The organism is Paenibacillus illinoisensis NBRC 15959, assembly GCF_004000925.1.
Taxonomy (GTDB): Bacteria; Bacillota; Bacilli; order Paenibacillales; family Paenibacillaceae; genus Paenibacillus; species Paenibacillus illinoisensis.
This window is the reverse complement of record NZ_BIME01000014.1, coordinates 1-57,309: the sequence shown is the minus strand read 5'-3', so window position 1 is coordinate 57,309 and position 57,309 is coordinate 1. Positions and strand designations below refer to the sequence as shown.

At 47.4% G+C, this 57,309-nt stretch carries 64 protein-coding genes and 1 other annotated feature (1 of these 65 only partly in view); of the genes, 5 read left to right on the top strand and 59 right to left on the bottom strand.

What is annotated here, in order from left to right:
* On the top strand, window positions 1-169 hold the final stretch of the coding sequence (locus PIL01S_RS25650; RefSeq protein WP_127540314.1) for a YitT family protein. It extends 701 nt beyond the left edge of the window; 169 of the gene's 870 nt are visible here — the last part of the coding sequence; its start codon lies beyond the left edge, outside the window; its stop codon occupies window positions 167-169.
* Between the two features lie 94 nt (window positions 170-263).
* On the opposite strand, the gene PIL01S_RS25645 is transcribed toward PIL01S_RS25650, so the two are convergent.
* From PIL01S_RS25645 to mtrB, 32 genes are all read right to left on the bottom strand, one after another.
* Entirely contained in the window at window positions 264-1,133 is an 870-nt protein-coding gene (locus tag PIL01S_RS25645) for a sporulation protein YpjB (RefSeq protein WP_164764347.1), read from the bottom strand.
* A gap of 61 nt (window positions 1,134-1,194) precedes the next feature.
* Complete coding sequence (locus PIL01S_RS25640) at window positions 1,195-1,821, bottom strand: DUF1405 domain-containing protein (RefSeq protein WP_127540310.1); 627 nt, start codon at window positions 1,819-1,821, stop codon at window positions 1,195-1,197.
* Between the two features lie 113 nt (window positions 1,822-1,934).
* Complete coding sequence (locus PIL01S_RS25635; protein ID WP_127540308.1) at window positions 1,935-2,816, bottom strand: menaquinol-cytochrome c reductase cytochrome b/c subunit; 882 nt, start codon at window positions 2,814-2,816, stop codon at window positions 1,935-1,937.
* 21 nt (window positions 2,817-2,837) lie between these two features.
* On the bottom strand, window positions 2,838-3,509 hold the full coding sequence (gene qcrB / locus PIL01S_RS25630) for a menaquinol-cytochrome c reductase cytochrome b subunit (protein ID WP_017687726.1): 672 nt from the start codon (window positions 3,507-3,509) through the stop codon (window positions 2,838-2,840).
* 15 nt (window positions 3,510-3,524) lie between these two features.
* Window positions 3,525-4,067 (bottom strand): QcrA and Rieske domain-containing protein, encoded by a 543-nt coding sequence (locus PIL01S_RS25625; RefSeq protein WP_095361914.1) that lies wholly within the window; start codon window positions 4,065-4,067, stop codon window positions 3,525-3,527.
* A gap of 192 nt (window positions 4,068-4,259) precedes the next feature.
* A complete protein-coding gene (locus tag PIL01S_RS25620) occupies window positions 4,260-4,682 on the bottom strand; it encodes a DUF2487 family protein (RefSeq protein WP_127540306.1) in 423 nt (140 codons plus the stop codon).
* Window positions 4,683-4,835: 153 nt separating this feature from the next.
* The gene (locus PIL01S_RS25615) at window positions 4,836-5,015 is read right to left on the bottom strand and encodes an IDEAL domain-containing protein (RefSeq protein WP_095292837.1); all 180 of its coding nucleotides are present in this window, start codon (window positions 5,013-5,015) and stop codon (window positions 4,836-4,838) included.
* Between the two features lie 23 nt (window positions 5,016-5,038).
* A complete protein-coding gene (locus tag PIL01S_RS25610; RefSeq protein WP_127540304.1) occupies window positions 5,039-5,545 on the bottom strand; it encodes a gamma carbonic anhydrase family protein in 507 nt (168 codons plus the stop codon).
* Between the two features lie 46 nt (window positions 5,546-5,591).
* Window positions 5,592-6,710 carry a hypothetical protein gene (locus tag PIL01S_RS25605; RefSeq protein WP_127540302.1) on the bottom strand — a complete coding sequence of 373 codons (1,119 nt, stop codon included), beginning with the start codon at window positions 6,708-6,710 and terminating at the stop codon, window positions 5,592-5,594.
* A 235-nt stretch (window positions 6,711-6,945) separates the two neighbouring features.
* A complete protein-coding gene (locus PIL01S_RS25600) occupies window positions 6,946-7,545 on the bottom strand; it encodes a histidine phosphatase family protein (protein ID WP_127540300.1) in 600 nt (199 codons plus the stop codon).
* A 37-nt stretch (window positions 7,546-7,582) separates the two neighbouring features.
* On the bottom strand, window positions 7,583-8,218 hold the full coding sequence (locus tag PIL01S_RS25595; RefSeq protein WP_110758995.1) for an anti-sigma factor family protein: 636 nt from the start codon (window positions 8,216-8,218) through the stop codon (window positions 7,583-7,585).
* Window positions 8,215-8,808: an RNA polymerase sigma factor gene (locus PIL01S_RS25590; protein ID WP_127540298.1), complete on the bottom strand. Its 594-nt coding sequence runs from the start codon at window positions 8,806-8,808 to the stop codon at window positions 8,215-8,217. Before PIL01S_RS25590 ends, PIL01S_RS25595 begins: the two co-directional genes overlap by 4 nt.
* Before the next feature lie 644 nt (window positions 8,809-9,452).
* Complete coding sequence (locus tag PIL01S_RS25585; RefSeq protein ID WP_127540296.1) at window positions 9,453-10,547, bottom strand: prephenate dehydrogenase; 1,095 nt, start codon at window positions 10,545-10,547, stop codon at window positions 9,453-9,455.
* Between the two features lie 26 nt (window positions 10,548-10,573).
* The gene (gene hisC / locus PIL01S_RS25580) at window positions 10,574-11,674 is read right to left on the bottom strand and encodes a histidinol-phosphate transaminase (RefSeq protein ID WP_127540294.1); all 1,101 of its coding nucleotides are present in this window, start codon (window positions 11,672-11,674) and stop codon (window positions 10,574-10,576) included.
* Between the two features lie 73 nt (window positions 11,675-11,747).
* Complete coding sequence (gene trpA / locus PIL01S_RS25575) at window positions 11,748-12,554, bottom strand: tryptophan synthase subunit alpha (RefSeq protein ID WP_127540292.1); 807 nt, start codon at window positions 12,552-12,554, stop codon at window positions 11,748-11,750.
* Window positions 12,551-13,750 carry a tryptophan synthase subunit beta gene (trpB, locus tag PIL01S_RS25570; RefSeq protein WP_127540290.1) on the bottom strand — a complete coding sequence of 400 codons (1,200 nt, stop codon included), beginning with the start codon at window positions 13,748-13,750 and terminating at the stop codon, window positions 12,551-12,553. The genes trpA and trpB overlap by 4 nt, the downstream gene beginning before the upstream one ends.
* Window positions 13,747-14,472: a phosphoribosylanthranilate isomerase gene (locus PIL01S_RS25565; protein ID WP_127540455.1), complete on the bottom strand. Its 726-nt coding sequence runs from the start codon at window positions 14,470-14,472 to the stop codon at window positions 13,747-13,749. Before PIL01S_RS25565 ends, trpB begins: the two co-directional genes overlap by 4 nt.
* Window positions 14,473-14,480: 8 nt before the next feature.
* Window positions 14,481-15,272 carry an indole-3-glycerol phosphate synthase TrpC gene (gene trpC, locus PIL01S_RS25560; RefSeq protein ID WP_127540288.1) on the bottom strand — a complete coding sequence of 264 codons (792 nt, stop codon included), beginning with the start codon at window positions 15,270-15,272 and terminating at the stop codon, window positions 14,481-14,483.
* Window positions 15,262-16,335, bottom strand: a complete 1,074-nt coding sequence (gene trpD, locus PIL01S_RS25555) for an anthranilate phosphoribosyltransferase (protein WP_127540453.1) — start codon at window positions 16,333-16,335, stop codon at window positions 15,262-15,264. Before trpD ends, trpC begins: the two co-directional genes overlap by 11 nt.
* A gap of 35 nt (window positions 16,336-16,370) precedes the next feature.
* On the bottom strand, window positions 16,371-17,942 hold the full coding sequence (gene trpE / locus PIL01S_RS25550) for an anthranilate synthase component I (protein ID WP_127540286.1): 1,572 nt from the start codon (window positions 17,940-17,942) through the stop codon (window positions 16,371-16,373).
* A 518-nt stretch (window positions 17,943-18,460) separates the two neighbouring features.
* Complete coding sequence (gene aroH / locus PIL01S_RS25545; protein WP_127540284.1) at window positions 18,461-18,838, bottom strand: chorismate mutase; 378 nt, start codon at window positions 18,836-18,838, stop codon at window positions 18,461-18,463.
* 2 nt (window positions 18,839-18,840) lie between these two features.
* Window positions 18,841-19,938: a 3-dehydroquinate synthase gene (aroB, locus tag PIL01S_RS25540; RefSeq protein ID WP_127540282.1), complete on the bottom strand. Its 1,098-nt coding sequence runs from the start codon at window positions 19,936-19,938 to the stop codon at window positions 18,841-18,843.
* A 1-nt stretch (window position 19,939) separates the two neighbouring features.
* Window positions 19,940-21,109: a chorismate synthase gene (gene aroC, locus PIL01S_RS25535; RefSeq protein ID WP_127540280.1), complete on the bottom strand. Its 1,170-nt coding sequence runs from the start codon at window positions 21,107-21,109 to the stop codon at window positions 19,940-19,942.
* Between the two features lie 250 nt (window positions 21,110-21,359).
* Window positions 21,360-22,151 carry a CheR family methyltransferase gene (locus PIL01S_RS25530; RefSeq protein ID WP_127540277.1) on the bottom strand — a complete coding sequence of 264 codons (792 nt, stop codon included), beginning with the start codon at window positions 22,149-22,151 and terminating at the stop codon, window positions 21,360-21,362.
* Window positions 22,152-22,175: 24 nt separating this feature from the next.
* Window positions 22,176-22,619: a nucleoside-diphosphate kinase gene (ndk, locus tag PIL01S_RS25525; protein ID WP_127540275.1), complete on the bottom strand. Its 444-nt coding sequence runs from the start codon at window positions 22,617-22,619 to the stop codon at window positions 22,176-22,178.
* Between the two features lie 157 nt (window positions 22,620-22,776).
* Window positions 22,777-23,751, bottom strand: a complete 975-nt coding sequence (locus tag PIL01S_RS25520; protein ID WP_127540273.1) for a polyprenyl synthetase family protein — start codon at window positions 23,749-23,751, stop codon at window positions 22,777-22,779.
* 330 nt (window positions 23,752-24,081) lie between these two features.
* Window positions 24,082-24,699, bottom strand: a complete 618-nt coding sequence (locus PIL01S_RS25515) for a UbiX family flavin prenyltransferase (RefSeq protein ID WP_095292870.1) — start codon at window positions 24,697-24,699, stop codon at window positions 24,082-24,084.
* 2 nt (window positions 24,700-24,701) lie between these two features.
* On the bottom strand, window positions 24,702-25,568 hold the full coding sequence (locus tag PIL01S_RS25510) for a UbiA-like polyprenyltransferase (protein WP_127540271.1): 867 nt from the start codon (window positions 25,566-25,568) through the stop codon (window positions 24,702-24,704).
* Window positions 25,561-26,289, bottom strand: coding sequence for a demethylmenaquinone methyltransferase (locus PIL01S_RS25505; protein ID WP_095292874.1), 729 nt, complete (start codon window positions 26,287-26,289; stop codon window positions 25,561-25,563). Before PIL01S_RS25505 ends, PIL01S_RS25510 begins: the two co-directional genes overlap by 8 nt.
* Before the next feature lie 11 nt (window positions 26,290-26,300).
* Entirely contained in the window at window positions 26,301-27,164 is an 864-nt protein-coding gene (locus tag PIL01S_RS25500; RefSeq protein ID WP_127540270.1) for a heptaprenyl diphosphate synthase component 1, read from the bottom strand.
* A 101-nt stretch (window positions 27,165-27,265) separates the two neighbouring features.
* Complete coding sequence (locus tag PIL01S_RS25495; protein WP_127540268.1) at window positions 27,266-27,817, bottom strand: hypothetical protein; 552 nt, start codon at window positions 27,815-27,817, stop codon at window positions 27,266-27,268.
* A 204-nt stretch (window positions 27,818-28,021) separates the two neighbouring features.
* Window positions 28,022-28,243: a trp RNA-binding attenuation protein MtrB gene (mtrB, locus tag PIL01S_RS25490; protein WP_095292880.1), complete on the bottom strand. Its 222-nt coding sequence runs from the start codon at window positions 28,241-28,243 to the stop codon at window positions 28,022-28,024.
* A 149-nt stretch (window positions 28,244-28,392) separates the two neighbouring features.
* On the opposite strand from mtrB, the gene PIL01S_RS29620 reads away from it, so the two are divergent.
* Window positions 28,393-28,554: a hypothetical protein gene (locus tag PIL01S_RS29620; RefSeq protein ID WP_164764346.1), complete on the top strand. Its 162-nt coding sequence runs from the start codon at window positions 28,393-28,395 to the stop codon at window positions 28,552-28,554.
* A gap of 66 nt (window positions 28,555-28,620) precedes the next feature.
* On the opposite strand, the gene PIL01S_RS25485 is transcribed toward PIL01S_RS29620, so the two are convergent.
* The 5 genes from PIL01S_RS25485 to spoIVA form a co-directional block, all read right to left on the bottom strand.
* The gene (locus PIL01S_RS25485; protein ID WP_024630670.1) at window positions 28,621-28,893 is read right to left on the bottom strand and encodes an HU family DNA-binding protein; all 273 of its coding nucleotides are present in this window, start codon (window positions 28,891-28,893) and stop codon (window positions 28,621-28,623) included.
* Between the two features lie 218 nt (window positions 28,894-29,111).
* Window positions 29,112-30,098 (bottom strand): ABC transporter permease, encoded by a 987-nt coding sequence (locus tag PIL01S_RS25480; RefSeq protein WP_095292881.1) that lies wholly within the window; start codon window positions 30,096-30,098, stop codon window positions 29,112-29,114.
* Window positions 30,095-31,612 (bottom strand): sugar ABC transporter ATP-binding protein, encoded by a 1,518-nt coding sequence (locus PIL01S_RS25475; protein ID WP_127540266.1) that lies wholly within the window; start codon window positions 31,610-31,612, stop codon window positions 30,095-30,097. Before PIL01S_RS25475 ends, PIL01S_RS25480 begins: the two co-directional genes overlap by 4 nt.
* A 112-nt stretch (window positions 31,613-31,724) precedes the next feature.
* Window positions 31,725-32,822, bottom strand: coding sequence for a sugar ABC transporter substrate-binding protein (locus tag PIL01S_RS25470; protein WP_127540264.1), 1,098 nt, complete (start codon window positions 32,820-32,822; stop codon window positions 31,725-31,727).
* Between the two features lie 220 nt (window positions 32,823-33,042).
* Complete coding sequence (gene spoIVA, locus PIL01S_RS25465; RefSeq protein WP_127540262.1) at window positions 33,043-34,521, bottom strand: stage IV sporulation protein A; 1,479 nt, start codon at window positions 34,519-34,521, stop codon at window positions 33,043-33,045.
* 458 nt (window positions 34,522-34,979) lie between these two features.
* On the opposite strand from spoIVA, the gene PIL01S_RS25460 reads away from it, so the two are divergent.
* A complete protein-coding gene (locus tag PIL01S_RS25460; protein WP_127540260.1) occupies window positions 34,980-35,369 on the top strand; it encodes a tautomerase family protein in 390 nt (129 codons plus the stop codon).
* Between the two features lie 106 nt (window positions 35,370-35,475).
* Here the strand turns inward: PIL01S_RS25460 and PIL01S_RS25455 are convergent, their stop codons facing one another.
* From PIL01S_RS25455 to PIL01S_RS25375, 18 genes are all read right to left on the bottom strand, one after another.
* Entirely contained in the window at window positions 35,476-36,252 is a 777-nt protein-coding gene (locus tag PIL01S_RS25455) for a DUF3939 domain-containing protein (protein ID WP_246058562.1), read from the bottom strand.
* A gap of 70 nt (window positions 36,253-36,322) precedes the next feature.
* Window positions 36,323-36,676 (bottom strand): 2Fe-2S iron-sulfur cluster-binding protein, encoded by a 354-nt coding sequence (locus tag PIL01S_RS25450; protein ID WP_127540258.1) that lies wholly within the window; start codon window positions 36,674-36,676, stop codon window positions 36,323-36,325.
* 16 nt (window positions 36,677-36,692) lie between these two features.
* Window positions 36,693-37,319, bottom strand: a complete 627-nt coding sequence (locus tag PIL01S_RS25445; RefSeq protein WP_246058561.1) for a hypothetical protein — start codon at window positions 37,317-37,319, stop codon at window positions 36,693-36,695.
* Between the two features lie 76 nt (window positions 37,320-37,395).
* Window positions 37,396-37,575, bottom strand: coding sequence for a DUF2768 family protein (locus PIL01S_RS25440; RefSeq protein WP_095292896.1), 180 nt, complete (start codon window positions 37,573-37,575; stop codon window positions 37,396-37,398).
* Between the two features lie 173 nt (window positions 37,576-37,748).
* A complete protein-coding gene (locus PIL01S_RS25435; protein WP_056696692.1) occupies window positions 37,749-38,024 on the bottom strand; it encodes a stage VI sporulation protein F in 276 nt (91 codons plus the stop codon).
* Window positions 38,025-38,124: 100 nt separating this feature from the next.
* On the bottom strand, window positions 38,125-39,165 hold the full coding sequence (locus PIL01S_RS25430) for an NAD(P)H-dependent glycerol-3-phosphate dehydrogenase (RefSeq protein WP_127540256.1): 1,041 nt from the start codon (window positions 39,163-39,165) through the stop codon (window positions 38,125-38,127).
* Window positions 39,158-39,781, bottom strand: coding sequence for a glycerol-3-phosphate 1-O-acyltransferase PlsY (plsY, locus tag PIL01S_RS25425; protein WP_127540253.1), 624 nt, complete (start codon window positions 39,779-39,781; stop codon window positions 39,158-39,160). The genes PIL01S_RS25430 and plsY overlap by 8 nt, the downstream gene beginning before the upstream one ends.
* Before the next feature lie 11 nt (window positions 39,782-39,792).
* Window positions 39,793-41,115 (bottom strand): ribosome biogenesis GTPase Der, encoded by a 1,323-nt coding sequence (gene der, locus PIL01S_RS25420; RefSeq protein WP_095292901.1) that lies wholly within the window; start codon window positions 41,113-41,115, stop codon window positions 39,793-39,795.
* A 183-nt stretch (window positions 41,116-41,298) separates the two neighbouring features.
* Window positions 41,299-42,513, bottom strand: a complete 1,215-nt coding sequence (gene rpsA, locus PIL01S_RS25415; protein WP_095292903.1) for a 30S ribosomal protein S1 — start codon at window positions 42,511-42,513, stop codon at window positions 41,299-41,301.
* A gap of 146 nt (window positions 42,514-42,659) precedes the next feature.
* Window positions 42,660-43,247: a lysophospholipid acyltransferase family protein gene (locus tag PIL01S_RS25410; protein WP_127540251.1), complete on the bottom strand. Its 588-nt coding sequence runs from the start codon at window positions 43,245-43,247 to the stop codon at window positions 42,660-42,662.
* Window positions 43,244-43,948: a (d)CMP kinase gene (gene cmk / locus PIL01S_RS25405; RefSeq protein ID WP_095361940.1), complete on the bottom strand. Its 705-nt coding sequence runs from the start codon at window positions 43,946-43,948 to the stop codon at window positions 43,244-43,246. Before cmk ends, PIL01S_RS25410 begins: the two co-directional genes overlap by 4 nt.
* 103 nt (window positions 43,949-44,051) lie before the next feature.
* On the bottom strand, window positions 44,052-44,276 hold the full coding sequence (locus PIL01S_RS25400; protein WP_127540249.1) for a hypothetical protein: 225 nt from the start codon (window positions 44,274-44,276) through the stop codon (window positions 44,052-44,054).
* Window positions 44,277-44,344: 68 nt separating this feature from the next.
* Window positions 44,345-44,998 (bottom strand): flagellar brake protein, encoded by a 654-nt coding sequence (locus PIL01S_RS25395; RefSeq protein ID WP_127540247.1) that lies wholly within the window; start codon window positions 44,996-44,998, stop codon window positions 44,345-44,347.
* A 142-nt stretch (window positions 44,999-45,140) separates the two neighbouring features.
* Window positions 45,141-46,487, bottom strand: coding sequence for a germination protein YpeB (ypeB, locus tag PIL01S_RS25390; protein WP_127540245.1), 1,347 nt, complete (start codon window positions 46,485-46,487; stop codon window positions 45,141-45,143).
* Window positions 46,488-46,595: 108 nt separating this feature from the next.
* Window positions 46,596-46,766: a hypothetical protein gene (locus PIL01S_RS29615; RefSeq protein WP_164764345.1), complete on the bottom strand. Its 171-nt coding sequence runs from the start codon at window positions 46,764-46,766 to the stop codon at window positions 46,596-46,598.
* A 116-nt stretch (window positions 46,767-46,882) separates the two neighbouring features.
* Window positions 46,883-47,578: a glutamic-type intramembrane protease PrsW gene (prsW, locus tag PIL01S_RS25385; protein ID WP_095361943.1), complete on the bottom strand. Its 696-nt coding sequence runs from the start codon at window positions 47,576-47,578 to the stop codon at window positions 46,883-46,885.
* A gap of 41 nt (window positions 47,579-47,619) precedes the next feature.
* Window positions 47,620-48,234 (bottom strand): genetic competence negative regulator, encoded by a 615-nt coding sequence (locus PIL01S_RS25380; protein ID WP_095361944.1) that lies wholly within the window; start codon window positions 48,232-48,234, stop codon window positions 47,620-47,622.
* Window positions 48,235-48,421: 187 nt separating this feature from the next.
* Complete coding sequence (locus tag PIL01S_RS25375) at window positions 48,422-48,775, bottom strand: hypothetical protein (protein WP_095361945.1); 354 nt, start codon at window positions 48,773-48,775, stop codon at window positions 48,422-48,424.
* 93 nt (window positions 48,776-48,868) lie between these two features.
* On the opposite strand from PIL01S_RS25375, the gene PIL01S_RS25370 reads away from it, so the two are divergent.
* Window positions 48,869-49,756 carry a polysaccharide deacetylase family protein gene (locus tag PIL01S_RS25370; protein ID WP_127540243.1) on the top strand — a complete coding sequence of 296 codons (888 nt, stop codon included), beginning with the start codon at window positions 48,869-48,871 and terminating at the stop codon, window positions 49,754-49,756.
* A 43-nt stretch (window positions 49,757-49,799) separates the two neighbouring features.
* On the opposite strand, the gene PIL01S_RS25365 is transcribed toward PIL01S_RS25370, so the two are convergent.
* The 3 genes from PIL01S_RS25365 to PIL01S_RS25355 are packed head-to-tail and all read right to left on the bottom strand — an operon-like array spanning window position 49,800 to window position 51,639.
* Entirely contained in the window at window positions 49,800-50,558 is a 759-nt protein-coding gene (locus PIL01S_RS25365; protein ID WP_164764344.1) for a metallophosphoesterase, read from the bottom strand.
* A gap of 41 nt (window positions 50,559-50,599) precedes the next feature.
* Window positions 50,600-51,049 (bottom strand): hypothetical protein, encoded by a 450-nt coding sequence (locus tag PIL01S_RS25360; protein WP_127540239.1) that lies wholly within the window; start codon window positions 51,047-51,049, stop codon window positions 50,600-50,602.
* Window positions 51,046-51,639: a type II CAAX endopeptidase family protein gene (locus PIL01S_RS25355; RefSeq protein WP_127540237.1), complete on the bottom strand. Its 594-nt coding sequence runs from the start codon at window positions 51,637-51,639 to the stop codon at window positions 51,046-51,048. Before PIL01S_RS25355 ends, PIL01S_RS25360 begins: the two co-directional genes overlap by 4 nt.
* A gap of 336 nt (window positions 51,640-51,975) precedes the next feature.
* Window positions 51,976-52,207: a binding site (T-box leader), on the top strand.
* A gap of 197 nt (window positions 52,208-52,404) precedes the next feature.
* On the opposite strand from PIL01S_RS25355, the gene serA reads away from it, so the two are divergent.
* Entirely contained in the window at window positions 52,405-54,000 is a 1,596-nt protein-coding gene (gene serA / locus PIL01S_RS25350; RefSeq protein WP_127540235.1) for a phosphoglycerate dehydrogenase, read from the top strand.
* Between the two features lie 65 nt (window positions 54,001-54,065).
* On the opposite strand, the gene PIL01S_RS25345 is transcribed toward serA, so the two are convergent.
* The gene (locus PIL01S_RS25345) at window positions 54,066-57,161 is read right to left on the bottom strand and encodes a BclA C-terminal domain-containing protein (protein ID WP_281280819.1); all 3,096 of its coding nucleotides are present in this window, start codon (window positions 57,159-57,161) and stop codon (window positions 54,066-54,068) included.
* Window positions 57,162-57,309 lie beyond the last annotated feature (148 nt).

The window sequence follows — 57,309 nt, the reverse complement described above, 5'->3', positions numbered from 1 at the left end:
TCCAGCCATTGGCGCCTACTCCAAGCAAGCCAAACATGTTGCTTACTGCGTTATTTCACGTCAGGAGTTCAGGCGGCTGCAAACCATTGTCAGATCTGTTGATCCCAGAGCCTTTGTTATCATCAGCGATGTTCATGACGTTCATGGAGAAGGCTTCAAGGAATCTTGAAACCCAACTGAAAGATATGCAAAAAACCTCTATCCCAAGGACATGCCAGTTCGCTGCCTTGCGGTATAGAGGTTATTTGGTTTGAAGTTGATGATCAGCGCCGGAATGGAAAGATGCCTTGCTGTTGTGCACGATATTTACGATATCCTGCATAAGTTAGTGCGGCCACAATCACGGAAGTGATGAATAATCCTGCCGCTCTCCGGTTCGGTCCCTGAACAAATGGAACAAAGGCACTCTCATCCTTCTCGCGACCAAACAATTGATTAACCAGTTCTTCGCCTTGGGATATCATGCTTTGCAGCTGAGTGATATCTGGCTGTTTGGCTCCAGTCAGCCCTTTGGTATGGGATAACCAGGCATCCAGCTGAGCGATCTCGTAGGGTTCACGGCGAATCATCGCTGCCGGTCGAATGGTTTCATAGTGTTCTTCAAGCAAAGCATATCGGCTCGTGAGTGCTGCTGCTTTCTCATGCTGACTCACAGCAGTGGATATGGCCTGAAGGTCATCTTTTACAATTTTATAATATTGGAGCCATAAGGGTTTGGATGGATTCGCAAGACTGTCAGCAGCGAGCCTCAGCTTGGCAGAAGCCTGCTGAAGACCGGTGTCATCACTTTTGACGCGGACGGCTGCTTGTTTTACTTCCACAATCGTTTCGGATAAGGCATGGATGCCTTCGACCGTCGTCTGACCTTCAAACGAAATATGCTCCAGTCGTTCGCTAATTCGCATAATACCGTTTCTGACTTCTTCGATATTATGATCCAAGGCATGCCTGTAAAGCGATGTCGCTTCCTGATTAAGCTGCTGAATGGAACTGTTGACAAGGGCTTGTTGATCCGCTTCCCCTTCATTCCCTTCACTTTGTGCAGATACACTGTATGACAAGTTCGTCCAAAACAACAGCGCCATGAACGATACTACCAATAACCCGGTTTTGTTCCAGAACATTCTCTTCATGGACATCCCCCCCCATACCAATGTATGGCAGGGCACGGCCACTTAGAACAAGCTTGCGAAATCAGGCTCGTCTAGCCTGTCTCAATGCAAGCCACGCACACAGAATGCTAATCAGGGTAAGCCCGAAAGTGAAATTGCGCACACCATCCAGATGCTCATAGAGGGCACTAGGCAGCCAAGGGAAAATATTATATGTATAGTCCATCGTATCGTTCAATAACGTCCATAGACTGGCAATAAGCAGCGCTACCCATCTGAAACCAAAGAACCTGACATAAATCAAAGCTTCTATGGCCATGGCACTGTGTGAGGCGATCAGCATCCAGTCCTGCCAATGCGGCGACCCACCCTGCATCCAACCCGCAAAAATAATCGAAACGGCCCAGACCCCATATTTCACCGATGTAACCACAGCAAGAGCTTGAATAACATGTCCGATTCGGTTGAGCACCACAGACTTGGGTTTATATAGAACCCATAAAAGACCAAGGGTAAAAAACAAACTCGCTGTAGGACTGTCCGGAACAAACACAACCTGCCATATGGGCTGTTCCGCCAGTGTTAATTTCAGCTGATCTCCGTACCATATGTACCCATACACGGTACCCACTGCATTACACCAAAACAGAAGCCACAGAAAATACCGATTGGTCAGAAACTCCCGGCTCCAGAAAAACGATAAAGACACGTTCGCTGCCCCTTCCTTCATACTATTTCTATTGTCTTTATGAAGCGTTGATTGGTAAATCACTCAAAAAAACCTGACCGCAACAACAGTCAGGTTTTTGGCTTAATTTGATTTTACTGTTCTGCCTTCTGTTTCGCAAGCCATTCCGCTAGGTGATTAATATCGTCATCTGTCAGACCTTGGGCGATGGCTTTATCATACATGGGAGGCATACCATTATATCCATCCTTAATAATGGCTAAAATTTCATCCTGACTGTGCTTGTCACCCACACCACGAAGTGAGGGGCCACTTGCACCCTTCATATCAGCAGCATGACAAGATACACACCCTGCCTTTTTAAACGTTTCCATTGCAGGATCATCCTTCTCAACGATGGCCACTTCTTGTTGTTGGCCCGGTGCATTGGACGTCGGCAGACCTTGTTCATGTTTCTCAAGCGCCTCTTCCTCACGCTGAATGTGTTCAGGCTTCTGGCCTGTCGCTTCAAGCTCGTGCTTGTAGTGTGTCCAAGCCACATTCGTAAGATAAAATACAGAGAGGATTGACAGAACCATGAGTGATGATGCAATTGGACGTCTGTAAAACCGTCGTTCCTTGCCTGTATCCAAGAACGGGGCAAGCAGCAACGCTCCAAAAGCAACCCCGCTGACACCCAGAACACCGAGCAGGACATAATCGCCTGACGCATAAGGATATTTCAGATATTGATACAGAAATAGGAAATACCAGTCCGGCATTGGAATAACGGATGCGCTTGGATTGGCCGGATAACCAAGCGGCGCAGGTTCAGAGATGGTCAGTACCAGGATACCCACCAGCACCACAACACCAACCATCCATTCTTTCAGCAGAAAGTTAGGTATAAATGCTTCTGATTTGCCTGGATACGCTGTATAATCCGGCGGGGTAATAAAACCTGCCCCTTTTCGGACGCGTGAATCACCGACAAAGATAATCTTCTCCTGGTCATCAGGCTTGTGTCCGTGAGCCATTGCGATTCCTCCCTTCTCAAGTTATAGTGGTCCCGAAATGCCCTGTCTGCGGATCATGATGAAGTGTCCGACCAGAAGCACCAGAAGCACAGCGGGAAGGAAGAAGACGTGCAGGGCAAAGAATCGTGTTAGCGTCTGTGCACCTACAATGGTTCCACCTTGAAGGAATTCTTTAATAATGGGTCCCAACCATGGGACGGTATTGGCAATTTCCAGGGTAACTTTGGTTGCAAAATAGGCTTTGTTATCCCATGGCAGCAGGTACCCGGTCAATCCAAGACCCAGCATGACGAAAAAGATCAACATGCCAACAACCCAGTTCATCTCACGGGGCGCTTTATAAGAGCCTGTAAAGAATACACGCATCGTATGTAAAAACATCATTACGATTACCAGACTGGCTCCCCAGTGGTGCATGCCGCGCACAATTTGGCCGAAAGCTACCTTGGTCTGCAGATACTCGACACTGGCATAAGCATTGATAATATCAGGTACGTAATACATCGTAAGAAACATTCCTGAGAGAATCTGAATTACGGTGATAAAGAACGTCAAGCCACCAAAGCAGTAGACGAATGCGGAAAAGTGGTGAGCCGGGTTTACGTGCTCTGGAACTTCATGATCCGCAACGTCCCTCCAGATTGGCGTGATATCGAGACGCTCGTCAATCCAGTCATAGACATTTTTAAACATCTGCGTTCACGCCTCCTATTTCACTCGGGTGTTCGGAACAATCTCGCCCAGGTATACCCAGCCCTGTTCTTCCTTGACCACATATTCATCCAGCGGTTTCGGGGCTACGGCAAGATTTTTTCCTTCCTTGTCATAGTGCGCGCCATGGCACGGGCAATGATACTCATCAGGATAATTTTTGTCACTGTTCCAGCCGACTGTACAACCCAAATGTTTACAGATCGGTGAAAGCGCATAAATTTTACCCTGCTCATCCTTACGAATCCATGCCACAAGCGAAGCATTACTCAGGTACCAACCATCTTGCTGCTGCAGTTCAAATGTGAATTCTTGAGGTTCGTTCGTGATTTTGCTGATTTCAGCTACTTTGACAGAAGTGCCTTCTCCCTTGTGCTGCAAAATTGGGTCCACCGCAAAACGGACCATGGGAAGAATCGCACCGGCGGCCATATAGGCTGTAGCTCCACCAAGCGTGTACGTTAAAAACTGCCTGCGCGACATTTCCATCCGGCTTGGTGGTTTGTTCGAGGCTTCGTGCTGGTCATGCTCACTGCTCATACTGTCTCCACCCCCCTTTTTCAGCCAACTCTCTCATACGTTTTCATTATCAGAAATTCCACGACTTACTAGAACATACATAATCATATAGTAGCCCTAGAACACCGTCAAGAATTTGTCACACATTTTTAAGGTTCTATTGTAAGCGTTATTAAAAAAGTGTTGATAAATTGTCACATTTCCAGTCAGATGTTAATTTTTCCACATCTCGCGCACTTTTTCCCCGACATACCCTGCTATTTTCGCTTCATCTATTTCCTGAACCATTTGAGAACGATTAAAAACCAGATCTGCAGATGAAATTTTATCTTTCTCCAAAAAACCATCTGATGTCATTATCACCACATATTTGAATCCTGAGCGCTTCAGCTGCTCGCATATGGTGTTTAATGCCATTGACATTTCCGGAATAGCGAAATGGAATGCTGGATATGTCATGATCCTCCCTTTAAACGGGACTTCAATCAAATCCAGAAAATCTCTAAGCCTCTCTAGTACTTCCGTGGCTTCAGCCGGCGAATGATTTCCTGTAAGACCGGTGAATGGAATAAGGCATGTATCCAGATAGAGTTGCAGTTCAGCCCAGCTGTCTTGAGTCATCTCACTGAATTTCAATTCCCTATTTCCCCTCTCTATCCATTTTATTCCCATATTATATATGAGCAAACGATGTAAATCTATAGAGTTATTCGTAAATCTCTCCCTAAAAACACAAAAGGAAATGCGTAATCACGCATTTCCTTCTTATATGGTTGGATCATCAGTTCATCAGTTTATGGTTTTCAGTTCATCCGTCAGACTCCGGAAAGCTACTTCGTCTCCGGTAGCCAACGCCTTGTCGATTTCCATATACAGCTTCTCGCTACGCTGTTTACGAAGCGCTTCGTCCCACACCATCTCAGCAGCCAGCCCCAACATGACTTCATACGTAACTTTCATTTTATCCAATAGGATGCACCTCCAAAACGGATTTAAGAGCTCCTATATTCCTTACCTTTGGCAACATAACCAAGTGAAGTCCTCGACATCCGCTCAAGGTCGGCATCCGTCAATTCACGGATCACTTTGGCTGGTGTCCCCAGAGCCAGGGTATAGGGCGGAATTTTAGTATTTTCAGTTACAACAGAACCGGCCCCAATCAGTGTGTATTCACCAATTTCAGCTCCATTGAGAAGGATGGCTCCCATACCGATCAGTGAGCCTGTTCCAATGTGACAACCGTGAATAATCGCGGCATGTCCCACTGAAACGTCATCTCCCAGAATCAAAGGTTGATTCGTATTCACATGTCCAACAGCATTGTCCTGAATGTTACAACGTTGTCCGATCCATATTGGCGCCAGATCGGCCCGTAATACGGCATTGAACCAGACCGTAGAATCTGCACCTAACTTCAGGTCACCTATAAGTTTGGCCCCTTCAGCTACATACACCGAAGAATGAAGCTGCGGTTGTTGACCCTTGAATGGGATTATCATATCAGTATCACTCCTTAATTTGGGAGTGATTTTAGCAACTTGTCCCCTAAATGTCAAACACCAGAGGAGTCGTGTCACCAGACAGCGATCGGCAGGTTGCAGCGAGCCGCAAGCCCCATGCTGTCATTTGCACGGTACTCTCACCCTCCTGCTCTCCGAGGCGTAGCATCCCCAGATGCAGCATCATTTTGACAACTCTTGTTTCATAGATCGTCTCCGGTGTGTCGTAATAAAACGGCTGGATTAACGGGCCAATTTGTCGGAACAAGGACTCTGCGGTGGACCAACCAGGCGCACATTCTCCTGTCCAATACACAATGGAGGACAAGTTCGGAATAGCACCTTTATAAAGTCTTAACCAAAACCGAAATAGCTGTATCATCTCGGCTGTATTCTCTGCGCCCAGTTTTTCCTCACCGGCTGCAGTCAATTTCAGCAGCCCCTGTTCTTCCCGAACAAGCCGGTGGTGGAATGCATAGTCATATAGCAATGCAAACCGGTCAGGGTAATCCTTGAAGGAACGACCGTAGCCAAACCTCCATCCTGCTTTTCCAACCAATGTTTCACTGACATGAAGATGATCCATCACCTGCTGCTGAGAACGTCGGTACATCATGCCTTCTGCGTTCAACGTAATTTCATGCTGCTGCACAAACTGCAGGAACAACTTCAGATCGTCTACCAGCAGATGGTATTCATCTCGATACATCAGTGGTTCATTTGTCGTTTTAATACCCGCCTTCAGGTGTGCGGATAACACATCCCGGAACCTCATTTTCAAATCCTGGGGTACCTGGTATAGGTACTTCGTATGCTGTGTTGTTCCATTGAATAACCATCCACTCTTGGTGAACCGAACGATAAGATCTCGCGGACTGGCTCCGGACTCGCTATCTTTTTTGTCCATCGATTGACGGGCAATGGCGACAAGCTCCTCCATACCAAAGTATTGCCGAGGATCAAATAGCAGGTTGTTCAGGAAACGCAGATGGGCCATATTAAGTTCGCTGACCTGTTGCTCAAAAAATCGTCTACTGCCCAACGTTGTGAGAATACTCTGGATGAGTTCATGTTTGGAATTGGGTTTGCACTCACATTGGTAATAGTCCGCTATTCGATTAAGCTGGCCGATATCGGCAAAAGTTAGCATATCCGCTAGATTCATGGGTCCATCGCCTCGCCGTTAACTACTATTGGGCTACTGATTCGGGGCCGGAGTAGTTTGGTTTTGTAAACATGTTTGACGGAATTCCCATGATCTAAACCTCATTTACCAAATCTTTTATCTTTTTATTCATCCTATGCCCGAACTTGTCTGCTCAGAAGAAAAATGAGAGGCACAGAATGATACCAAACGACAGTTTCGCTGTTTCAAAACAAAAAAAACAACCTGAGTCCAATTACTCAGATTGTTTAGCTGCATCCAATGATAGATGTCGTGTGCAATTATATAACAAGGGACTCCAGTCATCCTGTTCTTTTTCCAGGATCGTAAGCGACAGGTTTCCAATTCGTTCCGTATAGCGGTCTTTGAACAAGGCAGACAACAGGTTTGCGAGAAAAGCGCCATGAGTTACAATCAAAATATTTTTGTCCTGATATGCAGCCCACAAATCTTCTAAAAACGCTAAAGCGCGAGTCTGTATATCAATAATCTGCTCCTGTCCCAGATCCAGCGTCTCCCAGTCCGTTCCCCAGCGGGTGATTCGTTCATCCGAGGTCAAACCTTCGATCTGACCGAAACCTCTTTCTTTTAAACGCGCATCTGGCTCAAGCATAGGCACGTCTAGCAATCCAGAGATAATCTCTCCTGTCTCCTGGGCCCGTGATAATCCACTGGTAATGATATAGTCCCATTGATAATCCTCTGTCAACAGACGGTGTCCCAGACGTTCTGCCTGCTGACGCCCTTCGGCATTCAATGGTATGTCTGTCTGCCCTTGGATACGCCCTGCAGCGTTCCAATCGGTAAGACCGTGACGAATAAGCCCAATTCGCATCTCATCCCTCTTTTCTATACGGCGAACGCCTGGTTAACTACGCACGCGCACCTTGTTTACGTTTGTTGGTCGTTCGATGCATCCGCCCCAGCGAAAACAAAGCCATGCCAATAGCGAGTAGTGACAAGGCCATCCAGTATCCCGGATACGCAGGTCCCATACTTACGACAAAGGGTTCAATAATGCTTCCTCTGTCGGCCCCTGGCATGTCGTACTGATACATACCTGAAGCAGTCAGATCGCTTCCAGCAACAGCTGTTTCGAGAATCCCCGTAGAAACGACGCTTTGCTGTTCAGCTTCTGATACCCCAGACTTAAACATCGCCATGTATAAGAAACTGCATAAAAAAATGGCCAGAAACGCAGCAATCCACAACGTCATATGCTTGCGGATCGCAGCAGAGAATCGATTCACTTTTGCCTCTTCAGGCAAAAGCCACGGGGACTCCGCATAAATGCGGTCCATTACGTTGCGATTGACTCTCTCTGCCTGCTGCTCTGTCACTGGTTCCGGTATGCTGTGCAGCAGCACTTGGGCTTCTTCCCAAACTTCAAACTGCTGCGAGCACTCCTCACAACCATCCAGATGAGCATGAAAAGCAAGCCGCTGAGGATGATTTGCCGGCAAGTCCCAGATCAGTGCAAACAAGTCCTGGGCTTCATTGCAATTCATCGGTTCTTCATCCCTTCATATGGCTCGTACACCGGTTCGAAGAAATAAGGTTCCAATTGGGTTTTTACGCTTGATCTTGCTCTGAACAATAACGATTTTACAGAACTGACGCTCTGCCCAAGAATATTCGCAATCTCCTGGTAGTCTAGTTGATCATATTCACGGAGTATGATGGCAGAACGCTGCTTCTCCGGTAAGTTGTTAATGGCATCTCTAACCAGCATGACCCGCTCACTGCGCAGTGCAGCATGCTCTGGGGCGTTCTCGGAAGGAGCAATGGGTACAACCCCGCTCTCTTCTAGAGGAACACTGCCACTGCGCTGTTTGCGCAGCTCACTCAGTACCGTATTTCTCGCAATGGTATATAACCACGTCGAGAATGAAGCATCAACCTCGCGGAATGAGTGTAAACTGCGGAATGCCTTATAGAAAGTCTCAGAACAGAGATCTTCCGCAAGCAGCTCCATATTGGAACTTTTCAACATATGATATACGAAAGCCAGTATTTTACGCTGATAACGACGCATCAGCTCGGAATATAACTCCAGGTTACCTTCCTTGATCTCTCGAATCAACTGGGAATCCGTCATTTGAGTGCGACCCCTCCTCGCCCATCCATGTGCTTCTCCCCGTTCGACTCTATCCATGTATTACCGAACAGGCACAAAAAAGTTGCGGTTCTCACCGCATAAAACAGCGTAAAGCCATATCAGGCCTCTACGCCAAATTCCCCTATGTAATGGCAATTTCCCCAACGTTTCTACATTAACAGTATTTATTGTACAACGGTCAGCAGCCTCCTGGCAAATTCTTTAGGATTTACAAAAGCCCGACCTGTCATTCTTATGCCTCTTATTTCACGAGTATGACGACATAAGACCCAATTGGCAAAATTGCACATTGCACACTCATTAGACGCAGAGTTATCCAAAAAGGTTTCAAAATTTTAACCTTTTTTTTCGATCCTTTTTTGGAGGATTTTATTTCCTGAATTTACGTAAGTTATAATTTGGTTTAACAAATTTTTATAAAGTGTTGACAAAATGAAAACGTATACATATAATAAAAGTACAGTATGGTTTCTCTCCACTCCTATCCAATAACTGTATTGCTCCACGTGAGCAATGGCCGCTTATGTAAGCGGTCTTTTTTTTGCCCTTCTTTAAGGACGTATCGTAACAACTGTTTATCAACACAGAAAAAAGGAGGGCTTTCGCCCTCTTTTTTTCTATCCTCATACCCAGACCTGATATCCCAGGGAATCCAATAAAGACTTCGCACGTTCCATATCCTCTTCCTGACGGAATGACAAACGCATGATGCCTGGCACATCAACCCGGTTCTCAATAATCTCCAGGTTGCTCAAGTTGATATCATGTGTCCCGAGCTCTGTTGCAATCTTACCAATCATCCCTGGTGCATCCTGAACGTCTGTATACAAGTCAAACAGCGGCGAGATCATGCCTTTACGCCGTTCTGGCAATACGCTGCGAAATTCACGGGCCTGACGAAATGCATCTTCGATTCCTGGGCCATTCTCGTTCTCCAGCATATCCGTAAAAGCAGACATCTGGCTGTTCCAGTCCTTCAATAGACCAAGGAGTACTTCACGATTGCTCAGCAGGATATCACGCCATACAATCGCATCACTGGATGCAATACGTGTGATATCACGGAACCCGCCTGCTGCCAACATTTTATACAGGGGATTCGATTCATTATATTCACGTACCTGATTCACGAGCGCTACTGCGATGACATGTGGCAAATGACTGATAGCTCCCACAATATCATCATGTAATAATGGCTCAACTCTGACGATCTGAGCCCGCGTATACGCTAGAAGCTCGGATAATCTGGCATATGCCTCTTCAGGAACATGTGCAGACGGAGTCAGAACATAGTACGCATTCTCGAAAAGTACGGCCGAAGCCGCGTCAACACCAGCACGCTCAGATCCGGCCATCGGATGACCGCCAATGAAGTAGGCATCGGTCATACGTACATGCTCAGCACAAGCAGCAATCGAAGCTTTGGTGCTGCCAACATCCGTAATGATGCATCCCTTTTTCAAGGGCAGCTTCGCCAATTGTTGAAAATATGATTCAAGCAAACCTACCGGAACGCACAAAAAAATAAAGTCGGCATCCTGCACCGCTTCTTCCAGAGAGAGTGTAGCGTCGTCCACTACACCACTCGCTATGTACTTTTCTTTCAATTCAGGTAGATGTGCATAGCCCATTACAGTTACTCCCGGCTTGCCTTTGAAGCAAAGCGCGAGAGATCCTCCAATGAGCCCCACACCAATCATTGCAATTTTTAATTTCATGAGACCTCACTCTTTCATCGCCGGTTTTAGTGGCTTGTTGTCGCCTTCTCAGCCAGCGTGTTCTCCAATGCCGTCACAAAAGCACGGTTCTGTTCTGGTTTGCCTACTGACACACGGATGTATGTTGGATAGACTTGGAATCCAGGGCGGACAATAATCCCTTGTTTGAGCAAGGATTGGAATGCATCCTTAGATGGCATATCCAAATCGACCAAGATGAAGTTTCCTTGTGACGCGAAGAACGGCAATCCAAGACGGGCAAACTCGTTTTGCAGATAATCACGTTCAGATGCATTCTGCTTCGCACATTCCTGAACAAATGGTTGGTCCAAAAGTGCAGCCGTTGCCGCTACCTGGCCAAAACGCGACGTATTGAATGGTTCACGTACACGGTTAATCAGGTCGATGACCTCCGGACGTGCAATGCCATATCCAATTCGTAGTGAAGCAAGGCCATAGATTTTGGAGAATGTCCGTAGAATGACCAGGTTCGGATAACGATCCAGCATGGAAATGGTTTGTGGATAAGCCGCATCCGTTACAAACTCATAATAGGCCTCATCCACCACAACCATTACATGAGCAGGTACCCGATCCATAAATGCTACAAGTTCCTGCTCAGAGATAATTGTCCCTGTAGGGTTATTCGGATTACATACCCAGATAACTTTGGTTCTATCACTAATTTCCGCGAGCATGGAGGACAGGTCATGCGTTCCATCTTGAAGCGGAACTTCAATTGTCACTGCGCCCTCAATGTCTGCATTGCTTTTGTACACGGAAAACGTCTGATCCGCCATGATGGTCTCATCGCCGGGAAGGAAGAAGGCACGGGTTATTAATGCAATAATCTCGTCTGATCCGCAGCCAAAAATAATGTTGTTCCGTTCCACGCCCAAATGCTTTGCCAGCACCCCTGTAAGCTCAACGGCGCTGCCATCAGGATACAGACTAACTTGGGCCAACTCTTTCGTAATGGCTTCCAGTACGGCAGGAGAGCTGCCATATGGATTTTCGTTGGAGGCCAGCTTGATCACTTGCTCAAGCCCCAGTTCACGTTTCACTTCTTCAATCGGTTTGCCCGGTTGGTACACAGGCAGATTGACAATCTGGGATTTCGGTTTCAACCCGACCGCCTCCTGTAGTTAAGTTATAAGTTACATGCCGAAACATGCAGGGCAATAACACGTCGTTATCTCCCTATCCTTTTAATTGTGCCACAAAGTTGCGAATTTGCAACAGCCCTGCCTCACGGGTATCCGGATTCCCAAGAAGAGGAATTGCTTCTTCCACCTGACGAACAATGGCACTCCCTACAACCACCCCGTCGCAGATGCGGGAAAAACGCTCTACTTGCTCATGGCTGGAAATGCCGAACCCTACCGCTACCGGAATATCTGTCAAACTTTTCACAGTCTCAATAAAACGCTCTACTCCGTCAAAGAAGGAGGCTCTTTCCCCTGTTACACCTAGCGAAGATACGCAGTAGATAAAGCCTCTCGCTCCATTAACGATACGCTCAATCCGCGCGTTGGACGTAGGAGCTACCAGCGGAACCAGATGCACGCCTGCCGCGTCCGCCCTGCGGCGCATCTCTTCTGCTTCCTCTATGGGAAGATCCGGAATAATCATGCCGCTAATATCGTGTTTGACAAGTTCATCAAAGAACAAATCAAGTCCCGTTTGCAGTACAGGATTGTAATACGTAAAGAGAACAAACGGCAGCTGTACCCCTGCCTCGCGTGCTTTGGCGGCTGTTTCCATGCAGGTACGAATGGAGATTTGGCTTTTCAGCGCACGCTCGGATGCACGCTGGATGACAGGGCCATCCGCAAGCGGATCGGAATAGGGAACCCCAAGCTCCAGGATGTCAGCTCCTGCCTGTTCAAGCTCCTTGATAATATCAATTGTCGTCTCCACATCGGGGTCACCAACGGTCAGAAACGGAATAAGTGCTGTACGATTTTGTTCCTTTAAACGCAGGAAGGTCTGGTCCATTAGGTTCATGACAAGTTCCCTCCCGTATATTTCATAATGGATTCAACATCTTTGTCTCCCCGACCGGACAGACAGATGACAACGATATCCTCTGCTGTAAGTTCAGGTGCAAGCTTAACGACCTGAGCCACGGCATGTGCAGATTCCAGTGCAGGAATGATACCTTCTGTACGACTGAGCAGCTGCAGGGCATCCAGCGCCTCCTGATCTGTAATCGGTACATATTTAGCACGTTCAATGTCTTTCAGATAGGAATGCTCCGGACCAACGCCAGGATAATCTAGACCCGCCGAGATGGAATGTGCAGGTTGAACCTGTCCATACTCATCCTGAAGCAAATAACTCATGGAACCCTGAAATACGCCATGTGTCCCTTTACTCATCGTCGCTGCGTGGAATTCAGTGTCCACACCTTTGCCGGCAGCTTCAACACCAACCAGCTTCACATCCTGATCCCCGATAAACGGGTAAAACATGCCAATTGCATTGCTTCCGCCTCCGACAGCCGCAACGATCACATCAGGAAGACGCCCTTCGATCTCCTGGATCTGTCTGCGCGTCTCATCCCCAATGACTCGTTGAAAGTTACGCACCATCATGGGATATGGATGAGGACCAACGACTGATCCAAGCACATAGAATGTATCCTCCACGTTGCTGACCCAGTAACGAAGAGCCTCATTCCCTGCATCCTTCAGTGTCCGTGTGCCCGACGTCACCGGAATCACTTCCGCCCCCAGCAGCTTCATCCGGAAAACGTTCAGTTGTTGACGCTCTGTATCTTCTTCGCCCATGAACACTTTACACTCAAGACCAAGCAGTGCAGCAACGGTTGCCGTTGCGACGCCATGCTGTCCCGCACCCGTTTCGGCGATGACTTTATTTTTACCCATACGTTTGGCAAGCAAGCCTTGTCCGATCGCATTGTTAATTTTATGTGCACCGGTATGATTCAAATCTTCCCGCTTCAGATAGATCTTCGGTCCTCCCAGATGGCGAGACAACTGTTCCGCATGATACAGCGGAGTCTCCCGTCCGGAATACTCACTCAGCAGATAGTTTAATTCCTTATTGAATTCATCGTCTTGAGAGTAACGATCATACGCCTCTTCCAATTCGATTAGAGCGTTCATTAGTGTCTCAGGAACAAAGCGGCCTCCGAAGGGACCGAATCGCCCGTGTTGATCCGGCAATTGATGTGTCATGCCTGCTTCACCCTTTCTACAAATGCTGTGATTTTTGCAATATCTTTCACGCCGTCAGACTCTACGCCGCTGGATACATCGACGCCGTCTGGTGCATAGGTCTGTATCAGTTGCTCTACATTATCCGGATGCAGCCCCCCTGCTACGAACAGAGCAATTCCATGTTGAATTGCCCATTCGGCATAAGCGGGAATACGATCCCACGCAAACGTCTTGCCGGAACCTCCTCCGTATAACGGATCAAAGGTATCCAGTAATATGGCATCCACAACGTTTTGATAAGGATCAAGTGCCTTCTTGGCAGTATCGTTCACTTCTGCAGCTGTTCCATCTTTGGGAAAAGAGAGAGCCTTGAATACCTCGGTGCCGAAACGCTGCTTCACCAGTCCGCAAAATTCCGGAGACTCCTGTCCATGCAGCTGAATAACATCCAGGTGAGCTGCTTCCATGACACTCTCCAGTTCTGTGATTGAAGGATTCACAAATACTCCCGCCAGTTTCGGACGATGAGAAGCATTCCAGTCCATGAGGACCGCTCTTAACTCGGCAGCCTTACCCGCATCAATTTGGCGACGGGACTCGGCAAAGACAACACCAATGTAATCAATCGGCAAGTTTATCATCGATTTTAGCACTTCAACGTCCTGAAGTCCACAAATTTTTACTGCCGCTGCCGATTCCCTAGGCGCCCCGTTATCTCTGCCGCCCACACCGTCATTCATAAGTTTATTCATCCTCTTGGCCCCATCAGTTCGTAAACGGCAGCTTCCACATCATCCTTACGCATCAGATGCTCACCGACGAGGATTCCCTGTACTCCAGCCTCTATAAGTGATCCTAAACGCTCTGGACCGTCAATTCCGCTCTCACTGATTAACGTTACGCCATCCGGAATCAGCTTCATCAGATCAAGCGTTGTACTTAAGCTGGTTTCGAACGTCTTCAGATTACGGTTATTGATCCCAACAAGAGTTGCCTGCGGAATCTCCAGTACCTGCTCCAGTTCCGTTCGGTCATGGACTTCAATTAAGACATCCAGTCCTATACTTTTGGCAAATGACAGATACTGACGGATCTGCTCTGGGGACAGGATGCTTGCAATCAACAAAATGGCATCTGCACCAAGCAATCTTGCTTCAGCGATCTGGCGCTCATCGATAATAAAATCCTTACGCAAAAGAGGAATATTCACTGCTTGATGAATGGCCTGCAAATATTCTCCACTGCCTTGAAAGTAGGAGACGTCCGTCAATACGGAAATACAATCTGCTCCTGCCCGTTCATAGGCTAATGCAATCTTTACCGGATGAAAGTCAGGACGTATTAGCCCTTTGGATGGTGATGCTTTTTTCACTTCGGCAATAAGTCCCAGGCTCCGATTACGATTCTTCGATAACGCCCGTTCAAACCCGCGGGTAACCGGCAATGTTTCAATCTGTTTTAATGCCTCTTCCATCTGAAAGGTTTGGGCCAATACTTCAACCTCTTGCTGTTTCGTTGCTACAATTCGATCAAGATACATGACTGTACGCCTCCGTTGTGTGTATTAGCTGTTCCAATTTCATCGCTGCTTTTCCGGAATCCACAGCATTAGCGGCCATGGTCACACCTTCCGCAACGGTCTCAGCAAGACCCGAAAGGTAGATGCATGCTCCAGCATTTAACAGAACGACATCACGGTACGCGCTCCGTTCTCCGTGAAAGATTCGTTTTATGATTTCGGCATTCTGGAGAGCATCTCCTCCAAGAACGGTCTCCAGCGGATGGAGCGACAACCCCATATCACGCGGGTCAATGTCGTACGTCTGAACTTCACCATTACGCAGTTCAGATACCTGAGTCGGTGCGGATATGCTGATCTCATCCAGTCCATCATGACTTGCAACGACGAGCGCTCTCTTTAGACCGAGACGATTGAGAACTTCTGCAATCATCGGCGTACGACTGCGGTCATACAGACCAAGGAGCTGCCGATCCGCACCTGCGGGATTAGTGAGAGGACCAAGCATATTGAAGATCGTACGTACACCGAGCTCTTTGCGTGGTGCAGCCGCATGTTTCATGGAAGGATGGTACACCTGAGCGAAACAGAAGCAAATTCCGATCTCATCCAGGCATTGTCTCGCCTGTTCTCCATCCAGATGAATGTTAACCCCCAGCGCTTCAAGAACATCCGCACTGCCTGCTTTACCTGAAGCAGATCGATTGCCATGTTTCGCCACTCGAACAGAGACTGCTGCCGCAATGATGGCTGAGGCTGTTGAGATATTGAACTTGTGAATCCCCGATCCACCGGTCCCGCAAGTGTCGAGCAGCTCGCTGCCATCGGTAAGAATCCGGCCGCCCTGTCCGCGCATCGCTTCGGCAAAACCGGTGATTTCATCCACCGTTTCCCCCTTCATTCGGAGAGCCATCAGCAACCCGCCGATCTGAGCCGGAGTCGCTTCACCCCTCATGATGGAGTACATCAAGTTACGTGCTTCCGCCTGCTCGAGATGGTTCCCCTCCAAAATTTTGGCAAGTCCGTCCTTCATTCCTTCGTTCTGGCTTAAGGCAGATGCGGATCTTTTGGAATCTTCATTCATCACAGGGTTCATATTCATATCCGGTCTCTCCTCTCTCAGTTCTGTACAGCCGTGGCTGGCGTCACAAAATAATCTGCATTGGCAAGTGTCAGGTGGTTATCTTTCCCCTTGGGAGGGAACATGGCCTCCGCTGTCCGGATTGCTTTAAGTAATGCTTTCGCCTTGTTGACTGTTTCCTCGTATTCACTTTCAGGTACCGAGTCCCATACAATGCCTGCTCCGGCCTGCACGTACGCTTTTCCTTTTTTGAAAATGATGGTTCGAATCGTAATGCAGGCATCCATGTTACCGGAGAACCCGAGATACCCGATAGCGCCTGCGTAGGCACCGCGTGCTTCTTTTTCAAGCTCTGCAATAATCTCCATCGCACGCAGCTTCGGTGCACCCGATACTGTTCCAGCTGGGAGACAAGAGAGGAATGCATCGAAGAAGTCCTTGTCTTCTCTAAGCTCGCCCGTCACGTTCGATACCATGTGCATGACGTGAGAATAACGCTCAATCTCCATGAACATGTCACACTTCACACTGCCAAATTTCGATACACGGCCGAGATCGTTGCGGCCCAGATCAACCAGCATGAGATGTTCCGCCCGCTCCTTCTCATCCTGCAGCAGATCGGCTGCAAGAGCACGATCCTCCGCTTCTGTTGCACCTCTTGGACGTGTGCCGGCAATCGGCCGTGTCTCCACACGATTTCCGTCCACCTTCACCAGAGCCTCTGGTGAGGTCCCGACAATGATTTCATCATCCATTTTCAAATAATACATATAGGGCGATGGGTTCAGTGTCCGAAGTACACGATACACATGAAGCGGGGAAACTTCAGTATCGATGTGGAAGCGCTGCGACAGCACGACCTGAAAAATATCACCTGCACGGATATATTCCTTGGCTTGCTCCACATTACCGATAAACTGTTCCTTAGTTAGGTTGGAACGAATATCCCCCAGATCAACGTCTCCCGGAATGGATCGCGGATTCAGGTTTTCCCCTGGTCCCTGCTGCTGCAAGCGCTCAGCGGCCTGCTCAAGCTTCTCTGATGTCACTGCATAAGCTTTCCGGATGTCCTCATCCGTTGCTCCTTCTTTGACATGAACGTTGCCGACAAGCAGCATTTGCTGTTTCACGTGGTCAAACACAATAATCTGGTCACAGAACATGAAGCGAATATCATCCATATTCAGATCATCCAGCGCATGAGCCGGAAGCTTCTCATAATATTGCAGCAGATCATATCCAAAAAAACCAATCGCTCCGCCTGTAAATGGCGGCAGTTCGTCGTCTTTGGGACTACGGTACTTGCGCAGCAGCGCTTTTAGTTCTTCAATGGGTTTGCCCGGCAGCTCGCGCTTCTGGCCAGCTTCTTCCACTTCCATCCGGCCCTTTTTGGCCGAAATCATCAGAAACGGATCCGTACCAATGAAAGAATACCTTGCCCACTGAATACCACCCTCCACACTTTCCAGCAGGAACGCCCGGTCATTCTCAGCATAACGGCGGAAAATCCGGATAGGTGTTTCCATATCAGCCAAAATCCGTTTGACTACCGGAATCAGATTGTATTCACTCGACATTTTCAGTACTTGATTAACGTTTGGCGTTATCATCAGATCACGTCCTTTCAGATTAGGTAGAAGAAAGTCGGTTGTATATAACAAAAAAACCTCTACCATCAGGTAGAGGTTCTGGGTTTATAAGCTGTAATTAACAGTTTGGTGCTTCATAAATAACAAGTCCCTATACTTCCATGCTGGATCATCAGACCAGTCTCATGAATGAACGTCCTACATCCACCAACCTGCACGTCTTGAATATGGGTTCACTAGCTCCTCCTGTTTGCACGATACCATCACAGAAACGAAATGGGATCTCAACAAACAAAAATGAGCATATACCAAAACAAAACGGTGTCACTGGACACGTTTCACAATATGAGGTTCCTGTTCCTATCAATCCTGTAGCACGACGTACCGCGAATCAGTTGGCCGACCTTGTTACTCCGGCTACCACCCGCTGGACTCTGCTATATACTCCACTATCTCAGCTGCTCTCAGCTCAACTCATACTCTACTCAACTGTTTCTCACTATACAGCATTCAGAATGGTTTGACAACCACTCTATTTCTCATGAATTCGAAGGTGCAGCCAAATCAGGCCGCAGGGATTGTGCACCATTCAGGTACACATGATTGATTTCATGTTGGTCTTTGGTTGTGTTCACATGCACCATGAAACGAATGCATTTCGGCAAGGCGCCCTTAACGGGTACTTCCAGTGCACACATCAAAGGTACCAATTCCCAGCCTTCCAGTTGGCGAATGGCCTTCGCTGGAAAGGCTGCATCCAAATCGCCCGTCATCGTAATCCAGACGCTGCAGATATCTTCCGGCTTAATATCGTTGCGGTCCACAATCTCCTGCAGCAATACCGCTGTTTCCTTCAAAATCTGTTCTTCGTTATTTTGCGTGACTGTTGTAGCCCCGCGAATTCCACGTGTTACCATCGTTATTCTGCTCCCTTCTTAAGCAATTCAATGACATCCCGAACTGCCGATACGGGCACGTCTTTCACTATTCGCGCTGCTCCAATCCGATCCGGAATAATGAAAACCATATGTCCTTCACGGAATTTCTTGTCATGCATCATGGCATCCATCAACGCATCGGTATCCAGATGTTTCGGCATGGTGACCGGTAATCGCAGGGAACGAAGCATCCGCACCGTATCGTCATATAGACCTGCAGGTGCACCAAGCTTCTCGCCCAGCAAAGCCGATCCGGCCATCCCGATAGAAATGGCTTCTCCATGCAAAAACTCCCCGTATCCAGCTATCGCTTCAATTGCGTGACCAATGGTATGGCCCAAATTTAAAAGTGCACGCTCGCCGTTTTCCCGCTCATCACGTGACACAATTTCAGCCTTGATGCCGCATCCGCGTTCCAGTCCGTATCCGAGTGCTTCCGGATCAAGCGCGAGCAACGCTTCAGCATGCTCTTCACACCAATGTGCAAACGCTTCGTCGCGAATCAGTCCGTGCTTCAGCATTTCCGATAGTCCGGCTGAAACATCGCGCGGCGGCAAGGATTGAAGTGTGTCCACATCATAGAGCACAAGCTCAGGCTGATGGAATGCACCAATCATATTTTTGGCTAGCGGATGGTTAACGGCTACTTTACCACCAACACTGCTGTCATGTGCGAGGATTGTTGTAGGTACTTGTACAAACTTGATTCCACGCATATATGTAGCCGCCACGAATCCAGCGAGATCTCCCACAACGCCTCCGCCCAACGCAATAATGGCGGAACTGCGATCCAGCTTACCCTCAATGGCAACTGTCATCATGTCTTGATAAACCGATAGGGATTTGGATGTCTCTCCCGAAGGAACCACTGCCGAGACAACTGTGTAGTCAGCCGCTCGGAGGGTCTGTTCAAGACCAGCCAAATACTTGGGAGCCACATTCTCATCTGTAATAATGAGCAGCGGACTTTTCTTGGTCAATCCATATTGCTCAAAAAATCGAGGCGCCTCAGCGAGCAGACCACTGCCAATCAGAATGGGATATGAGCGTTCCTCCAACTGAACTGTCAGCTGACGCATATTAGTAGCTCTCCAATTGAGTGGTATAGTTGTTGTAGTTCGCGCGAATTTCCTCCATGGAATCCCCACCGAACTTCTCAAGGAATGCCTTGGCAATCTCCCATGCCACCACATGTTCCATGACTACGCTTGCTGCCGGAACGGCACAAGCATCTGAACGTTCGACTTGGGCAGTGAAGGCTTCTTTGGTATCAATATCAACACTTTGAAGTGGTTTGTAGAGTGTCGGAATAGGTTTCATAACCCCACGAACCACGACCGGCATTCCGTTGGTCATGCCGCCTTCAAATCCACCCAAACGATTGGTTGCCCGGTGGTAACCACGTTCCTCCGTGTGAAGAATTTCATCATGTACCTGGGAGCCGCGAATCGTTCCTGCTTCGAATCCGATACCGATCTCCACACCTTTAAAGGCATTAATAGACATGACACCTTGAGCAATTCGTGCATCCAGTTTGCGATCATACTGCACATGGCTTCCGAGACCGACAGGCACACCTTCAACAATGCATTCCACGATTCCTCCGATGGAGTCGCCTTCCTGCTTGATTTGATCAATGTAGGCTTCCATCTTCTTCTCCGTCTCTGCATCCGTTACTCGGACCGAGGAAGCTTCGGTTACTTCAATCAGCTCATCGATAGGCAGGTCTTGGTAAGGTGCTTCGATCTCTCCGATACGCAGTACACGCCCCGCTACCTTAATGCCAAACTCAGCCAGGAATTGACGGGCAATCGCTCCACAAGCTACACGTACCGTTGTTTCACGTGCACTGGAGCGCTCTAGAACGTTGCGCAGATCTTTCAGATTATATTTGAGTCCGCCGTTCAGATCCGCATGTCCAGGACGAGGACGATGAACGCGGCGTTTCTCTTCATCACTGCCTTCAATAGGCTCAATATTCATAATGTTCTGCCAGTGTTTCCAGTCATTATTTTGAACGACCAAAGCTACCGGAGCTCCAGTTGTATATCCGTGACGGATGCCACCCACAAAATTGGCCTGATCTTTCTCAATCTGCATCCGGCGTCCACGACCATATCCTTTTTGTCTACGGTGGAGCTGGAAGTTCAGTTCCTCAAAATCAATATTCAGATTGCTTGGCAATCCTTCGATAATCGCGGTCAATTGGGGTCCGTGCGTTTCCCCTGCGGTTAAATAACGTAAACTCATAATACGTTCCCCCTTTAAACTGTTAAACTGCACATTGCTAAAATCCCATAATTTCTTTGCTCATTATAGTATAGCTGACCCGCTTTGACAAGAAAGCCCGTCGTTTCCTGCCCAAAAACAAAATTCTGGTCAGCTTGTCCTGGCACAATTCGGAGCTGAAATTACACTCATTTTTACCCGGAAATACAAATAACCGTCTGGACACATGTTCGTGTGTAATCCAGACGGTCATCCAATCCGTTAACCTTATTTATTTTTTGCGATAGAAGAACGTTTCCGCTGTCTCCAGACCGTATTGTCCAGGGGAGAAGATCTGTTCTGTGCTGCCTACGAATAGAATGCCGCCTGGCCGTAAACTTGCTGCAAATTTATGATACAACAGATTTTTGGCTTCCTCGGTAAAATAGATCATTACATTCCGGCACACAATCAGATCAAACCCATCATCAAACGGGTCCAGCAGCAGATTCTGCTTCATAAACTTGATTGAGCTTTTGAGCTTGTCATCGATTCGATAAACCAACCCGTCCTGTTTAAAATAACGACTGGCTGTCTCTTTGGGGACATCCTTGAGCGAACGCTCCATATAACGCCCTTCCTTGGCTTTGGCCAGTGCGCCTTCGTCCAGATCACTCGCCGTAATGGAACTGTCCTTAAGAATGCCCATCGTATCCAAAATCATGGCAAGTGTATAGGGCTCTTCGCCAGTTGAACAAGCTGCACTCCATACCTTTACACGGCGCTTTGGACCAATCAATTCAGGAAGGATCTCGTCACGGAGCACTTCCCAGCGGTTAGGATTTCGCCAAAATTCCGAAACGTTAATCGTCATCCGATCGAGAAATTCGTAAAACAGCGACTTATCCTTCTGCATGGCATCAAAAAAATTGGAAAATGTATGAAACCCGTTTTTGTTTCGAAGTGTGGTCAGCCGTCTTTTCATCTGGCCTTCCTTGTATTGAGCAAGATCAATGCCTGTGCTCTCTTTGATTTTCCGAATAAAACCGGCATAATCCGGGTCTAGTTGTTCCTGCTCCAGCATCGTATCACCCTTCTGGCTAATAAATTACAACCAGGCTGCGATGCTCTTGTCGTACGTCACCAATTCATCTGAAGTAAAGAAGTTTGCTGCTTCACGAGTGGCAGACTCCGGGGAATCAGCTCCATGAATCAGGTTATGCGGTGTGTGGCTCGCAAAGTCTCCGCGGATCGTACCGGGAGCCGCTTCCTTTACATTGGTTTTGCCGATAACGATCCGCGCAAGTGCCACAATGTCATCACCTTCCCAGACCATCGCAAATACAGGCCCGGATGTGATAAACTGCACCAGATCATCAAAAAACGGCTTTCCTTCATGTTCCGCATAATGGCGCTTTGCCTGATCCTCTGTCATCTGAACCAGTTTCCCAGCCACCATTTTAAACCCCTTGTCTTCCAGACGGCTAACGATACGCCCAATCAAACCACGCTGCACACCATCCGGCTTTACCATCAAAAATGTACGATCCATACGCTCACTCCTCACTCACGGTTCAAAGTTAGTTCATTATGTAGACGCAATCACTTTGATTGTAACATACATGTCCAATTCCTCCCAATGAGGAATCTCACATCTATGTCTTTGGAGTAAACCGGAGCAATAAGCAGCATGATCATATCACTGCACTTTAATGAGTCCGCTTGACAACAAAATGTGCAATATCGCGCAAATTTTTGCTTGTCTTGATATTAGGCAGCTGTTCCAGAGCATCGAGCGCTTTCTTCATATATCGGTCAGCCAGTGCTTCAGCTTTAGCGATTCCTTGACTTTGGCGAATCATTCCAATCGCATCCGAGGCACTTGCCCGTCCATCTTCACGCTGAACACGCGAAATCTCGTTAAGCAGCGGCTCACGAAGATCACGTTCCTGTAGAGCGTATAGAACTGGCAGCGTAATATTGCCCTGTTTCATATCACTACCTGGAGGCTTGCCCAGCTGTTTCTCTGTTCCCACCAGATCAAGTACATCATCCTGAATCTGGAAGGCCATGCCCACATTATATCCGTAAGTATACAGGAGCGAAGAAACATGTTTTGGTGCACGTGTAGCCAGAGCTCCAAGCTGGCAGCTGACTGCAATCAGCAGCGCCGTTTTGCGACGGATCCGCAGCAAGTAATTGCGAACACTCTGTCCTGTATTGAAAAAGTCACGAATCTGCTCCATCTCACCGATAGACATCTGCACCATGGCCTTCGCCAGAATACGATGGATGTCCGGATCGGACAGGCCAGCTGTCATCTGAAGTGCTTTTCCATAGATATAATCCCCGGTGTACATGGCAATCCGGTTATCCCATTTGGACTTTACCGTAGGTTTGCCTCTCCGTGTCTCCGCATTATCAATAACATCGTCATGTACCAGCGAAGCGGAATGAATCAATTCCAGCGGTACCGCAATCAACTTCAGGCGTTCAATGTCATATGTACCATATTTACCGCCGAGCAGTACAAATACTGGTCGCAAACGCTTCCCGCCTGCTTTGAGCAGATGTAGTGAAGTTTCACTTAGCAGTTTCTGGTCTCCCTGCACACTGCGATACAATTCTTTTTCAATGTAATCCATGTCTTTTTTTAACAACCCGAAAATATCCAATAGTTTCATTCGTTCACCCGTGTCAGCGTATTATCAGTCCAAAAATCCATGCTTACCTTCCCCTCCAGCAAGTCGGGCCTGCAGGCATAACGAAAAACCAGGGCTTGCCGTTCCTGCTTGTGTTCTACTAAGTCGTACTTACTTCATCGAATGTCATGGCTGACATCCGGGAATTAAACTCTTCGACTTGTTCTGAAACAAATCCAGAAGTTGCCGGAGCATGGGTCAAGGCTGTGGTTCACCGAAACTCTACCATCAGCGCTCACCAATACCCCGGGATACCGGGGCGAGCAGGTCATATCCTGCATATTAAGTTCAAACAGTTATAGAAAAAAACGGCTAGCCCCGTTGATCCGGTTCTCCCCATCTTGCGAATAGTTGATGCTGAATGCGCAAACTATCCAGCACTTTACCTACCAAAAACAAAATCAACTCTTCCATCGTCTGAGGTTTGTGATAAAAAGCCGGCATGGCCGGAATCATTCGAACACCCAAGCGAGAGAGCTTGAGCATATTCTCCAGATGGATCGCATGCAGCGGAGTCTCCCGTGGCACCAGAATTAGCGGCCTTGCCTCCTTCATCATGACATCCGCAGCACGAGACATCAGATTGTCTGACGACCCCTGTGCGATGGAGGAAAGTGTGCCCATGGAGCATGGCATGATGATCATGCCATCAGCCAGGTAAGATCCGCTTGCAATCGAAGCCCCTATATCACTAACGGGATGATAAACCAGCGAACCGCCGAGGCCGCCGAATTTCTCTTCCAGCACACCTTCACGATTCGTGACATCCCAATCCATTTCTTCTTTTAAAACCCGCCAGCCGGCATTAGAAATCACCAGATGAACAGTGAAATCCAGGCCGAGCAGCGTTTCAATAAGTCTTATGCCATAAATACTTCCGCTGGCTCCGGTAATTCCGACAACAAGTCGTTTATTGTCCAGCTGCTGCATGTTTATTTCACCGCCAGGTCTATCAAAGTAAAGGTAAATACGACCAGACTCAAAACACTATTCATGGTAAAGAAAGCCGTCTGTACACGACTCATATCGTTAGGCGATACAATATAGTGCTCATAGAAAAGAATACCATATGTAATCAGCATGCCTGCACCATACCACCAGCTCAGATCCGTCATCAACAGAAGCGCCAAAAATCCGATGGCTGTAATAATGTGAAAGAACTTGGCAATATTCAACGATTTAATAAGTCCGAAACGGGAAGGAATGGAATGAAGCCCCTCTTCCTGGTCGAATTCCAGGTCCTGACAAGCATAAATAATATCAAAGCCTGCTGTCCAGAACACAATCGTAACGTACAGCACAATGGCTGTCCAATCCATGGACCCCGTAACAGCAACCCAGCCTCCAAGTGGAGCAAGGCCAATAGTCATTCCTAGAACAACATGGCAGAGCCATGTGAATCGTTTGGTGTATGAGTACAATACCGTCATAAACACTGCAATTGGCAGTAATTGCATTGATAACACATTAAGATTGGATGAAGCCCAGAATAACAGTACAAACGAGACAATAATAAAGATAACAACCTCGCCATTTTTGAGCAGGCCCGCTGGGATGGCACGCATAGCCGTCCGCGGATTTTTGCCGTCGATCGCTTGGTCAATCATCCGGTTAAGTCCAAATGCCGCACTGCGTGCACCAACCATGGCCAGTAGCACCCACATAATCTGCATCCAGGTTGGGAACGTTCCGTTCACGACCATAGACCCGAGAATGGCACCCATAAATGCAAAAGGTAAAGCAAAAAGCGTATGTTCAATTTTGATCATTTCTAAAAAGATGCGAATTTTCCTAAACATGCTGATTCTCCTTGGTTCCAATATGCAATGCCGCGATGCCTCCGGTCAGAGGATAGGCCTGCACTTGCTTCAATCCGGTTTCTTCGAAAATGGTAGCCAGTTCCTTCCTTCCCGGAAATAATGCCAATGAATCAGGCAGCCACTTATACTGCTCATAACGTTTGGCGAACAATTTGGCAAGTCTCGGCAGTACTTGTTCAAAATAAAAATAATAAATACCTTTAAACGGTTGCCATGTCGGCTTGGACAATTCCAGGCACACAACCATGCCACCTGGTTTCACTACACGTTTCATCTCCGATAAAACCTGTCTCAGATCAGGAACATTACGAAGGCCAAATCCAATGGTAACATAATCAAATGAATTATCTTCAAAAGGAAGTGACATGGCATTCCCCTGAACAAGCGTAATCTGCTTTTGTCTGTTTACGGCATTAACCTTGTTCTGCCCGACTTCAAGCATGTTGCTGCTAAAGTCCAGTCCATGCATGTGACCTGTTTCACTTGCCTCTGCCATCGCCAGCGTCCAGTCACAGGTACCGCAGCATAGATCTAAGCCTGTATCCCCTTTGGACATGTTCATTTTCTTCATTGTGAATTTGCGCCAGGCTTTATGCCTGCGGAAACTCAGGATGTCATTCATGACATCATATTTTCCGGCTATACTCTGAAACACCGAATGGACAAACTCTTCTTTTGGTTTCGACTCTGCGCTCCCCATTTGTCTCCCCCTCAATCTTCCCTTACTGCTGCGTGTGAAGGCTCCAGATAACCCAAATAGGTTTCCAAGATGGCATACAGCTCAGCTAATCCCCGCTGGTCTTGTTCTTCCTGCAGCAAAAGCTTTATGCGGTTTGTACTTTCACGAAGCCTGTCCAGCAGAAGCCCATCAATTTGATACTTCACTGCCATGGCCCCACATGCCCGCATATCTGGCTCCGGCTGGCCAATCACGTTCCGCTCATCGGCTGTACCTTGCTTGTATATATGCCAGAAAGCATAGCTATGGCTGAATTTCTTCGCGTCTTTCATTCGCTGCAGCTCTTCCACAACGGTCTCGCACAAGCTGAATTCGGCAAGAAGACTCTCCCATAGCTTCTGTTCCTTTGATCCAATCATGTCCGCAAAAGAAAGAAACAGCTGCATCTTCAGCTGTACCGTTTCACGCAAGTATTCTTCAGCCGAAACGAGAAGCTTTTTCATCCGATCATACAGCGTCATCTTGCGCACGTTGACTTCAGATACGGCACCGCTGAGCTTGCCGATCATCTCAATACGACCCGCATGGGCAAGCAGCTGATAAAAGCGACTGCTCAAATAATCACCAGCAAGAACATTCAACTGGCGTGAGCGCATCTCCTGCTCTTTCCGATCCCCGGAGATCGTATCGATTCGATCATGCGTATCCATGGCCAGCTGGACGAGCGAGGTAGCCAGAGCATACAGCTCATCATGTTCCTTTTCATCTGTACGGCCCACAAACGCCTGCAGCAGACGAGCCCGGCTATCCGGAAACGGTGGTATTTCCGTATGTTGTCGAATCATGTCGTAATCCGTATATTTTTTTGCTAGTTGGGGTACGCGATATGAATTCATTCTCAGCCTCCGAGCCTTTGCATTGTTAAACCATTTCTGCACTACAATCTTATATATTATAGCATATGTTGAACAGACACGCACTGAATCCTGCTATTCTATTACCCTTCGTTCAACAATTCGAATTGCTTCTTCCACAGATCGGTCTCCATGATGTGAAACCAATCTTTTATTTCACCGGATAAGACGGGGCTTTTCCAATTTCGAAGTGCTTCAATTGCATCTGTTGGCCACTCATTTCTTCGTATATCTGCAGCAAGCAGCAGATGCCTTTTGTGCAGCCACTCATCTTCTGCCATGACACGAAGCAGTATTTGCTCTACGTTATCAAGACCGTGAAATCCAAGCTCTGCTACCGTTGCCATATTGTCATAGATTTCGGTGTAACTTGTTCCGGTACCTGTCACCTTCAGATCCAGTTTCAAAATGGACTGCTTCCACTCCACTTTTGCAATCGGTGTAGTCAAATGCATGGAGCTCAGAACGTCCACCAAATTCTCGTCAGACAGTTCCAGCTTTTGCTCAGCTGCAGATACCGGCTGTACCCGCTCTCCGCCCAATGTTCGCATATGTAAGGTTTGCACAGCAACCAACAGGAAAACTGCTGCAACCGTTGCCAGCAGCGAAGCCGTCACGATCATCCGCGGTTTCATAAATGCCTCCCTGCCTTTACATGTTAGTGTAGTCTGTCCGGTAAAGGCTCATACCTCATTGTACAATGAAAAAAAGCAGGCTATGCCTGCAATTTTTCGTTCATACCCAAAGTATTGGCTCTACCCCAATCCACTTCGTGAACAGGCAGGAGATTTCCGTAAAACGACGCTTAGCTCTGATGCAACAGACTCTTAACTCGTCTTTTATTCTGATTCTATTTGGCCATGCTTTGTAATCATGGTAGCCTTACCGCGGATTTTGATCGCGGAAGTATGATTCGTAAACTGGGCAATCATAACTTCACCTTTGTCCAGCTTCTCGGTATGATGAAAACGCGTGTCCTGTCCTCGCGTCAAACCGATGACCTGAACTCCGTTTTCCTCTGCCTTAATGACAATGTAATCACTGCCGGTTGGATGGTCCATTACGTAGCGTCCCCTCTCCTAATTGTTCAATAGCGTTAATGATGATTAAGATTGATTCATTTGTCAACTGAGTTTTGCTTGTAAAGCTGCAATAATCTATGGGAACCGGGTCATACTACAGGATACATTCCATAGAAAGGAGCCTCTGCATGAAGTACACCCCTGCAACCTTGACAGACGAGCATATTCATCAGCTACAGGACATTGAACAGCACCTTTCGGAATCAGCAGGAGAAGATCTGATATTGATCGCTTACAGCAAGCAACCGGACGACCCTGAGGACACAAAAAACAGCGAGGCACATCGTTAGAAGACAAAAGAAAAGGCCGTGAACGAGTCACGGTCCTTTCTTTGACATATGGAATATGTAGAAATCTTATTTAATTCCGTCTTTGAGCGCTTTACCTGGTTTGAATGCAGGAATTTTGCTCGCAGGAATTTCGATTTCTTCACCTGTTTGCGGGTTACGCCCTTTGCGTGCAGAACGCTCGCGAACTTCGAAGTTCCCAAAACCAACCAATTGTACTTTGTCTCCGCTTTGAAGAGCCTCAGAGATTGCTTCGAATACGGCATCAACCGCTTTCGTTACATCCTTTTTGGACAATTCAGTCGCTTCGGACACGTGTGTAATCAAGTCTGATTTGTTCATTTGTTTTCACCTCCTGAATCAATGTCCTGAATGTTATACTGTGTTTCCGTTTTATAGCGAAATATACGTTCATACGCAAAAAATCTACGTACATCTTGAGCGTGATGAACACAATTATCCGCCTGCGGTCAACAGTCATTTCCGGCAGAATGCCGCCTGAAACCAAGCGCGTTTCAGACGCGGAACAAATTTTATACTAATACAGACAGCACACAATTTCAAGTGCGGTTGCGGTTTAGCACGTAAAATGTCACCGCCAGGGCAAGCACGAGGACGCCACCTTTTACAATATCATGAGTAAAATACTGAACATTCATCATGGTTAAACCGTTCACCAGTACCCCAATCAGGACTGAACCAATGAAGGTTCCGATAACATTTGGTTTACCCGCACCGAAGACAGAGAACCCTACAAACACAGCTGCTACGGATTCCATTAACAACGGAGATCCTGCATCAATCTGTCCTGATCCCACTTTGGAGGCGTAGATAATGCCCCCTATTGCAGCAAACACGCCAGCAGCCACATAAGCAAGCGTACGCACCTTTTTCACCTTGATTCCGGACAAGCGCGCCGCCTCTTCATTGCCTCCAGTAACGTACATCTGGCGTCCGTATTTCGTATACGTCAAAAAGATATGAACACCAATGACTGCAACGAGAAGGAGGATAACCGATATAGGCATGCCGAGCCATTTCCCCTGACCAATCAGCAAGAACGTAGGATCCATCTCTCCGGCCGCCTTGCTGCCATCAGGAAATTGCATATGATTATAAATGGTATACCCTTGCGCGTACGTTTTGTGAATACCTCCAATGATGTACATGGTCGCCAGCGTGGCGAGCAGATCAGGAATGCGCAGTTTTACAATCAACAAAGCATTCAGGAGGCCAATGACTGCACCGATCACGAGCGGAACAATAATGACAACGGCGAGCGGCTGCTGATACCAGATCATTAACGATGCCGTTACAACGGTCGTCAATGAGACGGTAGCCCCCACCGAGAGATCGAAACCATCCACAATGAGAGATAACGTTACACCGATAGCCACAAAGGTCACGATCGATATCGACCCCAGAATGTCAGTCAGATTACTGTAGGTAAAAAAGTAAGGCAATTTGATGCCAAAAAAAGCAATAACTCCGATAATAACGATAATCGCCCCGTAACGGAACGCAAAATCCATAGATTTGTCCTTCATACCTGCACCTCTTGTCCACCGCTTGCGTAGTATAGCAGTTGTTCTTGGTTGGTCTCGCCACGCTTGAATTCTTTTACGATTTTCCCTTCACACATCACTGCAATGCGGTCTCCTATACCGAGCCCCTCGTCCAGCTCACATGTGAAATAGATGACCGCCTTGCCTGCCAACGCCAGCTCGTTAATGATACGAAAGATGTCACTTTTGGCTCCAATATCCACGCCCTTGGTAGGTTCATCAAATATAAAGACATCAGCGTCCGCATTCAGCCATTTGCCAATAGCTACTTTCTGCTGGTTACCTCCGCTCAGATACTTCACTTCCTGACGTACCGAAGATGTTTTAATGCCGAGCTGTTGAACCAGTGATTCCGCGTTCTCCCGCTCCTTTTTGCGACTCACGAATCCGAATGTACTAAGACGTCCGAGCAAGGGCAGGCTCAAATTTCGTTCCACATTTTCCTGAATGAGAATCCCCTGCTTGCGACGTTCCTCGGGTACGGAAACAATGCCTGAAGCTGCAGCATCCGCCGGCTGAGAGAAGCGAAGCGGTTTATCGTTTAAACGAATATCCCCTTTCTCCACCTGGTCTGCTCCAATCAGAAGACGGGAGCATTCCGTTTTGCCCGCACCGACCAGACCGACAACAGCCAGAACCTCACCACGGCGTACAGACAAATCAACCCCCTTCACCTTGATCCCCCGGTGCAGTCCACGTGCTTCAAAGATTACCTCGCCTATAGGTGCTTCCGTCTTCGGAAATTCCTCTTCGAATGGCTTGCCCAGCATTTGTGTGACCAGGTCATTGACAGTTAGTCCACGCGCCTCACCCGTAAATACATGCTGCCCGTCTCTCATGACGGTCACTCGATCACAATGCCCAGTCACCTCAGCAAGCCGGTGGGTTATAAAAATGCAAGCTACTCCCCGTTCTTTTAACAGATGAACGATCCGGAAAAAGGCATCGGTTTCTTCCTGGCTCAGCGGAGCAGTCGGTTCATCAAAAATAATCACCTTGGCATCCTGAATCAGGATGCGCGCCAGCAGAATCATCTGTTTCTCTGCAAGTGTAAGGTCCGCTACCTTTTTCTGAACTGCAATGTCTGCTCCCAATTCTTTGAGTGCCTCAAGAGCACGCTGCTGGAGCTTACGCGGGCTTTTCCACCATCCACCAACTGGAGAAGCCAGCTGGTCCAGCATAATGTTCTCAGCAGCCGTCAGCTGCGGTACCAGTGCAGCATCGACCTCCTGATAGACACAGTGAATTCCGTTTGCCTTAGCGTCCCCCGGTGAATTTAGACGTAAATGCTGATCATTTAAACGAATCTGGCCCTGATCCAGTTGGTAGGCACCCGACAGAATTTTCATCAAGGTACTTTTCCCTGCTCCATTGGCGCCAAGCAATGCATGAATCTCTCCACCTTTTACAGAGAAATCAACGTCTTTTAGCGCAGGAATGCCAGCAAACTGCTTATGAATATGTTCCATTTGAAGCAAAATCGGTGCAGTTGTCATGATGTAAACCTCCAATCCCTCCTCCAGGGAGTCATGCTATCCTTACAATCTGTTGTTTTACATATCTGCCTGCGAAAAAAGCGCACCTTGCGGCGCGCCTACTAACGCTGCTTTATTTAGCAGTGATTCCGTATTCCGCCATCCAATCCTTGATGCCCTGTGTACTTCCTCCCCAACCCTCAACATATTGGGACAATTCGGAAGTAGAGATTTGTGTCTCAGGCAGTGCTTCGCGTTGAACATAAACCGGATTAAGGACCACCTGATCTTTAGTCTCATCGCCGTTCAGTTTCTGATAAGCGTAACGTACCTGAACACGTCCAATGTCTGTCGGGTCTACCGCTGCGGAAGCAACCCAAGGATTTTTCGGATCCTGAATCATTTGCAAATCCTCATCACTCATATCGATACCGTAAACTTTAATTTCATCACGACCCGCTTGCTGGATTGCACGTGCAGCACCTTTGGCAAACTCATCCCACGCTGCCCACACGGCTGTGATTTCGCCTTTCGGATATTGTTTCAGAATCGCTTCCATCTTGGCTTGTGTATCCAGAGCCGGGTTTTGCGCTGAGCCAAATGTGGCAATCTCCTTGATGTCCGTATTCTCTTTCATGAATTCGCCGTAAGCAATCTGGCGACGTTCCATAGGAGCGAATCCGGCCACCCATACTTTCACGATATTCCCCTGGCCGTTAATATCCTTTTTCATTTGTTCCAGTGTAAGTTCCGCCATCTTCTGGTCATCCTGAGACAGTACGGTTGCCCCTGGTACTTGGATAGCTGCATCGAAGACTACTACCGGAATGTTTTGTTCTACTGCTTTTTTCACACCCGGTTCCAGGAGCGAGTCCCCGTGATCCGTCAAGATTGCATCGAACTTCTGGTTAATTGCGCTGTCCAGCAAAGAAACCATTTTGGCTTTATCATTATCAGCAACAAATGTAGTTAGCTCACCGCCGAATTTTTCAATTTCCTCTTTTACGCCTTGTACATACTGCTGTGAGAATGTGCCCGTGTTAAATTCCATGATTAGGGCAATTCGTTTACCACTAAGCGGGCCAGTCACTGCCTCCGTCTTGGGCTTGTCCTCTGATGCTCCGGAAGCTGGAGCTGCTGCTGGTTCTTTTTTGATCCCGCAAGCGGACAGTGCCAATGTAAATATAAGCAGAACACTTAGCCATACCCATTTCGTATCTTTCTTTTTCATCTCTGTCTCCCCCTATTCGTGCACTCTCAGTGACCTTGATCACAATAGTTGAATATTAATATAACGGCTAATCCCTAGTATGTAAATGGGTTTTAACAATTTAAAGCTAAAACTCGCTAAGTTTTTCTTGAAGCATGTAGTATACATCCAGTAGTACCGTTTATAGGAAATTAAATCATACAGCAAAAAGACCACAAGGATGGCCTTGTGGTCTTTTGTCTTACAGAATGATGGCAATCAAGCCGCCTGAACCTTCGTTTATGATACGTCCCAATGTCTCCTGCAATTTGTACCTTGCATTGTCCGGCATCATGGCAATCTTGCCCTGAATCCCTTCGCGCACGATGGAATGCAGTGAACGACCAAACATGTCTGAATCCCACACCTTGATTGGGTCGTTCTCGAAGTCCTGCATCAGGTACCTCACCAGTTCCTCACTTTGCTTCTCCGTACCGATAATCGGTGCGAACTCGGACTCGACATCGACCCGGATCATGTGAATGGAAGGTGCAGTTGCTTTCAAACGCACACCGAATTTGGTGCCTTGGCGAATGAGCTCGGGTTCATCCAGTGCCATCTCAGCAAGCGAAGGTGCCGCAATGCCGTATCCGGTCGTTTTGACCATCTCCAAGGCTTCAGCGAAGCGATCATATTCCCGTTTGGCATGAGAGAATTCCTGCATCAGCTGCAGCAGATGATCCTTGCCTCTGATTTCAATGCCGACCACTTCCACGAGGATCTGATCGTATAATTCATCAGGTGCGTACAGATCAATTTCGGCCACACCCTGGCCCATGTTCATGCCGCTGAGTCCTGCGCGGTCAATGAACTCATACTCCATGAACTGGGATACAACCCGGTCCACGTCACGCAGTCTACGAATGTCCTTCACCGTGTCGCGCACGGAATTTTCGTAGTTGTTACGCAGCCAGTGGGTTTCATTCAGGACCATAACCCAGCTCGGCAGATTCACATTCACCTCATGAACAGGGAACTCATACAGGACTTCACGCAGCACGCCTGTCACATCATCTTCCGTCATGGTGGCCGCGCTTAATGTCATTACCGGAATATCATATTTAGCTGCCAATTCGCTTCGCAATTGAAGAGCCTCTTCACTGCGAGGACGGGTAGAGTTGATGATCAGTACGAACGGTTTGCCAACCTCTTTCAGTTCGGCAATGACTCGTTCTTCGGATTCCACGTAGGAACTACGGGCGATCTCGGCAATGGTGCCGTCTGTGGTAACCACCACACCCAATGTGGAATGCTCCTGAATGACTTTTCGCGTGCCAATCTCCGCTGCTTCCTGGAACGGGATCGGCTCTTCGAACCACGGCGTGGAGATCATGCGTGGACCATTTTCATCCTCATAGCCCTTCGCACCCTCCACAGCGTACCCTACACAATCCACCAAACGTACATTAACATCGAGCCCTTCAGCCACTTTGATCTGGACTGCGTTATTCGGTACGAATTTCGGCTCGGTGGTCATAATCGTTTTGCCTGCTGCACTCTGTGGAAGTTCATCCACTGCACGGGCACGATCAGCCTCGCTTGCGATGTTTGGCAGTACGATCGTTTCCATGAATCGTTTAATAAATGTTGATTTCCCCGTCCGGACTGCGCCGACAACCCCGAGATAGATATCCCCTCCGGTCCGCTCAGCTATGTCCTTAAAAATGTCCACTTTCTCCAATGAAATCCCCTCCCTAAATTACTCCGAAGGAAAAATGCTAAAGAGCATCCGCTTCGTTTTTTCAATCAGAAGACTGAAATCCCTGCAACGGTAGAGCCGCCTTTGTGAGTGCCCGGAAGTCGTCCGCCGCCGAACGTTGCATTCTGATGAAACCGGCGAAAGCGGCGTTAACTCGTACATGCAATTGGACTAGTATCATCTTATGTATCCGTATGCAGCAATATGACGCGTTTTTTTGTTTTTTTCTCAGGTCTTCAGCTCCGGGATGTTGCCCCGCTCTCGGACTGCGCGTCATTATTTCAATCTACTTTATGAACACAGGGTCGCATTTATGCTGGTTTCATTCATTTCTATTTGGGGTATCGGACACTTGGAGTTAGAGGTATACTGTGAAGGAAACATGGTTTTAGAGCCGAGCTGAGTTAGATTGAAAACGAGATGAGAAAGGTGAGATGAGCATGGCACAGATTAAAGTTTTCGGTATACGTGAGCAGTTAAATCCAATGAAAGAACAGCTTGCTATCGTGATTCATTCCGTTCTGATGGATGTGCTGGGACTGCCAGAGAACAAAAAATTCCAACGTTACTTCCCCATGGATGCGGAGAACTTTCAGTACCCGAAAGATCGATCAGCAGCATACACCATTGTTGAAATCAGCATGTTCGAAGGAAGATCTATGGAAACAAAGAAAGATTTAATCCAGCAATTATATAAACAAATACATGAAAAACTCCAGTTGTCTTTCCATGATTTGGAGATTACTATTTTCGAGACACCACGTGCACACTGGGGCATCCGTGGAATGCCCGGCGATGAACTTATGTTGAACTACACCGTTGAGGTCTAACGTATTATCTGATCTGGTTCTCTGAAGCTCCTGAGAACGTAATGCAACAATAAAAAGAGAAGAGATACTCCTTAATAAGGAGTATCTCTTTTTTGGTGCATTTCATCTATGGTTTTTCTTGTGCCACTGGGGCATTATTCTGCCACGTATAACTAACCGATTTTACAGGAACGAAATGGGAGTGCTCCAGCAAATACTCGCGCACATCATCCCCCTCCACAGGAGAACGATCCGATTTTTCTACCGCCTGCATGATATCGAAGGCATAATCTACGTACACATTGCCTTCACCGTCCATGATAAATGGTAACTCCTGACCGGAATATACACTGTTCAGTGTAACCTCTGGAGCACCTGCCTGAGCAGCTTGTTTCATATCTACAGCATACAGACCGGTATACAATTCCTCCCCTGCAGGCAGTTTGCCGTTATGTACTGATTTATACTGGTTAACCATGCGCTGTACATCATTGACCTTCTGTACCGTCTGCAAGTCCATTACTTTTACAGTGGGTGCTGTCTCTTCATTTTGAATAAGGAAGTAAGCGCTCCCACCACTTTCAAAAGCGGTACCCGGAATCTCGTCCAGATAACCTTGCTGTTTCAGCTTCGGCAGATCCACTCTGAATTTTTCATATTTTGGGGTATCCATATCCGCATTAATCATGGGCAGAATCCCCTGATCCTTCTGAAATGCCTCTACAGCACTCTGTATCCGGTTCACACTCTCCCTGTATGCTATTTTGGGGTCATCGTTACCCTGGGTTGGATACATGCAGCCACTTACTGTAGCAACCATTAAAATGAAGAGAAGGCAGCGGACTCCCTGAATCCCGTACCTCTGCCCTAAACCGATGAAGAGTCTATCTTTGTTTTCGTTCATCCGCATCCTCCTTGAATCTGAAGAGTCCAACGGGAAAACCCAATCCAATTGAGCTCCATTCAGGTTAGTTTCAGAACCAATCGTCATTCTCCTGCTGCTGGCGTTCCAACTGCTTACGTATCGCAGCTTTGAGCGGATCCTCCGGAACATGAACAGACACTGATCCCCTCACCTTGGCCTGACAAGCAAGACGAGTTCCTGCTTCCAGCAGGGAACCCAGTTTCCGTTGTTCAGCATCTGTAGGGGGGTGCAGAGACTGCAGCTGATCACCATCTACTTTGACCTTGCACATTAGACAAGCGGCTTTTCCATCGCAACGGGTTGGAATCTTCACTCCTGCACGGCGTGCGGCACTGAGCAGGTTCACTCCCGCTTTTAGGCGAATGCTCTTATTTTGCGGTAAAAATGTAATCGTGTGCTCCATCCTCTTGCCTCCCCACCTATGAAGTCCATGTAAAACCAACCAACTCTTCTACCTCAGCGGAGAATCGGCTTGTCCACACATTATGCTTACCCAATGAAGCCAGTAAGGGTTGATGAAGCTGTGGATCCTTCCGGATTGCTTCAGCAATAGCCTCATAACGGTCAGCTCGACCTCTCAGCAGATTAAAAAGCAGCTCATGAGCAAGGGGCATCAATCTTAACGTGTAAGAACCAATTTGAGCCTGAGGCGCATGATGAATCAGCAGTTGTTCAATCTCAACCCGGTACCAGCTCTGCCTGGACCATACTTCAAAGCCACCTACGAGTTCAAGCGCACACTCTCCGACTTGATAATGACTCAGCAATGAAGCGTATGGCCCTGTTCGATCTATCACCGGTTTATCCAGGGCAATTCCTGGGGCAGCATGATGCAGCCCATGTGCAGCAGCCAGATCGGCGTACACATCAATATCTCTTGGAGCCTGCTGCAACTCGACCTGCTGCAGCAGCAGTCCACAGCTCCCCCCAAGAAGCCAAGCATAAGGTACTGTATTCCAGGTTTTTGCCGTTTCCAGCAACGCAGCGTGCAATTCCGGATAGCGCTCTGTAAGGCCCTCTGTTCCATGTGGTCCCAACCGGCTCACCTTCCCTTCATCCGTTTTCATTGTGTCAGTTCTATGGTGTACTTATGCGGATGTTAAGCTGCACGCAAGAATAAGATCAAGTGAGCGATGCAATTCCGCCGAAAAAACCAATCAGCATAATCAGAAACGCGATCAATGACAGAATCCCTCGCACAAAGCCTTTGGTTTTGGCTCTCGCGAAGGTGATCAGGAATACAGACAATCCCATAATCAGAATTGCAACCAATGACAGCCACATCTTGTCCATTGCGCTCATAATCCAGCAGTCTCCCCTTCAATCTGTTATTCATCACTGACACGGTGACAATTGAAATTATTATAACACGAAATTCAGAGGACTTTTCCAAAAAAAAGACAAAAAGAAAGCCAGCCTTAGCTGACTCATCTTTTTGTCTTGCTTGCACACGTTGCAGAAGCAAAAACGATCTATTATTTTTTCATCATCATTTTCATTAATGATTCCATGCTGTTTGGATTCAGTCCACTTTTTTTGACCGCACTTACAATATCCTGAACCGTATCTTCAGATACCGGAACTTTCGCCATGGCGGATACTTGTTTAATCAATTGGCGCAGCTGAGCTTCATTTTGCATGGTGGACGGTTTTACTGTGCTCGCCAGTTTCTTGACAGCACCTTCTGTAATTGTTTTGCCCGTTTTTTTATTGATCGCTTTCAGTGCATCCTTAGAAATGTTGTTACCCATTCGTCTCCCCTCCTCCGGCAATACTCATGTGTATAGTATGAGTGTAGCGATGAAAAGGTGAATGAGCTTCTTTATTTCTGGTGAGTGAAGCAATGGAGAATCAGGAGTGCCACTGTTCCCATGTTTCCAGTTTCATAACTTCCATTTCGGTCTTGGGATCTCGGCCCATAAGTGCCTCAACCGCATCACGCGGCTCGCGATCCTGAAAGAGAACATGGTATAGTTGATCCGCAATCGGCATCTGCACCCCGTATTTCTGGGAGATAAAATAGGCTGCTTTTGTCGTACGAATTCCTTCTACGACCATTCCCATGGAATTCAGTACATCCTCCAGCTTTTGTCCTTGTCCCAGCATAGAGCCGGCCCGCCAGTTCCGGCTATGTTGACTTGTCGCGGTAACCACCAAATCACCGATTCCTGCGAGGCCCGCAAACGTAAGCGGGTTTGCTCCCATCTCCACGCCAATCCGGGTGATCTCTGCCAATCCACGAGTCAATAGAGCGGCTTTTGCATTATCTCCGAAGTCCAGGCCATCCGACATCCCTGCACCAAGTGCGATAATATTTTTGAAAGCACCTGCCAGCTCCACGCCAAGCATATCCCGATTCGTATACACACGGAAATAGGCATTCATGAATAATGCCTGAGCAGCATCTGCTGCGGCTTTGTCCAGTGAAGCCACAACCACTGTTGTAGGACAGCGTTTGACCACTTCCTCCGCATGACTCGGACCCGAAAGTACAACGATATGCCCTTCTTCGCATTCAAGTTCCTCAGAGATCACCGTCGACATCCGTTTGAGGCTTTCCGTTTCAAATCCCTTGGTTGCATGGATTATTAACATGTCTGGCGTATAATACGCCTTGAATTGGTTGACTACCGAACGCATGGCTGAGGAAGGCGCAACAATCAAAACGGCCGATGCCCCTTGAACGGCATCCCCCATATTAGTCGTTGCCTGAATGCGAGGTGATAACTCTGCACCAGGTAGAAAACGACTGTTCCGATGCTGGTTGTTAATTTCGGCGGCCTGCTCTTCACCACGTGTCCACATCGTCACTTCCAGCCCATTGGCGGCCAGCACACTTGCGAGAGCGGTCCCCCAACTGCCTGCGACCAGGACGGCAACTTTTTTAGACAACGCGTTTTCCACCCCCAGGTTTATTGGCTCCTAATTTATTTTCCTGTCCTCTGGCAAGCTTCGCAATGTTGGTGCGATGTCTCCAAAAAGCAAACAGACAAATAATCAGACTTCCCCAGAATAGATTCATGGAATATCCCGGGAACACTAGGATGAAGATTGGTGTTAATGCTACAAAAATAAGAGAACCCAGCGAAACGTAACGTGTCAAAACGATGGACAGGATTGCAAAAATTCCGGCAGAAACTGCAGGAACGAATGCAAGAGTGGCGAGTACGCCAATTGCTGTTGCAATTCCTTTTCCTCCACGGAATCGGAAGTAGAGCGGCCAGTTATGTCCTGCAATCGCTGCTATACCGCAAATTGCAGGAATCCACTCGGAGCCGTTACTGAGCCACACTCCAATCCATACAGCCGCAATACCTTTAAGGACATCCAACAGCAGCACAAGAATAGCCGGTCCTTTACCCAATATTCGCAATGTATTGGTAGCGCCTGCGTTCCCGCTGCCATGCTGACGAATGTCGATCCCCCGTATTGCCTTTGCAAGGAGGACACTAAAGCTGATTGAACCGAGCAGATAGCTCAGTACAATCGCTGCGATTGGTAAAATCACAAACTTCTCCCCTAACCTTCGTCGGACTTCCTCCGAGTAAATATGCGAATTGGCGTACCTTCAAAATCAAACGCTCCGCGGATTTTATTCTCCAGGTAACGCTCATAAGAGAAGTGCATCAATTCCGGATCGTTTACAAAAATAACCATGGTCGGCGGTTTGACAGCAACCTGTGTCACGTAGTTAATCCGCATTCTGCGTCCTTTGTCTGTAGGCGGTGGATTAATAGCCACGGCATCAGATACGACATCATTAAGCAAATGCGTCTGAACACGCATAGCATGCTGCTGAGCTACACGAGTTACCACAGGAAGCAACTTTTGTAAGCGTTGTTTTGTTTTGGCTGACAAAAAGACTACGGGAGCATAAGTCATAAACAGGAAGTGATCCCGAATTTTTTTCTCAAACTCATTCATCGTTTTATCTGTTTTATCCACCACGTCCCATTTATTCACAACGAACAGGGAAGCTTTACCGGCTTCAAATGCATAACCTGCAATATGCTTGTCCTGTTCAATGATGCCTTCCTCGCCGTTAATAACGACCAAAACGACATCAGCACGTTCGATGGCACGCATAGCACGCATAACACTGTATTTCTCGGTAGTTTCATACACTTTACCACGTTTACGCATACCTGCTGTATCAATCAGCACGTAACGCTGCCCATCCTTTTCGAACGGGGTATCAATGGCATCACGCGTCGTTCCGGCTACATCGCTTACGATTACGCGTTCCTCACCCAAAATGGCATTCACCAATGAAGATTTACCCACGTTTGGACGTCCGATTAGAGCAACACGGATGACGTCTTCATCGTATGTCTCTTCTTCAAGTTCAGGCAATTTTTCAACGATCGCATCCAGCAAATCACCAATACCCGTACCATGACTCCCGGATACACCGATCGGATCTCCAAATCCAAATCCGTAAAACTCGTAAATGAGCTCACTGCGCCCAATATTATCCACTTTGTTAACGGCTACAACAATGGGCTTGCCTGAGCGGTACAACATCTCTGCGACTTCTTCGTCAGATTGCGTAATTCCTGCTTTTGCATCACACATGAATACAATAACATCCGCTTCTTCAATGGCGAGCTCTGCCTGCATCCGAATTGATTTAAGAATGACATCCTCGCCGTCGATTTCGATACCACCTGTATCGATAATACTGAATGGTTTACCGTTCCATTCACCGATTCCGTAGATCCGGTCACGGGTAATACCCGGCTTGTCTTCCACAATGGCCAGTCTGTCGCCGATAATCCGATTAAAAATAGTGGATTTACCCACGTTCGGTCGCCCGACAATTGCCACAACGGGTCTTGCCATACATTCCACTCCTCCTGTCCATACTTACGTTACTCATCATAGCAAAAAACACATGTCTTGGCTAACCTTTCATGCCAAGAATGCTTACAATAACAACAATCGGCGAACCCGCTGGGGCTCGCCGATCTTGCTTTTATTGTTCAGCAAAATATGCAGTATAACTTAGAACCATGCATGAATAACTTATTTGAATTTGCTGAGTTTGTCACCGAAACGTTCGCCGAGTGTGATACTCATACCTTGGTTGCTCAAGGAAACGTTCGGGTTGTTGATTTCTTCACGCGGTGCGTTGTTTCTAGCAGGTCTTTCAGCTTTTGGCGCTTGGGCAGGAGCTTCTTCTGTTTCTTTGATGCTCAGGCTTACACGTTGCTCAGCAGGGTTCATGTCGAGAATCTTAACTTGAACTTCCTGACCTTCTTTCAACACTTCGTGTGGAGTGCCGATGTGTTTGTGGGAAATTTGTGAAATGTGCACAAGTCCCTCAACACCAGGAGCGATTTCAACAAATGCTCCGAAATCAACCAGACGTTTAACAACACCTGTTACGATATCACTAGTGTTGAATTTCTCGCCAGCTGTTTCCCAAGGTCCTGGTTGAACAGCTTTCATGCTCAGGCTGATTTTGCCTTTTTCAGGGTCAACTTTCAGCACTTTAACGCTGACTTTGTCACCTTCGGAAAGGACATCAGATGGTTTGTCCACATGCGTCCAAGCGAGCTCGGAAACGTGAACCAGACCGTCAACTCCGCCTACATCAACGAATGCTCCGAATTGAGTCAAACGTTGTACTGTACCTTCGATAACTTGGCCTTCTTGCAGACCAGCCATAACCTCAGCTTTGTTAGCTTCGAATTCTTGCTCCAGAACGTCTTTTTGGGAAAGGATCACTTTGTTGTTCTCACGATCGATCTCTTTCACTTTAACGCGCAGTGTGCGTCCTTTGTAGTCGCTGAAGTCTTCTACGAAATGGCGCTCAACCATGGAAGCCGGGATAAATCCGCGTACGCCCACGTCTGCTACCAGACCGCCTTTTACCACGTCAGCTACAACAACTTCGAATACATCTTGGTCTTCAAAGTGCTTTTGCAATTGATCCCAAGCGTTTTCGCTGTCGATTGCACGTTTGGACAGAACGAGTTTTTCTTTCTCGTCGTCGATGCTAAGTACTTTAGCTTCAACTTCTTGTCCAACTTCTACTGCATCAGACGCGCTGTCAACATGCAATGAGGACAGTTCGCGAATTGGAATTACACCGTCATATTTATATCCAATGCTCACATAGGCTTGGTTATCTTCCAATTTGACGATGGTTCCTTTTACAGTATCTCCTTTTTTCAAGGAAACGAATTGATCCAACTCATCTTGGGTTGCTTCTTGATTTTTCATTTCTTCCGACATGTCAAATACCCTCCTCAATTCAAAAACCCCATTATATTCAAACCTGCCTGTAGCAGAGTTCAAAACACTTTCAACGCTGAATGGCTCGGATTAGTTTCCCTCAAAAATATGGAAATAATGCATTCAGACTTTCGGTGAAGAGCAAATTATTTGCTCGGTACACCTGTTTTCACCATCTCATTAATTTTGGACATAATCTTTTCAGTTGCTCTTTCCAGTGCATCACCAGAAGGATCTTCCTTAAACTCGTCCAAATTCACCGGTGCTCCATACACCACTTTCATCTTACGAAATAGCTTGTAGTTGCCGATAATAGCAGTAGGGATAACGGTAGCACCACTCCGAAGAGCAAAGCTCGCTGCACCTTTTTTGCCGATGCCTCCATCGTTGTGCCGACTCCCGGATGGGAAAATGCCGAGCACTTCACCATTGCGCAAAATGTTTAGTGAAGTTTTGATGGATTCCTTGCTAACGCCTCCACGCTTAACGGGAAACGCGCCCACAGCCTTGATGATCTTGCCAAGTACCGGAACATCAAACAATTCACTTTTGGCCATGAAGCGTACCTGCCGGCGAATTTTAATACCTACCGTTGGAGGATCAAAGTTACTGATATGATTGGAACATAAAAGTACGCCGCCCTCTTGGGGGATATTCTCCCGTCCAACTGCTTCCAGGCGGAAAAGAATGGTGTAAATGATCCGCAGTACTGTGCTGCAAAATGTGTAAATCATAGACCAACCTCTCCTCTGACCATTGTGCAATAAGATACGATTTTGTCAACCACTTCATGAATACTCATCTTGGTTGTATCAAGAACAGTTGCGTCCTCGGCACAGCGAAGTGGGGATATTTCCCGCTCTTCATCCAATTTGTCACGTGTGGCAATGTCTCGCTCCAATTGCTTTAACGTCAGTCCTTCAGAGGGGTCCAGTTCTTTGAAGCGGCGAAGTGCGCGCTCTTCCACACTGGCAGTCATGAAGATTTTCACTTCCGCATCGGGCAATACTGTCGTTCCGATATCGCGTCCATCCATGACGACGCCCTTGCGCAAAGCCATTTGCCGCTGAGTATCCACTAATTGCGAACGCAGCCCCTCGATTTGCGCATATCGGGACACGATCCCCGTAACTTCACGGGAGCGGATTTCCGAGGTTACATCTTCCCCGTTACAGAACACTTTCTGTCCGCCCGGGTCCGGCTGTAAATCAATGACCAGTTTGTGGGCTTCTTGAAGTACCTCTGATACATTATCCGGAGAAATCCCTTTCCGAATCATGTGTAGGGTTACCGCGCGGTACATTGCGCCAGTATCGACGTAAATATAACCGAGCGCCTCTGCAACCAATCGGGCCACGGTACTTTTCCCGGCACCAGCAGGTCCGTCAATTGCAACGTTCATCTTCCCGTTCTCTGATGTGTTCTGGCTTGCCAACGGGGCATTCCTCCTCAAACGATAAGCCTCAATAAAAAAACAGGCATTGCCTGCATCGTGAAAATTATACCACACTATACACATGGATGCAAAAACAGCCAATTCATTGATGTTCCCTTTTCGTTGAAAGCTCCATGTGAATTGGTGTCCCCTCCATTCGGTCTATCCGGGTCACATTTTGTTTGAAATATGGAACCTGAAGCAGCAATTGGTATACCACCAACAACAAGAATAAAACGGCTATAAGCTGAAAGAGTCTTCTTTCCATTCGTTTGGAGAACACGTAATACAGCCGCTCATATCTTCGGGATGTACGTCGGTGATTCATACCCAAGCACCTCCGTTTTTCCCATTACGTTTCCCGCCATATTTCCTTTTTATTCAAAAAACGTGCCCTTACTTCGTACGATAATCCAGCTGCCGTTCAAAGCAGAACTTAATGATTTTTTGCCGCTCCGAGTCTGTGATCTGGGTAAACTTCAACATGCAGAGCTGTCTTCCAGACTCGAGGGTTTTAATGCGAACCACTTCAGCTTCGAAAGCCACATGCTCAATCGTTGAATTCCGATAGGGAACGAGCAGCCAGCAGTTCAACTTTTGCCCCTCCGCAATCGGGAAGTTGGGTTCTCCATATATGGACAATCCCCCGCCACCTATATCCTCGGTCAATCCTATCGCACGAGTCAGATCTTCTGCTTGAATGGCCAGTTCAAGATTCGCATGAACACGCAGGAAGCTGCGTCGTTGTATTTTCGAGATATCATCAGGCAGCGGTTTGCGTATACGCACAAGCCTTACCACATCTTCTTCAAATCCGGTCACGTACGTATTGAAATAATGTCTGACGCCATCTTCTGTGATATATGAGATGGACAGCTCTTCGCCGAAATACAATCTTTTCAAACGACTGCTACCTTGCTGCATTGGTACTTCAATCAAAAAACTGTGATCATCCATGTCTGCTATACGGGATTTGTATTCCTTACTCTCTTCTTTTTCATCGGCTGAGGCAATTTGGATGTGTAAAATTTCATTAATTTTCGGATACAAGCTCTTCACCGCCACCTTACTATTCATCATCGTATGTACAAGGACTATTATACCATGACCTTTCTCATAGCGGATAACAAAAAACAGACCACGAGGTGGTCTGTTTGGTAAAATTATTGAGTTTCGTTTTCCCTTTAAATTCTTAGGAAGTCGCATTCACAGGTTTAATTTCTTCAACTGCTTCTTCGACCCCTGTATTAGCGTTGATATAAATTCGGTATTTCGTCCCGTTGATGCGTCCACCGAATTCATAACATAATACTTCCTTGCTGTAATCATTCTCAATTAATGACTTACGTGCATAGCTCTCCTCAAATTCAGGATTGAGCTTTTTGCGAGCCTGTGCTTCGGTAAGAGCCGCTTTTGGTATTTGCCGTTTTTTCTGATGCTCATAGACATAATCACTTGCCTGGAAGCCAGTAACGTCACCTGTGTCCAGACCGACGCGTACAGACATTTTCTCCGGATAAAGCAGGGTATCCCCTTGTTTGCGCACGTACGTTAAGTTTGCTAGGTTACCATACTCATCGTAGTTTACTGCTTTCATATCTTTGTAGCCCTTATTGACGAGAAATTGATCCGCTTTGGCCATGGCATCTGAACGTGAGACCTTTTTCGCGCCAATCGGTCTAGTATCGCTGTAAGAAATCAACATTCCCCCATTGCGGGTGAAGTCCATCATCAACTTGCTTTCTTTGCCCTGATTGATCGTAGCGGTATAGGACTCCCAGTCCGTACCTTTACCATTCTCCTGTACATGGATCTTATTGGTGTCTGCATTGGAGAATTTCGCTGCTTTGCTCTGAATTTGCTCTTTCGATACTGGAACACCATCCAGCTTTTTGACTGAACGCTTTGCATAAATGCTGGATACCGAAGGGCCCCAATCAAGTTCAGGATACTCCTGTACTTTTTTGTTCACCGTGCGAAATCCATCGACAATGGTGTTATCCATCGTTTCTTCTTCTGTAGCCATAGCCGTTTCGGCATCCATCCAGCGCAAGCGGTCAGATAGTACTTTTTGCTGGACTTCCTGCAGGTTTTTAGTGATCTCGGAGGAATTCTGGTACAGCCTTTTCAGGTTGCCCACTTCCTTCTCACTTAGTGGTTCATTGGTTAAATCACGCATGGAAGCCTGATAAGCAAAGTTTGAGATTCGAGAAAGAAATTCCTCCGTCTCGTTAAAAGGTAGCATCGTCAGCGGCAGTTGGTTAATCTCATTTTGCGCCTCGCTGGTAAGCCGCCACACATTCATCAGACCTTTACGGTGCATGCCCTGGGAAGTGGAGTTCACCGCCAGTGTATTACCGATTTCAGAGTGCAGCTTGTCCATATGGAAAGACAAATCATGAAATGCACGCTGATACTGATTCTCCGCTTTGATCAAGATCGCATTTTTCTCCTGGTTCTCCTGGTATCCCCACACAAGGGCACCGATCAGCAATACTGCAAATATCGGAAACATGACTGAACTTAAACGTTTATACATCGGTAGAGTCTCCTTTCATCTGAACCACTATCTATATTGTGGATCGAAGAAAGTCCTCTTATGCATCGGTTTTCCAGCCGGCACAATGTTTGACTCTTTAAGAGCTACTTAATTCATTTGAATCCAAGACGTACCGCCATCTTCTTCAATTTCAAATTGATCCCGATTATCACACAGACACTGCTTGAATCCGGTCTCAATTCGCCCTCTTTCTTTTTTGCCGCGCAGCGTAAACCGCTCTCCGCACTGTTTGCATCTGATTTTTATTTTTATCCTCATTACGCTGTCCCCGTTTCTGTTGTTCATTCCCCGGGATTCTTTAGGTCAAAGACAAAAAAACACACCGGGGCATCAGGCGCAGTACGCGCTCCATGTCCACCAGTGTGTCCGTATTTCTATAATTTAACCTCTTCCTCCCGTTTCACAAATCGAAAAGGAGAGCGGTTATTAGCCCGCGTAATTTTGCCCATGGCTCCATACCACAATCCCGCCATTAGCGGTGCTATGAACCACAGCCAGTAGTTTACCATCGTATTCATGATGACATCGTACAGTGCATGCCAGAAAAATGGAAGCAACAGCGATAGCATCAAGAACCAACGTTTCTTCTTGCCATCCGTAAATTTGGCCCGACCCATGTAATACCCCATAATTACCGCAAACATGGCGTGTCCTGACACAGGAAGTAATGCACGAAGAAACATGGCTGAGACGGATGCATTCCCCGCAAAGGCATACAATACATTCTCCACCGTTGCGAAACCAAGCGAAACAGCAACAGCGTAAAGAATACCGTCATATGGCTCATCAAACTCCGTGTGATTATAAATGATGTGGTATAACACAAACCATTTAACAAATTCCTCTACCCCGCCGGAAATGAGAATAGACTCAACGTAGGGGTTATCTCCGAGCCACAGCATCATACCCCGCTGAATAATCATCACAGGCAACACCATCAAAATACCCATGACGAATACTCTCAGTACCATATGAAGCGGCTCGGAATCATAACGGTCTTTCAGATAAAAATATGTTAACAAGGCGAGACCCGGAGCTACTGCTGCCGCTAAAACCGAAAACAAAAGCACCGAAATTCCCTCCTCTGACTAAGACGCGTTTGCAATTGAATTTAATCCTGACGTTTGAAATGGGTGCAGATCACTTCAATGGCCTGTTCAGGCATAATCACTTTACCGTACTCTTCCATTACCGCTGGCGTAACCGAAGAACCCTCACCAAATTCAGCAAGCAGTGCTATTAGAGCAGCATGTTTGGTGCTATCGACTTCGTCCGGTTCCAGATGCAGAAACCACTTATCTTTATAGGAATAGAGTCTTCCCGCATTCGTTACATGTTGACGCAGCATATGTGCAGCCTCAATCAAGATTTCAAAATCCTTAAAGGCATATACAATGGAATCGCTCTGCTCCAGTGTAACTTCCATCTCGTATACTTCTTCAGGCAGATCATCCTCATGGCCGGAACCATATTGTTGCGGATCATATTTCCCACGCGTAACAATGACCACCATTCCTTGAGCGGGAAGTGCGAATACTTCGACAGCAAGCGGACCTGTAGCATCGAACCCAAGTTCGGAATATGCCTGATCCATCATTTCAGTGAACAGTTCATGAACTTTAGGTATTTCCTGCCACATATCTTCTTTTTGTATTCCGCGCTCGCTCAGATCGTCAAAGGTCAGGAAAATCCGTATCTTATCGTGACTTAATCGTTCTATTTTCATACAGGATCTCCCCTTTATAAGCAAGTCTTATAACAGATTATGAAGCACAAAACAATATGTGCTGAAAATAAATCTATGTAGTTATGTTATCATTTTATACCTGCAAATGCACGAAGTAAAATCGACAAAAAAAGAATCAATCCACATCAAACAAGACTGTGGTTGATTCTATTCCAGTAGTTTTGGTTTATAAACCGGGTACTGTTGTGTTTGTTTGACTCAAAATTTGCTCAACTTCATGTTTAACATCCGGATTGGTGCGAATAAAATCTTTGAGCATGTTCATGTTTTCTTCTTTTTCCTGCGGGGTAATGGCTCTTGCTGTTTTTTTCAATGCACTTTTGTGGGATTCACCATGCTCATTATTCTTAGGGCTGAATCCATCCATGCCTGGAAAAGTCATTTCCATCATCTTGTGCTTGGCTTGACCCATCATGTTGCCGGACGAGAGTGAAGACAACATGGGAATTTTGCCCTTGGACAGATATGAACTGGCAGCAACACCAACTACAATCCCCCAAAAAAAGGATGACGCCTTCATTACACCAACCTCCTCTTATGTTAAGATCACAACTAGTGTTTGCGGAAGCACGACATCTCATTCCGCATAAATACAGGAAAGTGAGTTGAAATTATGTTTAAAACGACTGCCGCAATCCTTATTGCCGTATGTCTCCTGTTGTCAGCATGTGGGGAGCAAGAAACACCTACTACCGAAAACACCGCTCCTGAAAATGAAACGGTCTCCTCTGTACCAAGTGAAGAAAGCAGCACTTCAAACGCAGTGGAAGATGATCTACCTTCATCTCAAGACAGCTTAGAGCAAACACAAGAACAAGAAAAAGAACAAGAAACAACTGAGGATAAAAAAGAACAACACATTAAGAAGACGTATCATATGAATGAAAATTATTACATCAAACCCAATGATGAAAAGGGTGAAAAGAAGGTCGTTCTTCTGACATTCGATGACGGCCCTAAGGAAGCAGAAATGATTAATGGATTAATTGATACACTTGACAAGCATAATGCCAAAGCCATATTTTTCGTTAATGGATATCGTGTCAAAAGCCATCCGGAGTTGTTAAAGCTTATTTACGAGCGTGAGCAGATTATTGGCAACCATGCTTGGGATCACGAGGATCTCAAAAAAATGTCCGCTTCAGAGGCTGCCAAGCAGGTAACGGATGTTCAACACATCGTCAAAGAAACCGTTGGTGTGGAGCCTGAATTCTTCCGCCCCCCCTTTGGTTCTGGTAATGACGCTTTGAAGGAAACCGTCAAACAAAATGGCATGTTATACATGACATGGTCCAATGGTTCGCTGGACTGGGACAAGAGCACTCAGAACAAACCCGATAAAGTCGTTCAGAATGTGCTTGATCAGTTAAATCCCGGAAGCAATATATTGATGCACGAACTTCCTTGGACTGTAGAAGCCCTAGATGATTTGTTAACGAAGCTGGAGAACAAGGGATATTCTTTTGTTGACCCTCGTTCGATAGAGCTCGAAGCCAGGTAAGGATATAGATAAACAGCCTTGATCCATATAGATCAAGGCTGTTTTATTTTGTTTTTATCGATTTTAAAGTAATCTTGTGCATCTCAGCTGGACAGCATAATCTGAGCGGCAAATGATTCGTTCCATAACCTCTGCTGACCAGCATTTTGCCATCCGGATCACCGTTCATCCGTTTCAAGGTGTACCATCCGTTCGACACATTCCGGTAAGCTTGGTTAAGGAAAATCGGTCCAAGAAACGGGATCACGAGTTGCCCCCCGTGTGTGTGCCCACTTAAAATAAGATCAGCATAATCATGAACACTCTTTGCCTGAAGTGGATCGTGAATTAATACAATCAAGCATTCATTTCTGTTCTTTTCCGTTAGGTGATTGCTAAGTCCACGAGACCGATAATCCGCTCCGGCCAGCTTTATGCTGGAATCCCTCTTTTGAAGAGACACAACCTGATCCTGCAGAAGCCGAACCCCGGTTTCCTCAAAAATCCGTGCCAACTGAGCCGTTCCGGCATGTTTGTCATGGTTTCCATAGACCGCAAAAGCAGGTGCGATATTGGTCAGTAGTTGCATATTGTGTCTGACGATGGACCATGAAATCCCCTTCTCCGCTACATCTCCACCTATCAAAACCCAGTCCACCTGGCCCAATAATGGCTTAATGTCCTCCTGCCTCAATCTCCTCTTATGAAGGTCAGATACATACAAAATGACGCTTCCATCAAACGAAAGGGGTAAGGCGTTTATTTCAACGTCATCCTCCACGACCCGGTGAAGGTGCGCTTCACGCCACATATGAACGATCAATATGAAAACCACCATCAACACAGATGCGAACCAGACCATCATTACCAAGGCCAAGGAAGAAATGTGTTTAGTGGCGGAGCTCCTTTTATGCCCCACCAGACCAGGCTGATCGTGAGTAAAACAAAAATAATGATGAGTGAGTTGACAAACCGTTTACTTAACCGCAATCGGCGAGAAGGATGAAGCTCAGTCCGGGTAGGAAGTGAACCTGCTTCCGTGACCGTTTCATCGGTCGCTTTTTGCGGAGATTTGGAACGTGCTGGAGCCCGGCTGGGGAGCACTGGGCTTTCCAATGCTGATGCATACGACTTGCGTTGTGATCTTGGTACGGATACGGTGGACAATGATGCCCCCGCCCCCTCCAGTGCAGCTGCCGGTTCAGCAACCAAGTTCACTTGAGGAGCCGCAGTCCGCTCGGTCTTCTCTGTTTTGTCCGAGTGGCGGTGGCGTTGACTGCCATATGTCTTCATTCTGCTTAATTGCTGGTTCATGATCCCCTCCGAAAACGTATCGCTAATCCGGACACCAAATCAATAATAAAGTGACATAATATCGGCGCCCACAATGTGCCGGATTGCAAATAAATCCAACCCAATCCATAGCTAGAAACAAATACCCAACCTGTAGGAATCCAGTGGCGAAGATATCGAATATGAATTACTGCAAACAATATGCTAGTCCAGTAAGGGCCAATGGCATGCTGTATGGCTCCGCGAAACAATAATTCTTCACAAATAGCGACAATAGCTGCTATACATACAATATGCCAGATGGGGCGTGACCTGAACAGCATATCATTGATTCCTCCGTCATCCATGCTCTCCTGAGGAATGACATAAGACAGGACCATATCCATGACGAGCATAATGCCTGCAAGACCAAGCCCCCACCAAATAAAATGAACACTTTCAGGCCAAGCAAGCACGTCGAACAGATTTCGCTTCTGCAATAAAATCCATACAACTCCAATGATCAGAGTTAAACCTTGTGTAAAGTATAGATTGATCAGAAGCAAGCGCTCGGTAAGCTGCTGTGGTTCAGCCTTCTGAATCTTGAACTTGGAAAACTTTGATTTTTTCATTGCCTGCGTCTGTCCTCTTACTAGATATTTGATGGATAACCTACTTGGCTGCCCAATCGGATAGTATACTAAATGATAGCCAAAAATCCAAATTGGTTCAAGACCTGCCTCAAGTCCCGGTTTCCTATCCTTTGTTACCCGAAATTCACTCTCATCGTAACGTCTGATCTGATTTTTTGAATCTAGAATTTTCTACGACTTTCAGTTATATGATTTAGGCATCTTTCATAGTAAACCGCTGATAAATGAACGTGATCCAAGTCATCTGCATTAAAACATTTATGCCTATTGACATGGTCATGTTAGCCATGATACATTATGAAAAAATTAGTCACGTTAAACACGATGATGGAAAAAAGATGTTGCTTTGTTCTTACAGAGAGCCGATGGATGGTGCAAATCGGTGGCAGGCAATGGATCTTGAGCGTTCCTGAGTTATTGCATTGAAATTGGAGTAGGTGCGATCGGTTTAGAGCCGTTATCCTCTTCGGTCTTTATTGACCGTGAAGACTGTCGTTGCGAAGCGGCAGTGAATTAGGGTGGTACCACGACAACTCTCGTCCCTTATTGCGCAAGCAGTATGTGGATTGAGAGTTTTTTGATTTATTTTTGGGAATATACGTGGGTCCACTCTATTATTACACCCCTCCCCTCTGCTGCGACACCGCGTTGTTGGGCGGAAGGATGAATCCGGTTTTAAGGAACACCTCATTGCAGAGGTAAGTCCTTGACGATATAGATACACATACTAAGGAGGAAGAAACCATGTACAAAGTGTTAGTATCGGACCCAATCAGTGATCTGGGTATTCAGCAACTGGTGGATGCAAATGATGTTGTAGTTGAGAAAAATACCGGTCTTAGTGAAGATGAGCTTGTAGCCATTATTGGTAATTATGACGCCCTTCTCGTTCGAAGCCAAACTCGTGTTACAGATCGTATTATGGCTGCTGGAACAAATCTCAAGGTCATTGGCCGTGCAGGGGTTGGGGTGGATAACATTGACCTGGAGACTGCCACTCAACGCGGTATCATCGTTATTAATGCGCCCGATGGTAATACCATCACGACATGTGAGCATACATTTGCCATGATGATGGCATTGGCACGTCACATCCCACAGGCATACGCCAAAACCATTCAAGGTACATGGGATCGCAAGACCTTCCTGGGTGTGGAACTCAGAAATAAAACTCTGGGTGTACTCGGAATGGGACGAATCGGCAGTGAGGTAGCCAAACGCGCCAAAGCCTTTGGTATGGATATTCTGGCATACGACCCGTTTCTGACTCAAGAACGTGCAGAGAAACTTCAAGTTAAACTGGCCAGCGTGGATGACATCATTCGCAATGCTGACTTTATGACCGTACACACTCCATTGACACCTGAAACTCGACACATGATCTCCCGTGCACAATTTGAAATCATGAAAAAAGGTATGCGCATTATCAACTGTGCTCGTGGCGGAGTTATTGATGAGATGGCCCTTGTGGAAGCAATCGATGAAGGTATTGTTGCAGGTGCTGCATTTGACGTGTTTGAAAGCGAGCCACCAGCACAGGATCATCCTTTCCTGAACCACCCAAGTATCATCGTTACGCCACACCTTGGAGCTTCCACCGTGGAAGCACAAGAAAATGTAGCGATTGATGTATCGGAGCAGGTACTTCATATTTTGCGGAATGAACCGTTCAAAAACGCTGTGAACATGCCAGCGGTTGCACCAACCGTGATGAATAAACTCCAGCCGTATTTTAAGCTGGGTGAAACCCTGGGTAGCTTTGCAGCCCAAATTACACAAAATGCCGTGCAAGAGATTCGAATTGACTATGCAGGGGACCTTTCGGAAGTTGATACGTCGCCACTCACTCGTTACATTGTTAAGGGTATTCTAGCAAGACATCTGGGCGGAGAAGCAAATATCGTTAACTCCATGCATCTGGCTAAAACCCGCGATCTGAATGTAGTTGTAAGCCAAACATCCGCAACTAAAGGGTTTACTAACCTCATCACTGTTACATTGGTAACGACACAGGAAGCAGAGGAACGCCGTGTAGCCGGAACGCTCCTTGCAGGTTACGGAGAACGGATCGTACGCCTGGACAAATTCCCGGTTGATATCGCTCCAGAAAGTCACCAAATTTTGATCTCCCATAACGATAAGCCAGGTATCATCGGACGGGTAGGTACGCTGCTTGGTCAAAATGATGTCAACATCGCCTCCATGCAAGTGGGACGGAAGATTATCGGTGGTGCTGCAATCATGATTCTGACAGTAGATAAAGCAGTTCCAAAAGATGTCCTTGTCCAGCTTACAGGTCTGCCTGAACTTAATACAGCTGTTGAAATTGTTCTTGAATAGATGCCACAACGTGCATAGATAGTCAAAAGAGACGATCCCGGAAGGGTTCGTCTCTTTTTTTGTATTTAGCTTAATCGAATAATGTTGAGTGTGGCGCCTGGAGGTGACAATACTGCTGTTGCGACCAAACCGAACAATTGCAGTTGAACGGTTGATCCGGCTGTGACGGTTACAATAAAATCGGTTGCTAACTGGCTAAGTGAAAGTACTGGCGAAATTACACTTGGTGGAACTACAGCACCGTTTAGCAGTATTCGAGATTGGACAGCGAGTGCTGCTGTAAGATTGATTTTGTAACTAATATAATAACGTCCGGCCGTAGCGAGAGTAAACGTATCATTAGTTCCATTTACGGTAATGCCAGTACCAATGTTTTGATTATTAGGCAGAGGTACAACCGTTCCGCCCAAAAGAACAAGAATTGTACCACTCGTATTCTCTGCATAAGAAGATGCTGCTGTAACTGAAGTTCCTGTGGCACCAGTTGCACCAGTGGTACCGACACCTGTAGCTCCTGTTATGCCAGTCGCACCCGTCTCTCCAGTTGCACCTGTAAGTCCCGTTGTACCTGTTGCTCCAGTTGTTCCAGTTACTCCCGTCGTTCCTGTAATTCCTGCGCTTCCTGTTATTCCGGTCTCTCCTGTTACGCCTGTTGAACCTGTAACTCCGGTCGCTCCCGTTATGCCTACTCCAGTAGCTCCTGATGCACCAGTTGTTCCTGTCGCTCCGGTACTTCCGGTTACACTTACACCAGTAGCTCCTGTTACCCCGGTACTTCCCGTTATACCGGTCTCTCCTGTTACACCAGTACTTCCTGTCACCCCAGTACTTCCTGTTACACCTGTCGCACCAGTTTCACCGGTGACACCTGTTGCCCCTGTAACTCCGGTCGCTCCGGTTATCCCTGTGAGCCCTGTGGCTCCTGTTGCTCCGGTTACTCCAGTTTCGCCTGTACCACCGGTTGCTCCAGTTAATCCGGTAACACCTGTTGCACCAGCTCCCGCCAACAACGTGTAGTCTGCAGATGTGCCCGGTGTTCCGGTTGGTCCAGCGACATTGGCGATATACGTACTGCCGTTGAACGTAACTACCTGACCCACTGGGTATGTTGGTGCCACAGCTGGATCAAATGGTACCACTCCGCTCAAACCAACCCCTGTCGCACCCGTGATACCTGTAATTCCTGTCGCACCAGTTTCGCCTGTAAAACCTGTAATGCCTGTAAATCCGGTAGCCCCTGTAACTCCGGTCGCTCCAGTGAGCCCTGTAGCTCCTGTTGCTCCTGTTGCTCCTGTTGCTCCTGTTGCTCCAGTTTCGCCTGTAACACCGGTTACTCCAGTTAATCCGGTAACACCTGTTGCCCCGGCTCCCGCCAGTAATGTGTAGTCTGGGGAGGTCTCTGGTGTCCCAGTCGGTCCGGCAACATTCGTAATATACGTGCTGCCGTTAAACGTAACCACTTGACCTGCAGGATACGTTGGAGCCACGGCCGGATCGAATGGTACCACTCCACTCAAACCGGTACCTGTTGCTCCCGTGATACCTGTAATTCCTGTCGCCCCGGTTTCACCTGTAAAACCTGTGATGCCCGTAAGTCCTGTAGCCCCTGTAACTCCGGTCGCTCCGGTTATCCCCGTGATTCCTGTGGCTCCTGTTGCTCCAGTTACTCCAGTTTCGCCTGTACTTCCGATTGCTCCAGTTAATCCGGTAACACCTGTGATGCCTGTAAGTCCGGTAGCCCCTGTAACTCCGATCGCTCCGGTTATCCCTGTGAGCCCTGTGGCTCCTGTTGCTCCGGTTACTCCAGTTTCGCCTGTACCACCGGTTGCTCCAGTTAATCCAGTAACACCTGTTGCACCAGCTCCCGCCAACAACGTGTAGTCTGCAGATATGCCCGGTGTCCCAGTCGGTCCGGCAACATTCGTAATATAAGTACTACCGTTAAACGTAACCACTTGACCTGCCGGATACGTTGGAGCCACGGCCGGATCGAATGGTACCACTCCGCTCAAACCGACACCCGTTGCTCCCGTGATACCTGTAATTCCTGTCGCCCCAGTTTCACCGGTAACACCTGTGATGCCCGTAAGTCCTGTAGCCCCTGTAACTCCGGTCGCTCCGGTTATCCCTGTGAGCCCTGTGGCTCCTGTTGCGCCAGTTTCACCTGTACCACCGGTTACTCCAGATAATCCGGTAACACCCGTTGCCCCTGCACCTGCCAACAACGTGTAGTCTGCAGATGTTCCTGGTGTCCCGGTCGGTGCGGCAACATTGGCAATATACGTGCTGCCGTTGAACGTAACCACTTGACCAGCTGGGTACGTTGGAGCCACGGCCGGATCGAAAGGTACCACACCGTTCAAACCAACACCTGTCGCACCTGTGATACCTGTAATTCCTGTCGCCCCGGTTTCACCCGTAAAACCTGTAATGCCTGTAGTCCCTGTAGTCCCTGCAACTCCGGTCGCTCCGGTTATCCCTGTGATTCCTGTGGCTCCTGTTGCGCCAGTTACTCCAGTTTCACCTGTACCACCGGTGAATCCGGTAACACCTGTTGCTCCTGCGCCAGCCAGTAATGTGTAGTCTGGGGATGTCCCTGGTGTCCCAGTCGGTCCGGCAACATTGGCAATATACGTACTGCCGTTAAACGTAACCACTTGACCCGCTGGGTATGTTGGGGCCACAGCTGGATCGAAGGATACCACTCCACTCAAACCAACACCTGTCGCACCTGTGATACCTGTAATTCCGGTCGCCCCGGTTTCACCTGTAAAACCTGTAATACCCGTGACCCCTGTTGCCCCTGCTCCCGCCAACAACGTATAGTCTGCAGATGTCCCCGGTGTTCCGGTTGGTGCAGCGACATTGGCAATATACGTGCTGCCGTTGAACGTAACTACCTGACCCACTGGGTACGTTGGAGCCACAGCCGGATCGAAGGGTACCACTCCGCTCAAACCGATACCCGTTGCACCCGTTATCCCCGTGATACCTGTTGCTCCAGTTTCACCTGTGCTTCCTGTAAAGCCAGTCAATCCAGTTACTCCTGTGTCACCTGTTGCCCCTGCACCTGCCAACAACGTGTAGTCTGCAGATGTTCCTGGTGTCCCGGTCGGTGCGGCAACATTGGCAATATACGTACTGCCGTTGAACGTAACCACTTGACCCGCTGGGTACGTTGGAGCCACAGCTGGATCAAATGCTACCACTCCACCCAAACCGATTCCTGTAGCCCCGGTTATACCCGTTGCCCCAGTACTGCCCGTTATACTCACGCCCGTTGCTCCGGTTACTCCTGTTGCTCCAGCG

Excerpts from the sequence above, each read along its gene's own strand:
- PIL01S_RS25625 (WP_095361914.1), bottom strand. The coding sequence starts at position 4,067 with ATGAGCAGTGAGCATGACCAGCACGAAGCCTCGAACAAACCACCAAGC.
- trpC (WP_127540288.1), bottom strand. The coding sequence starts at position 15,272 with ATGTATCTTGATCGAATTGTAGCAACGAAACAGCAAGAGGTTGAAGTA.
- PIL01S_RS29620 (WP_164764346.1), top strand. The coding sequence starts at position 28,393 with ATGAAGTACACCCCTGCAACCTTGACAGACGAGCATATTCATCAGCTA.
- aroC (WP_127540280.1), bottom strand. The coding sequence starts at position 21,109 with ATGAGTTTACGTTATTTAACCGCAGGGGAAACGCACGGACCCCAATTG.
- PIL01S_RS25460 (WP_127540260.1), top strand. The coding sequence starts at position 34,980 with ATGGCACAGATTAAAGTTTTCGGTATACGTGAGCAGTTAAATCCAATG.
- PIL01S_RS29615 (WP_164764345.1), bottom strand. The coding sequence starts at position 46,766 with ATGAGGATAAAAATAAAAATCAGATGCAAACAGTGCGGAGAGCGGTTT.
- PIL01S_RS25515 (WP_095292870.1), bottom strand. The coding sequence starts at position 24,699 with ATGCAGCAGCTGGACAATAAACGACTTGTTGTCGGAATTACCGGAGCC.
- serA (WP_127540235.1), top strand. The coding sequence starts at position 52,405 with ATGTACAAAGTGTTAGTATCGGACCCAATCAGTGATCTGGGTATTCAG.
- ndk (WP_127540275.1), bottom strand. The coding sequence starts at position 22,619 with ATGGATCGTACATTTTTGATGGTAAAGCCGGATGGTGTGCAGCGTGGT.
- trpA (WP_127540292.1), bottom strand. The coding sequence starts at position 12,554 with ATGAACCTAATGGACCAGACCTTCCTGCGTTTAAAGGAACAAAATCGT.
- trpE (WP_127540286.1), bottom strand. The coding sequence starts at position 17,942 with ATGATAACGCCAAACGTTAATCAAGTACTGAAAATGTCGAGTGAATAC.
- PIL01S_RS25485 (WP_024630670.1), bottom strand. The coding sequence starts at position 28,893 with ATGAACAAATCAGACTTGATTACACACGTGTCCGAAGCGACTGAATTG.
- PIL01S_RS25585 (WP_127540296.1), bottom strand. The coding sequence starts at position 10,547 with ATGAAATTAAAAATTGCAATGATTGGTGTGGGGCTCATTGGAGGATCT.
- der (WP_095292901.1), bottom strand. The coding sequence starts at position 41,115 with ATGGCAAGACCCGTTGTGGCAATTGTCGGGCGACCGAACGTGGGTAAA.
- PIL01S_RS25400 (WP_127540249.1), bottom strand. The coding sequence starts at position 44,276 with ATGAATCACCGACGTACATCCCGAAGATATGAGCGGCTGTATTACGTG.
- PIL01S_RS25455 (WP_246058562.1), bottom strand. The coding sequence starts at position 36,252 with ATGAACGAAAACAAAGATAGACTCTTCATCGGTTTAGGGCAGAGGTAC.
- PIL01S_RS25530 (WP_127540277.1), bottom strand. The coding sequence starts at position 22,151 with ATGCTGGAGCAGGAACAACTAGACCCGGATTATGCCGGTTTTATTCGG.
- PIL01S_RS25355 (WP_127540237.1), bottom strand. The coding sequence starts at position 51,639 with ATGAAAAAATCAAAGTTTTCCAAGTTCAAGATTCAGAAGGCTGAACCA.
- PIL01S_RS25450 (WP_127540258.1), bottom strand. The coding sequence starts at position 36,676 with ATGGAGCACACGATTACATTTTTACCGCAAAATAAGAGCATTCGCCTA.
- PIL01S_RS25595 (WP_110758995.1), bottom strand. The coding sequence starts at position 8,218 with ATGAATTGCAATGAAGCCCAGGACTTGTTTGCACTGATCTGGGACTTG.
- trpB (WP_127540290.1), bottom strand. The coding sequence starts at position 13,750 with ATGACACATCAATTGCCGGATCAACACGGGCGATTCGGTCCCTTCGGA.
- aroB (WP_127540282.1), bottom strand. The coding sequence starts at position 19,938 with ATGCGTCAGCTGACAGTTCAGTTGGAGGAACGCTCATATCCCATTCTG.
- PIL01S_RS25505 (WP_095292874.1), bottom strand. The coding sequence starts at position 26,289 with ATGGGGAGCGCAGAGTCGAAACCAAAAGAAGAGTTTGTCCATTCGGTG.
- PIL01S_RS25375 (WP_095361945.1), bottom strand. The coding sequence starts at position 48,775 with ATGAAGGCGTCATCCTTTTTTTGGGGGATTGTAGTTGGTGTTGCTGCC.
- PIL01S_RS25440 (WP_095292896.1), bottom strand. The coding sequence starts at position 37,575 with ATGAGCGCAATGGACAAGATGTGGCTGTCATTGGTTGCAATTCTGATT.
- rpsA (WP_095292903.1), bottom strand. The coding sequence starts at position 42,513 with ATGTCGGAAGAAATGAAAAATCAAGAAGCAACCCAAGATGAGTTGGAT.
- PIL01S_RS25380 (WP_095361944.1), bottom strand. The coding sequence starts at position 48,234 with ATGAAAATAGAACGATTAAGTCACGATAAGATACGGATTTTCCTGACC.
- PIL01S_RS25600 (WP_127540300.1), bottom strand. The coding sequence starts at position 7,545 with ATGCGAATTGGGCTTATTCGTCACGGTCTTACCGATTGGAACGCTGCA.
- ypeB (WP_127540245.1), bottom strand. The coding sequence starts at position 46,487 with ATGTATAAACGTTTAAGTTCAGTCATGTTTCCGATATTTGCAGTATTG.
- aroH (WP_127540284.1), bottom strand. The coding sequence starts at position 18,838 with ATGGTAACACGTGGAATTCGCGGGGCTACAACAGTCACGCAAAATAAC.
- PIL01S_RS25435 (WP_056696692.1), bottom strand. The coding sequence starts at position 38,024 with ATGGGTAACAACATTTCTAAGGATGCACTGAAAGCGATCAATAAAAAA.
- qcrB (WP_017687726.1), bottom strand. The coding sequence starts at position 3,509 with ATGTTTAAAAATGTCTATGACTGGATTGACGAGCGTCTCGATATCACG.
- PIL01S_RS25370 (WP_127540243.1), top strand. The coding sequence starts at position 48,869 with ATGTTTAAAACGACTGCCGCAATCCTTATTGCCGTATGTCTCCTGTTG.
- PIL01S_RS25635 (WP_127540308.1), bottom strand. The coding sequence starts at position 2,816 with ATGGCTCACGGACACAAGCCTGATGACCAGGAGAAGATTATCTTTGTC.
- PIL01S_RS25500 (WP_127540270.1), bottom strand. The coding sequence starts at position 27,164 with ATGAATTCATATCGCGTACCCCAACTAGCAAAAAAATATACGGATTAC.
- PIL01S_RS25610 (WP_127540304.1), bottom strand. The coding sequence starts at position 5,545 with ATGATAATCCCATTCAAGGGTCAACAACCGCAGCTTCATTCTTCGGTG.
- PIL01S_RS25605 (WP_127540302.1), bottom strand. The coding sequence starts at position 6,710 with ATGAATCTAGCGGATATGCTAACTTTTGCCGATATCGGCCAGCTTAAT.
- PIL01S_RS25470 (WP_127540264.1), bottom strand. The coding sequence starts at position 32,822 with ATGAAAAAGAAAGATACGAAATGGGTATGGCTAAGTGTTCTGCTTATA.
- trpD (WP_127540453.1), bottom strand. The coding sequence starts at position 16,335 with ATGAATGAAGATTCCAAAAGATCCGCATCTGCCTTAAGCCAGAACGAA.
- PIL01S_RS25360 (WP_127540239.1), bottom strand. The coding sequence starts at position 51,049 with ATGAACCAGCAATTAAGCAGAATGAAGACATATGGCAGTCAACGCCAC.
- PIL01S_RS25510 (WP_127540271.1), bottom strand. The coding sequence starts at position 25,568 with ATGTTTAGGAAAATTCGCATCTTTTTAGAAATGATCAAAATTGAACAT.
- PIL01S_RS25480 (WP_095292881.1), bottom strand. The coding sequence starts at position 30,098 with ATGAAGGACAAATCTATGGATTTTGCGTTCCGTTACGGGGCGATTATC.
- PIL01S_RS25590 (WP_127540298.1), bottom strand. The coding sequence starts at position 8,808 with ATGACGGATTCCCAGTTGATTCGAGAGATCAAGGAAGGTAACCTGGAG.
- mtrB (WP_095292880.1), bottom strand. The coding sequence starts at position 28,243 with ATGGACCATCCAACCGGCAGTGATTACATTGTCATTAAGGCAGAGGAA.
- PIL01S_RS25495 (WP_127540268.1), bottom strand. The coding sequence starts at position 27,817 with ATGAAACCGCGGATGATCGTGACGGCTTCGCTGCTGGCAACGGTTGCA.
- PIL01S_RS25475 (WP_127540266.1), bottom strand. The coding sequence starts at position 31,612 with ATGACAACTGCACCGATTTTGCTTCAAATGGAACATATTCATAAGCAG.
- PIL01S_RS25520 (WP_127540273.1), bottom strand. The coding sequence starts at position 23,751 with ATGAAACTATTGGATATTTTCGGGTTGTTAAAAAAAGACATGGATTAC.
- PIL01S_RS25565 (WP_127540455.1), bottom strand. The coding sequence starts at position 14,472 with ATGAATGACGGTGTGGGCGGCAGAGATAACGGGGCGCCTAGGGAATCG.
- PIL01S_RS25410 (WP_127540251.1), bottom strand. The coding sequence starts at position 43,247 with ATGATTTACACATTTTGCAGCACAGTACTGCGGATCATTTACACCATT.
- PIL01S_RS25645 (WP_164764347.1), bottom strand. The coding sequence starts at position 1,133 with ATGAAGAGAATGTTCTGGAACAAAACCGGGTTATTGGTAGTATCGTTC.